Source organism: Streptomyces sp. NPDC041940 (genome assembly GCF_055589465.1).
In genome coordinates this window covers 56638-112352 of record NZ_JBVJBP010000028.1, presented here as the reverse complement: position 1 = coordinate 112352, position 55715 = coordinate 56638, and the positions used below count along the sequence as shown (strand labels likewise).

General features: G+C 68.3%; 54 protein-coding genes and 4 tRNA genes (2 of these 58 only partly in view). 13 read left to right on the top strand and 45 right to left on the bottom strand.

The window, feature by feature from the left end; genetic code table 11:
* The 13 genes from rplV to ACZ6I3_RS34935 all read right to left on the bottom strand — a co-directional run.
* A protein-coding gene (gene rplV, locus ACZ6I3_RS34995; protein ID WP_031141295.1) for a 50S ribosomal protein L22 crosses the window boundary here: on the bottom strand, nucleotides 1-198 show its 5' portion. Its footprint begins 150 nt before the window's first position; only the first 198 of its 348 coding nucleotides appear in the window; it begins with the start codon at nucleotides 196-198; its stop codon lies off the left edge, out of view.
* Between the two features lie 42 nt (nucleotides 199-240).
* On the bottom strand, nucleotides 241-522 hold the full coding sequence (gene rpsS / locus ACZ6I3_RS34990) for a 30S ribosomal protein S19 (RefSeq protein ID WP_057607913.1): 282 nt from the start codon (nucleotides 520-522) through the stop codon (nucleotides 241-243).
* A 12-nt stretch (nucleotides 523-534) separates the two neighbouring features.
* Entirely contained in the window at nucleotides 535-1371 is an 837-nt protein-coding gene (rplB, locus tag ACZ6I3_RS34985; protein ID WP_030839671.1) for a 50S ribosomal protein L2, read from the bottom strand.
* A gap of 40 nt (nucleotides 1372-1411) precedes the next feature.
* Nucleotides 1412-1831, bottom strand: coding sequence for a 50S ribosomal protein L23 (rplW, locus tag ACZ6I3_RS34980; RefSeq protein WP_469420201.1), 420 nt, complete (start codon nucleotides 1829-1831; stop codon nucleotides 1412-1414).
* Nucleotides 1831-2487, bottom strand: coding sequence for a 50S ribosomal protein L4 (gene rplD / locus ACZ6I3_RS34975; protein ID WP_432973008.1), 657 nt, complete (start codon nucleotides 2485-2487; stop codon nucleotides 1831-1833). The genes rplW and rplD overlap by 1 nt, the downstream gene beginning before the upstream one ends.
* 7 nt (nucleotides 2488-2494) lie before the next feature.
* Complete coding sequence (rplC, locus tag ACZ6I3_RS34970) at nucleotides 2495-3139, bottom strand: 50S ribosomal protein L3 (protein ID WP_030839681.1); 645 nt, start codon at nucleotides 3137-3139, stop codon at nucleotides 2495-2497.
* 17 nt (nucleotides 3140-3156) lie between these two features.
* Nucleotides 3157-3465, bottom strand: coding sequence for a 30S ribosomal protein S10 (gene rpsJ / locus ACZ6I3_RS34965; protein ID WP_003948644.1), 309 nt, complete (start codon nucleotides 3463-3465; stop codon nucleotides 3157-3159).
* A 640-nt stretch (nucleotides 3466-4105) separates the two neighbouring features.
* A complete protein-coding gene (locus ACZ6I3_RS34960; RefSeq protein WP_469420199.1) occupies nucleotides 4106-4576 on the bottom strand; it encodes a hypothetical protein in 471 nt (156 codons plus the stop codon).
* 23 nt (nucleotides 4577-4599) lie between these two features.
* A complete protein-coding gene (locus ACZ6I3_RS34955) occupies nucleotides 4600-5934 on the bottom strand; it encodes an RHS repeat-associated core domain-containing protein (protein WP_469420198.1) in 1335 nt (444 codons plus the stop codon).
* 134 nt (nucleotides 5935-6068) lie between these two features.
* Nucleotides 6069-9161 (bottom strand): DUF6531 domain-containing protein, encoded by a 3093-nt coding sequence (locus ACZ6I3_RS34950; protein WP_469420197.1) that lies wholly within the window; start codon nucleotides 9159-9161, stop codon nucleotides 6069-6071.
* A gap of 139 nt (nucleotides 9162-9300) precedes the next feature.
* Nucleotides 9301-9843 (bottom strand): barstar family protein, encoded by a 543-nt coding sequence (locus ACZ6I3_RS34945; protein ID WP_469420196.1) that lies wholly within the window; start codon nucleotides 9841-9843, stop codon nucleotides 9301-9303.
* A 7-nt stretch (nucleotides 9844-9850) separates the two neighbouring features.
* Entirely contained in the window at nucleotides 9851-10501 is a 651-nt protein-coding gene (locus ACZ6I3_RS34940; protein ID WP_469420195.1) for a hypothetical protein, read from the bottom strand.
* 67 nt (nucleotides 10502-10568) lie between these two features.
* Nucleotides 10569-11090: a hypothetical protein gene (locus ACZ6I3_RS34935; RefSeq protein ID WP_469420193.1), complete on the bottom strand. Its 522-nt coding sequence runs from the start codon at nucleotides 11088-11090 to the stop codon at nucleotides 10569-10571.
* A gap of 142 nt (nucleotides 11091-11232) precedes the next feature.
* Here ACZ6I3_RS34935 and ACZ6I3_RS34930 point away from each other — a divergent pair, with 142 nt between their 5' ends.
* On the top strand, nucleotides 11233-12621 hold the full coding sequence (locus ACZ6I3_RS34930; protein WP_469420191.1) for a S41 family peptidase: 1389 nt from the start codon (nucleotides 11233-11235) through the stop codon (nucleotides 12619-12621).
* A gap of 322 nt (nucleotides 12622-12943) precedes the next feature.
* Here ACZ6I3_RS34930 and ACZ6I3_RS34925 read toward each other — a convergent pair whose 3' ends face one another.
* The 6 genes from ACZ6I3_RS34925 to ACZ6I3_RS34900 all read right to left on the bottom strand — a co-directional run bounded on the left by ACZ6I3_RS34925 (nucleotide 12944) and on the right by ACZ6I3_RS34900 (nucleotide 18429).
* Nucleotides 12944-13057, bottom strand: coding sequence for a DUF397 domain-containing protein (locus tag ACZ6I3_RS34925; RefSeq protein WP_469420219.1), 114 nt, complete (start codon nucleotides 13055-13057; stop codon nucleotides 12944-12946).
* A 188-nt stretch (nucleotides 13058-13245) separates the two neighbouring features.
* Complete coding sequence (gene tuf / locus ACZ6I3_RS34920) at nucleotides 13246-14439, bottom strand: elongation factor Tu (protein WP_193482362.1); 1194 nt, start codon at nucleotides 14437-14439, stop codon at nucleotides 13246-13248.
* Nucleotides 14440-14593: 154 nt separating this feature from the next.
* Nucleotides 14594-16720: an elongation factor G gene (gene fusA / locus ACZ6I3_RS34915; RefSeq protein ID WP_469420188.1), complete on the bottom strand. Its 2127-nt coding sequence runs from the start codon at nucleotides 16718-16720 to the stop codon at nucleotides 14594-14596.
* Between the two features lie 39 nt (nucleotides 16721-16759).
* Nucleotides 16760-17230, bottom strand: a complete 471-nt coding sequence (rpsG, locus tag ACZ6I3_RS34910; protein ID WP_003992340.1) for a 30S ribosomal protein S7 — start codon at nucleotides 17228-17230, stop codon at nucleotides 16760-16762.
* Nucleotides 17231-17232: 2 nt separating this feature from the next.
* Nucleotides 17233-17604 (bottom strand): 30S ribosomal protein S12, encoded by a 372-nt coding sequence (gene rpsL, locus ACZ6I3_RS34905; protein ID WP_003948652.1) that lies wholly within the window; start codon nucleotides 17602-17604, stop codon nucleotides 17233-17235.
* A 303-nt stretch (nucleotides 17605-17907) separates the two neighbouring features.
* Entirely contained in the window at nucleotides 17908-18429 is a 522-nt protein-coding gene (locus ACZ6I3_RS34900) for a DUF1707 and DUF4190 domain-containing protein (RefSeq protein WP_469420187.1), read from the bottom strand.
* Between the two features lie 203 nt (nucleotides 18430-18632).
* On the opposite strand from ACZ6I3_RS34900, the gene ACZ6I3_RS34895 reads away from it, so the two are divergent.
* The 6 genes from ACZ6I3_RS34895 to ACZ6I3_RS34870 all read left to right on the top strand — a co-directional run bounded on the left by ACZ6I3_RS34895 (nucleotide 18633) and on the right by ACZ6I3_RS34870 (nucleotide 24724).
* On the top strand, nucleotides 18633-19337 hold the full coding sequence (locus ACZ6I3_RS34895) for a Crp/Fnr family transcriptional regulator (protein WP_469420185.1): 705 nt from the start codon (nucleotides 18633-18635) through the stop codon (nucleotides 19335-19337).
* 123 nt (nucleotides 19338-19460) lie between these two features.
* Nucleotides 19461-20195: a hypothetical protein gene (locus tag ACZ6I3_RS34890; protein WP_469420183.1), complete on the top strand. Its 735-nt coding sequence runs from the start codon at nucleotides 19461-19463 to the stop codon at nucleotides 20193-20195.
* Nucleotides 20192-22297, top strand: coding sequence for a hypothetical protein (locus ACZ6I3_RS34885; protein ID WP_469420182.1), 2106 nt, complete (start codon nucleotides 20192-20194; stop codon nucleotides 22295-22297). Before ACZ6I3_RS34890 ends, ACZ6I3_RS34885 begins: the two co-directional genes overlap by 4 nt.
* Before the next feature lie 20 nt (nucleotides 22298-22317).
* Entirely contained in the window at nucleotides 22318-23226 is a 909-nt protein-coding gene (locus tag ACZ6I3_RS34880; RefSeq protein WP_469420181.1) for an SPFH domain-containing protein, read from the top strand.
* Complete coding sequence (locus ACZ6I3_RS34875; protein ID WP_469420180.1) at nucleotides 23223-23729, top strand: Pycsar system effector family protein; 507 nt, start codon at nucleotides 23223-23225, stop codon at nucleotides 23727-23729. The genes ACZ6I3_RS34880 and ACZ6I3_RS34875 overlap by 4 nt, the downstream gene beginning before the upstream one ends.
* A 38-nt stretch (nucleotides 23730-23767) precedes the next feature.
* Nucleotides 23768-24724: a M48 family metalloprotease gene (locus tag ACZ6I3_RS34870; protein ID WP_469420179.1), complete on the top strand. Its 957-nt coding sequence runs from the start codon at nucleotides 23768-23770 to the stop codon at nucleotides 24722-24724.
* A 54-nt stretch (nucleotides 24725-24778) separates the two neighbouring features.
* On the opposite strand, the gene ACZ6I3_RS34865 is transcribed toward ACZ6I3_RS34870, so the two are convergent.
* The 11 genes from ACZ6I3_RS34865 to ACZ6I3_RS34815 all read right to left on the bottom strand — a co-directional run bounded on the left by ACZ6I3_RS34865 (nucleotide 24779) and on the right by ACZ6I3_RS34815 (nucleotide 38862).
* Nucleotides 24779-28678 (bottom strand): DNA-directed RNA polymerase subunit beta', encoded by a 3900-nt coding sequence (locus ACZ6I3_RS34865; RefSeq protein ID WP_469420178.1) that lies wholly within the window; start codon nucleotides 28676-28678, stop codon nucleotides 24779-24781.
* Nucleotides 28679-28772: 94 nt separating this feature from the next.
* Nucleotides 28773-32258: a DNA-directed RNA polymerase subunit beta gene (rpoB, locus tag ACZ6I3_RS34860; protein WP_468186880.1), complete on the bottom strand. Its 3486-nt coding sequence runs from the start codon at nucleotides 32256-32258 to the stop codon at nucleotides 28773-28775.
* Between the two features lie 574 nt (nucleotides 32259-32832).
* Entirely contained in the window at nucleotides 32833-33222 is a 390-nt protein-coding gene (gene rplL / locus ACZ6I3_RS34855) for a 50S ribosomal protein L7/L12 (protein ID WP_189728713.1), read from the bottom strand.
* Between the two features lie 114 nt (nucleotides 33223-33336).
* A complete protein-coding gene (gene rplJ, locus ACZ6I3_RS34850) occupies nucleotides 33337-33867 on the bottom strand; it encodes a 50S ribosomal protein L10 (RefSeq protein ID WP_184591473.1) in 531 nt (176 codons plus the stop codon).
* 308 nt (nucleotides 33868-34175) lie between these two features.
* The gene (locus ACZ6I3_RS34845) at nucleotides 34176-35006 is read right to left on the bottom strand and encodes an SCO4651 family lipoprotein (RefSeq protein ID WP_469420175.1); all 831 of its coding nucleotides are present in this window, start codon (nucleotides 35004-35006) and stop codon (nucleotides 34176-34178) included.
* Between the two features lie 92 nt (nucleotides 35007-35098).
* Nucleotides 35099-35965 (bottom strand): SCO4651 family lipoprotein, encoded by an 867-nt coding sequence (locus ACZ6I3_RS34840; RefSeq protein ID WP_469420173.1) that lies wholly within the window; start codon nucleotides 35963-35965, stop codon nucleotides 35099-35101.
* A 128-nt stretch (nucleotides 35966-36093) separates the two neighbouring features.
* Nucleotides 36094-36819, bottom strand: coding sequence for a 50S ribosomal protein L1 (gene rplA, locus ACZ6I3_RS34835; protein WP_399018757.1), 726 nt, complete (start codon nucleotides 36817-36819; stop codon nucleotides 36094-36096).
* 76 nt (nucleotides 36820-36895) lie between these two features.
* A complete protein-coding gene (gene rplK, locus ACZ6I3_RS34830; protein ID WP_031141270.1) occupies nucleotides 36896-37330 on the bottom strand; it encodes a 50S ribosomal protein L11 in 435 nt (144 codons plus the stop codon).
* A 161-nt stretch (nucleotides 37331-37491) separates the two neighbouring features.
* Nucleotides 37492-38316: a transcription termination/antitermination protein NusG gene (gene nusG / locus ACZ6I3_RS34825; RefSeq protein WP_469420171.1), complete on the bottom strand. Its 825-nt coding sequence runs from the start codon at nucleotides 38314-38316 to the stop codon at nucleotides 37492-37494.
* A gap of 80 nt (nucleotides 38317-38396) precedes the next feature.
* Nucleotides 38397-38681: a preprotein translocase subunit SecE gene (secE, locus tag ACZ6I3_RS34820; RefSeq protein ID WP_469420169.1), complete on the bottom strand. Its 285-nt coding sequence runs from the start codon at nucleotides 38679-38681 to the stop codon at nucleotides 38397-38399.
* Between the two features lie 108 nt (nucleotides 38682-38789).
* A tRNA-Trp gene (locus tag ACZ6I3_RS34815) sits at nucleotides 38790-38862 on the bottom strand.
* Nucleotides 38863-39168: 306 nt separating this feature from the next.
* Between ACZ6I3_RS34815 and ACZ6I3_RS34810 the strand changes: the two genes are divergently transcribed.
* On the top strand, nucleotides 39169-40395 hold the full coding sequence (locus ACZ6I3_RS34810; protein WP_469420167.1) for a pyridoxal phosphate-dependent aminotransferase: 1227 nt from the start codon (nucleotides 39169-39171) through the stop codon (nucleotides 40393-40395).
* A 160-nt stretch (nucleotides 40396-40555) separates the two neighbouring features.
* Complete coding sequence (locus tag ACZ6I3_RS34805; RefSeq protein ID WP_469420166.1) at nucleotides 40556-41587, top strand: adenosine deaminase; 1032 nt, start codon at nucleotides 40556-40558, stop codon at nucleotides 41585-41587.
* A 13-nt stretch (nucleotides 41588-41600) separates the two neighbouring features.
* Here the strand turns inward: ACZ6I3_RS34805 and ACZ6I3_RS34800 are convergent, their stop codons facing one another.
* The 9 genes from ACZ6I3_RS34800 to ACZ6I3_RS34760 all read right to left on the bottom strand — a co-directional run bounded on the left by ACZ6I3_RS34800 (nucleotide 41601) and on the right by ACZ6I3_RS34760 (nucleotide 46819).
* Nucleotides 41601-42659, bottom strand: a complete 1059-nt coding sequence (locus ACZ6I3_RS34800) for a UDP-N-acetylmuramate dehydrogenase (protein WP_469420164.1) — start codon at nucleotides 42657-42659, stop codon at nucleotides 41601-41603.
* Between the two features lie 92 nt (nucleotides 42660-42751).
* Complete coding sequence (locus ACZ6I3_RS34795) at nucleotides 42752-43132, bottom strand: DUF3291 domain-containing protein (RefSeq protein ID WP_469420162.1); 381 nt, start codon at nucleotides 43130-43132, stop codon at nucleotides 42752-42754.
* Nucleotides 43133-43182: 50 nt separating this feature from the next.
* The gene (locus ACZ6I3_RS34790) at nucleotides 43183-44619 is read right to left on the bottom strand and encodes an MFS transporter (RefSeq protein WP_469420160.1); all 1437 of its coding nucleotides are present in this window, start codon (nucleotides 44617-44619) and stop codon (nucleotides 43183-43185) included.
* A gap of 92 nt (nucleotides 44620-44711) precedes the next feature.
* The gene (locus ACZ6I3_RS34785; RefSeq protein ID WP_469420159.1) at nucleotides 44712-45266 is read right to left on the bottom strand and encodes a TetR/AcrR family transcriptional regulator; all 555 of its coding nucleotides are present in this window, start codon (nucleotides 45264-45266) and stop codon (nucleotides 44712-44714) included.
* Nucleotides 45267-45383: 117 nt separating this feature from the next.
* Complete coding sequence (locus ACZ6I3_RS34780) at nucleotides 45384-45812, bottom strand: MaoC family dehydratase (RefSeq protein WP_469420217.1); 429 nt, start codon at nucleotides 45810-45812, stop codon at nucleotides 45384-45386.
* A gap of 8 nt (nucleotides 45813-45820) precedes the next feature.
* A complete protein-coding gene (locus tag ACZ6I3_RS34775) occupies nucleotides 45821-46273 on the bottom strand; it encodes a MaoC family dehydratase N-terminal domain-containing protein (protein WP_215119497.1) in 453 nt (150 codons plus the stop codon).
* Nucleotides 46274-46373: 100 nt separating this feature from the next.
* Nucleotides 46374-46538: a 50S ribosomal protein L33 gene (gene rpmG, locus ACZ6I3_RS34770; protein ID WP_003948671.1), complete on the bottom strand. Its 165-nt coding sequence runs from the start codon at nucleotides 46536-46538 to the stop codon at nucleotides 46374-46376.
* A gap of 89 nt (nucleotides 46539-46627) precedes the next feature.
* Nucleotides 46628-46700, bottom strand: a tRNA-Met gene (locus tag ACZ6I3_RS34765).
* Between the two features lie 46 nt (nucleotides 46701-46746).
* Nucleotides 46747-46819, bottom strand: a tRNA-Thr gene (locus tag ACZ6I3_RS34760).
* 250 nt (nucleotides 46820-47069) lie between these two features.
* Here ACZ6I3_RS34760 and ACZ6I3_RS34755 point away from each other — a divergent pair.
* Both ACZ6I3_RS34755 and ACZ6I3_RS34750 read left to right on the top strand, forming a co-directional pair.
* A complete protein-coding gene (locus ACZ6I3_RS34755; protein ID WP_469420158.1) occupies nucleotides 47070-48329 on the top strand; it encodes an amidohydrolase family protein in 1260 nt (419 codons plus the stop codon).
* Between the two features lie 349 nt (nucleotides 48330-48678).
* Complete coding sequence (locus ACZ6I3_RS34750) at nucleotides 48679-49335, top strand: NAD(P)H-binding protein (RefSeq protein WP_469420156.1); 657 nt, start codon at nucleotides 48679-48681, stop codon at nucleotides 49333-49335.
* Between the two features lie 22 nt (nucleotides 49336-49357).
* On the opposite strand, the gene ACZ6I3_RS34745 is transcribed toward ACZ6I3_RS34750, so the two are convergent.
* Both ACZ6I3_RS34745 and ACZ6I3_RS34740 read right to left on the bottom strand, forming a co-directional pair.
* Nucleotides 49358-49570, bottom strand: a complete 213-nt coding sequence (locus ACZ6I3_RS34745; RefSeq protein WP_261680563.1) for a hypothetical protein — start codon at nucleotides 49568-49570, stop codon at nucleotides 49358-49360.
* 1750 nt (nucleotides 49571-51320) lie between these two features.
* Nucleotides 51321-51402, bottom strand: a tRNA-Tyr gene (locus tag ACZ6I3_RS34740).
* A 221-nt stretch (nucleotides 51403-51623) separates the two neighbouring features.
* Here ACZ6I3_RS34740 and ACZ6I3_RS34735 point away from each other — a divergent pair.
* The gene (locus tag ACZ6I3_RS34735) at nucleotides 51624-52112 is read left to right on the top strand and encodes a YajQ family cyclic di-GMP-binding protein (protein ID WP_382489292.1); all 489 of its coding nucleotides are present in this window, start codon (nucleotides 51624-51626) and stop codon (nucleotides 52110-52112) included.
* Nucleotides 52113-52217: 105 nt separating this feature from the next.
* Here ACZ6I3_RS34735 and ACZ6I3_RS34730 read toward each other — a convergent pair whose 3' ends face one another.
* Nucleotides 52218-52484, bottom strand: a complete 267-nt coding sequence (locus ACZ6I3_RS34730; RefSeq protein WP_469420154.1) for a GlsB/YeaQ/YmgE family stress response membrane protein — start codon at nucleotides 52482-52484, stop codon at nucleotides 52218-52220.
* Between the two features lie 193 nt (nucleotides 52485-52677).
* Here ACZ6I3_RS34730 and ACZ6I3_RS34725 point away from each other — a divergent pair, with 193 nt between their 5' ends.
* The gene (locus tag ACZ6I3_RS34725; RefSeq protein ID WP_469420153.1) at nucleotides 52678-53949 is read left to right on the top strand and encodes an APC family permease; all 1272 of its coding nucleotides are present in this window, start codon (nucleotides 52678-52680) and stop codon (nucleotides 53947-53949) included.
* A gap of 123 nt (nucleotides 53950-54072) precedes the next feature.
* On the opposite strand, the gene ACZ6I3_RS34720 is transcribed toward ACZ6I3_RS34725, so the two are convergent.
* The 3 genes from ACZ6I3_RS34720 to ACZ6I3_RS34710 form a co-directional block, all read right to left on the bottom strand.
* Nucleotides 54073-54465, bottom strand: a complete 393-nt coding sequence (locus ACZ6I3_RS34720) for a YccF domain-containing protein (RefSeq protein WP_189728669.1) — start codon at nucleotides 54463-54465, stop codon at nucleotides 54073-54075.
* Entirely contained in the window at nucleotides 54462-55325 is an 864-nt protein-coding gene (gene htpX, locus ACZ6I3_RS34715) for a zinc metalloprotease HtpX (protein WP_469420152.1), read from the bottom strand. Before htpX ends, ACZ6I3_RS34720 begins: the two co-directional genes overlap by 4 nt.
* A 238-nt stretch (nucleotides 55326-55563) precedes the next feature.
* Nucleotides 55564-55715: the end of an NADH-quinone oxidoreductase subunit N gene (locus ACZ6I3_RS34710; protein WP_469420150.1), read on the bottom strand. It continues 1372 nt past the right edge of the window; only the last 152 of its 1524 coding nucleotides appear in the window; its start codon lies off the right edge, out of view — the gene reads right to left on this strand; it ends in the stop codon at nucleotides 55564-55566.

Genomic DNA, 55715 nt, shown 5'->3' with positions numbered 1-55715 from the left:
ATCGGTGTGGTCGTAGTTGTGCGCGGCGTTGGCAATGGCGCTGTCCAGCACCTTGCCGACCGGCTGGCTCGCGGCCTGCGGGGCGAAACGCAGGACCGCCTGAGCCTCCGTGGCGTTCATGCCACGGATGAGGTCCACCACGCGGCGGGCCTTCATGGGCGTGACGCGGATGTACCGCGCCTGGGCCCTGGCTTCCATGGTTGTCCTTCCAGTGTCTGTCATGGTCATTCCACCCCGCGCTTAGCGGCGCTTCGACTTCCGGTCGTCCTTGACGTGACCCCGGAAGGTGCGCGTCGGCGAGAACTCGCCGAGCTTGTGGCCGACCATCGACTCGGTGACAAACACCGGAATGTGGGTCTTGCCGTTGTGCACCGCGAGCGTGTGGCCGAGCATGGCCGGCACGATCATGGAGCGACGGGACCAGGTCTTGATGACGTTCTTGCTGCCGGCTTCGTTCTGAGCGTCCACCTTCTTGATCAGGTGGTCGTCGACGAAGGGCCCCTTCTTCAAGCTACGAGGCATCTCAACCCGTCCTTAGCGCTTCTTGTTCGTCTTGCGGCGGCGGACGATGTACTTGTTCGACGCCTTCTTGGGCGAACGAGTACGGCCTTCCTTCTTGCCCCAAGGGGACACCGGGTGACGACCACCCGAGGTACGGCCTTCGCCACCACCGTGCGGGTGGTCCACCGGGTTCATGACCACACCACGCACGGTCGGGCGAACGCCCAGCCAGCGCTTACGGCCCGCCTTACCCCAGTTGATGTTGCTCTGCTCGGCGTTGCCCACCTCGCCGACCGTGGCGCGGCAGCGCTGGTCGACCAGGCGGATCTCACCGGACGGCATGCGGAGGTGGGCCATCGAGCCCTCCTTCGCGAGCAGCTGCACCGAGGCGCCGGCGGAGCGGGCGAACTTCGCGCCGCCGCCCGGACGCAGCTCGATGGCGTGCAGCGTGGTACCGACCGGGATGTTGCGCAGGGCAAGGTTGTTGCCCGGCTTGATGTCGGCCCCGGGACCGTTCTCGACGCGGTCACCCTGCTGCAGGTTGCGCGGGGCGAGGATGTAGCGCTTCTCGCCGTCGGCGTAGTGCAGCAGCGCGATGCGCGCGGTGCGGTTGGGGTCGTACTCGATGTGCGCGACCTTCGCCGGCACGCCGTCCTTGTCGTGACGACGGAAGTCGATCACGCGGTAGGCGCGCTTGTGGCCACCGCCCTGGTGGCGGACGGTCACACGACCGGAGTTGTTACGGCCACCCTTGCTGTGCAGGGGGCGGACCAACGACTTCTCCGGCGTGGACCGCGTGACCTCGACGAAGTCGGCGACGCTGGAGCCGCGACGGCCCGGCGTAGTCGGCTTGTACTTGCGGATTCCCATTTCTCAGTCCTCGTCCGATATCGGACGATCCGGACCGCCCTTAGGCGGTCGGACCGCCGAAGATGTCGATACGGTCGCCCTCGGCAAGGGTCACGATCGCGCGCTTGGTGCCGGCACGCTGACCGAAACCGGTCTTGGTGCGCTTGCGCTTGCCCTGGCGGTTGATCGTGTTGACCCCGGTGACCTTGACCGAGAAGACCGCCTGGACGGCCTGCTTGATCTGGGTCTTGTTGGCGCTGGGGTCGACGACGAACGTGTACTTGCCCTCGTCGAGAAGCGCGTAGCTCTTCTCCGAGACAACCGGCTTGAGCAGCACGTCACGGGGGTCCGTGAACGACTTGCTCAGCGGGGTCTCGACGGTGTTCTTGCCCTCGGTGGCGTGGCGACGCGCCTTGGCGACGCGCGCGGCCTTCGCCTTCTTCGCCGCCTTGGAGGCGATAGCGGGGTGACGGATAGCCATCAGGCCGCGCTCCCTTCGGTGTCATTGGCCTTCGGGCCGGACACGAAGGACTCGAAGGCGGCCTGGGTGAAGACCACGTCGTCCGAGACGAGAACGTCGTACGTGTTCAGCTGGCCCGGCTCCAGGATGTGGACCTGGGGCAGGTTACGGGCGGACAGCCACGCGGCCTCATCGGCGCGGTCGACGACCAGGAGCAGGTTCTTGCGCTCCGAGATCTTGCCGAACAGCGACTTGGCGGCCTTCGTCGACGGGTTCTCACCCTCGATGACGCCGGAGACGACGTGGATGCGGTTGTGGCGGGCCCGGTCGGTGAGGGCGTGACGCAGAGCGGCAGCCTTCATCTTCTTCGGGGTCCGCTGCGAGTAGTCGCGCGGCACGGGACCGTGCACGACGCCACCACCGGCGAACTGCGGCGCGCGGGTCGAACCCTGACGGGCGCGACCGGTGCCCTTCTGGCGGTACGGCTTCTTGCCGCCACCACGGACTTCACCGCGACGCTTGGTCTTGTGCGTGCCCTGGCGGGCAGCGGCGTTCTGCGCGACGACGACCTGGTGGATCAGCGGGATGCTGATCTTCTCCACGCCGAAGATCTCCGCGGGGAGCTCGACGCTACCGGTCTTCTCGCCTGCAGGCGAAAGGATGTCAACAGTGCTCATCGGTACCTCAGGCCCCCTTGGCCGCGGTGCGGACCAGGACGAGGCCGCCGTTCGGACCGGGAACCGCGCCCTTGATGAGCAGCAGACCCTTCTCCGCGTCAACGGCGTGGACGGTCAGGTTCTGGGTGGTGACACGCTCGTTGCCCATGCGACCCGCCATGCGGAGGCCCTTGAACACGCGGCCCGGGGTGGCGCAGCCACCGATGGAACCGGGGGAGCGGTGCTTGCGCTGGGTGCCGTGTCCGGCGCCGAGGCCCTTGAAGTTGTGACGCTTCATGACACCGGCGAAGCCCTTGCCCTTGCTCTTGCCGGTCACGTCGACCTTGAGGCCGGCCTCGAACACCTCAGCGGTGATCTCCTGGCCGAGGGTGTACTCGCTGGCGTCAGCGGTACGGATCTCGACGAGGTGGCGGCGGGGAGTGACGTCGGCCTTGGCGAAGTGGCCCTTGAGGGGCTTGTTCACCTTGCGCGGGTCGATCTCGCCGAACGCGATCTGGACGGACTCGTAGCCGTCGACGTCGTTCGTGCGGACCTGGGTGACGACATTGGGGCCGGCCTTGACGACGGTGACCGGAACAACGCGGTTGTTCGCGTCCCACACCTGCGTCATGCCGAGCTTCTCGCCCAGGATGCCCTTGATCTGCTTAGCCATTCTCAGATCACCGGCCTTCAGAGCTTGATCTCGATGTCGACACCGGCCGGGAGGTCGAGTCGCATCAGAGAGTCAACGGTCTTGGGGGTCGGGTCGAGAATGTCGATCAGGCGCTTGTGCGTGCGCATCTCGAAGTGCTCGCGCGAGTCCTTGTACTTGTGCGGCGACTTGATGACGCAGTACACGTTCTTCTCAGTGGGCAGCGGCACCGGGCCCGCGACCGACGCACCAGTGCGAGTCACCGTCTCGACGATCTTCTTCGCCGAGGAGTCGATGACCTCGTGGTCGTAGGCCTTGAGCCGGATGCGGATCTTCTGTCCCGCCATGGCTACTCAGTAGTCCTGTCTCTCGTAACGCTCTGGAACCCGGCGGATTCCTTCTGCTGCCTTCGTTCCTCCGACCCACGCGGTCGGGCGTGTCGCACTCTCGCTGACATGGATGCCCCTTGTTCGAACATCCCTGCGGGATTGCACACGGCCCTGCCGGAACCGCGAGCCGGGGGCGGAAGGCCCACCGGGTGCCTGGCCGGTGCCGCGCTGACACTTCCCGGAAGATTCCCGTACGTCCGCCTCAGCGCTGCCGTATGGCAGTTGGGGCGACGAGTACTGTGGGACTCGCTTCCAGTCCTCCCGGCGGGAGGCGCGCAGCATCAACACTCGACCGAGCAACTCGGACAGTCTGCCATATGGGGCGGGGGGGACGCCAATCGAGCCGGAGAGAATACCCCGGGGGTGACTTAGGTCAAACCGGGGCTCGCAATGACACCCCCCGGGGAGCGGAGACGTGTAGATCTTGGACGATGAGCCCCCTGGTACGGCGCATCGCTGAGAGACCCGGTCGCCTCCGTGCCGAGGTGCCGCTCGCCACGCTCGTATGCGGCGTCCCGCTCGGCGGGATCATGAAGCGCATCAGACTTACACCCCGCCCCGGGTCCCCGACCGGGCTGCCACAGCCGAGTTCCCTCCATCAGCCCCGTCGGCGCAAGGCCTTCCAAGCGTCACCGACCGCGTAGGTGATCTCCAGCCGCCAGGTCTCCAGTTTGTCCTGCACCTTGGACACGACCTTCCACCACTTGAGCCACAGCGGCAGCCGCCGGAACGACACGTGGTCAAGGGTGTCGTCGATGGCGTTCACGGCGATGCTCTTGCGGCCGGGGCCTTCCGCCCGCAGCGCGGCGTACAGCTCTGGGGTCAACTCGCCGTTGAGTCGTGCTGCTGCGCCGGCCGCAGTGAACGCGAAAGCGCGCTGAGCGACGTCCGGCAGTTGCATCGCCCGGACAATCCGGGGCGACGCATCCTCCAGCGAACAGTTGAAGGCCAACCCGATCACAGCCGTCCCAAGAGACCGCTCGCCGCGCTCGAACGCCGCGTCCACCTCGGCGGGGTCGTCTATGCCCAGCAGACCCTCGCCGCTCTCCCAATCCCATCTGGACGCCATGACCGGTCTTCCTCCTCCACCTGTCACCCGTCGCACTTGGGCGGGAGCACCTTCTGCTTCTTCTTGTTGTTGATCATTCCGGCCCTGACGAGCTTGGTCAGGTGGTTCTCCTTGACAGCGCTGGAGGGGTACGAGGCCTGAACGTGGCCATGGTAGATCTCCTTGACGATCTTGCCGTTCTTGTCGGTTTCGTAGTGATGCCGGTCGAGGACCACAATCTCGTTGTTGACGTGATCCACGCCGATGCGCCGGAAGTCATTGGGTGTGCTGCCGTCGCCCCGAGTGATGGACCGGTCCAGCGCGGCCTGACCGTTCGAAGGGGCACGACCGATCTCGCCCTTAGCCGACGAGCTGCTGCTCGAACCGTGCTTGTCGTACGTCGAGTCGTCGTAGACGCGGATCGGCTCGCCGTCCTCCAAACCGAGCGGGTCGCTCCAGCGGAGCGGGTTGCCGACGTACGCGTGGCGGTTCGGGGCAGGGACCAAGCCGAGCGGGTCGGGCGAGAGGTAGCTGGCGGTGTCCGGGTCGTAGTAACGGGACAGGTTGTAGTGCAGGCCGGTTTCCGGGTCGCGGTACTGGCCCGGGAAGGACAGCGGACACAGGCCGCTGCCGTCGTCGGCCAAGGGCCTTCCCCACAGGCTGGTGGCGGACCGCCAGGCGATCTCGCCGTCCTCAGTGACGAGTTCACTGGGGGTGCCGACCAGGTCGGTGACGATCGCGTAGAACTGCCTGTCGACATCGTCCGGGGCGTCCGGGCGCCACCGCCTGCGCAACTGTGCGGCCGCCCGGTGGGTGCCCGGCTCCCAGTCCCACGTGTCGGTCTCCACCACCCCGTCCCGAAGCCTCTGCTGCTCAGCGAGATTGGTTGAGTCCCAGGTGAAGAGGGTCTCGTCGACCACCGCGCCGTCCGCGTCCACTCGGTTCTTGGCGGTGCGTCTGCCGAGTACGTCGTAGCGGTAGTGCCACACACCGTTGTCCGGTGTCTCGGCCTCGACGAGCCGGTCCTCGGTGTCCCAGGTGTACGTCCAGATCCTGCGCAGCCCGGACAGGGTTCGCCGGATCACGCGTGCCACCCGCCCCTGAGCGTCATGCTCGTAGGTGGTGCGGCCCGCCGCGGTGGCCTTCGTTCCGGAATGTCGCAACGTCCCCTGCGCATCCTGTCCACCAGGGCCAGGGTGAGTGGCAGCCTTGAGATTGCCCAGGTCGTCGTAGGCATAGGTTTCGGTCCAGGAGGTGGCCGATACCTGGGTGACACGGCCCGCGCGGTCGAGATCGAACCTGCGGGTGCCGCCGAGCCGGTCGGTGACCGCTGCGACGTGGCCGTCCTCGCGGTAGGCGTACGAGCGGGCCTGCCGCACGTCGGCTTTCCCTTGCGTATCGGCGCTGATGACCTGTTCGACGAGGCGGTGGCCAGCGTCCCATGACTGTGTCAGCATCGCGACACCGGCCAATCCGCGAGCGGTTTCCCGGCCAGCCGCGTCGTGGGTGAAGGTCAGCTCCCCGCCGTCGGTGACGAGCGACTCGGGCAGACCCGCCGAGTCGTACGACCAGTGCGAGGTGGCACCGGACGGCGTAGTGCGCCGTGTCCGCCGGCCCAACAGGTCGTACTGGCTGCTGACCGTACGGCCGTCGACGGTCTCGGTGACGATCCTGCCCAGGGCGTCGTAGCGGAAGGCGACCTGCTGCCGGGGTTCACGGCTTCGATCAGACGACCGGCCGCGTCGTAGCTCAGGGTGGTGATCCCATCGGCGTCAGTCCGCGCCGTCACCACCCGCCCGGCAGCGTCGCGGGTGACGCGCGTTGTCTGCCCGCTGCCGTTGGTTCGCTCGACCTGACGGCCAGTGGGATCGAGGACGTAACCGAGGGTGCGACCATTGAAGTCCGTTTCACCGATCAGACGGCCTGCCGCGTCGTACCAGTAACTCCACTCGTCGCCAGATGGGTTGGTAACGCCGACGAGTCGCAGCTCCGCGTCGTGAGTGAAGCGGTAGCGCGTGCCGTCAGGGTCGGTCCGGGCACTCGGCAGGTCGAAGGCGCCGTACTCGAAGGCGGTGACGAAACCACCGGCGTCACGGTGGGACATGAGATTGCCCTCCGCATCGTAGGACCAGGTCTCCCTGAAGCCGTCGGCGCGCTCCCGCCACAGGAGCCGACCCTCCGGGTCCCATCTCTGGCGGACAGTCCCACCGACCGGATCATCCATCCGCACGACGCGGCCGAAGGCGTCCCTGTGGACGGTTACGACGCTGCCGCGCGGGTCCACGACCTGGACGGGCAGTCCGGACTCGTCGGTGGCGAAGCGGAACGTGTCGCCGAGCGCGTCGGTCTCGGCGATCCGGTGCCCTCGTTCGTCGTACGAGTACTCACTCACGGCTCCCAGCGGATCGGTGCTGGTGAGCAGGTTGCCCCGACCGTCGTAGGTGCGCTCCCAGCGAGCCCCGTCGGCTTCCGTGACGGCGACGGGCAGAACACCGTCGCTGTACTCCACCTGCACGCCTGTCCCGTCCGGCCGGTCGATCCGGACCGGCTGGCCGTGCTCGCCCAGGATGAAGCGGGTCATCTTGCCCAGCTCGTCGGTACGGGACAGCAGCCGTCCGTAACGGTCCCATTCAGAATGTGTGGTGTGACCGAGAGGATCGGTCTCGGCGACGAGTTGACCCAGCTCGTTGTGAAGGTACGTCGTCGTGTTGCCGAGCGCGTCGGTGTATCGCGTCTCGCGGTCCTCGGTGTCGTACTCGATGGTGCACGAAAGGCCGCCATCGGCGCCCTCGCCGCGGATGCAGCGATCCAGAACGTCGAAGGTGAAGCGATACCAGTAACCGTTGCGGTCGGTCCACGACGTGATGCGGGCACGATCGTCGTAGGTGAGCTTCCGCGGCAGGCCACTGGAGTTGTAGATCTCGGTGAGGTCGCCGTCGGAGCTGTAGCCGAAGCTCTTGAGGACCGTGCCTTCGGGGCCGGCCTCCGGGTTGCGCAGACGAAGCCGAGTGACACGGCCATCGGTTGTGTCGACATGCAAGTAGCGGCCGCCGGAGTCACGCACCGCGACGGGCGTGCCGTCGGCATCGCGATCGAAGTCGATGCGGAAACCGCTGTCGTCAGTGATCGCGGCCAGGGGCAGTGAGAAGGCTTCGTCCACTGCGACCGGGTTTTTCCCAGGAGCGAAGTGGCGGGTGACGCCAGTGGTGGGGTCGGAGATGCGCACGGGAGCACCAGGTAGGCCATCCCAGTCCAGCGGCCAACGCGGGCCCTCCAGCGGCATGACCGATGTGCCCGGTCGGGGCACCGGGTAGAAGAGCAGCATTCCGTCCTCGGTAGCGAAGACGGCTCCTTCATCGTCCAGCTCGAGGCGTTCGTCCAAGGTGGAGGCCCAGGACGGTCCGAAGCAGCGGCCGTATTGGTAAGTGGACAGATGAGTGCGACGGAGTACCAGTGGGAGCAACCCAGGCAACTCGACATCGGTCTCTTCCATGAGCATCTCGCCGGAGACCATGTCGATCGGATCGCCGTTCTTGCAGCGCCCCTTGGACGGCTTGGCCTTCGCCGCAGCATCGTCGGCCTCTCGCCGAAGGCCTTTCCCGAATCCCTTGGCCATGGCCTTCAGGCCACCCTTGCCAACGACTTTGAGCCCCTTGGCCAGACCACCGAGAGTGGTCAGGCCCTTCATGCCGGGTATGCAGTCCAGCGCGGCCAGCCCCACATCCCATAGGGACGCCTGCCCCTTGGAGTATTTGTAGAGCGTGTCGGCGAGGACGACTGCGGCGGCGATCAGCACGATCGCACCCAGGATCGGACCACCGATGATCATCGCGACGATCCCGACCACAGCGACGACGACCTTGCACACCGCCACGATGGTGTCCCAGTTGTCGACGAACCAGTCGCCGACCTCCTCCCACCACGACCTGTTCTGGATCCCGGCGTCGGAGGCCTCGTCGATCTTCGACTTCGCCTCGCGGGCCGCGTCCTCGCGCATCTTGCGCGCGTCCTCGGCCATCTTCTTCGCCGCCGCCAGCGCGTCCTGCGCGTCGGAGACGTCCGACTGCGCCTTGGACTGGGCCGACTTGGCGTGCTGCACATCCCGGGTGGCGGCGCGGACCTTGGCCTCGTCCGGCTTGTCCGCGTCCGACTTGCTGCCGGTGGGGTCGTCCTTGTACTTGTCCGCTTCCTTGCCAGCCCGCGTGACCCATGAGTCGGCGGAGGCGAGTCGGGACTGGGCGGAGGAAAGGGTGTCGCGCGCCTCGCGGCCCTTGCGCAGCGCCTTGTCCGCCAGGGACTGCGCCCGCTCCAGCTTCGGCCAGAAATCGGAGAGCGCGTCGCCGCACATCTCGTACGACTTCTTCAGCTTCTTGAGGTTCTTCGGGACATCCGCGAAGTCCTCCTTGAACACATCCGCGGACTTGCCCGCCCACTCAAGGAGCGTGCCCTCCCCCGCCATGCCCTTGACCAGACGCAGCCCCTCGGAGACATCGTCGGCGAAGTCGTGCAGATGCTTCGCGAGCGTGCGGACGCGTTGCGGGTCGCCCGGCGTCGGGTCCTTGTCCAGATCCAGGACATGCCAGTCCGTAGGCCTGTGCCCTGCCATACCGCAACCCCCGTCACACGCACATCAACGTCAACAACCGTATGCACACGTAAACTTACAAGGCACAACCGTTCGACGGAAACATGAGCCCCCCCCCACATTGCGGACGGCGTCCGAGCACGGCCCGCTCGCCGCGACTTCACTGCCACATCCGGGGGTTGAGAGTGGCAGCGACGAAGGAGTCGCCGGTGGTGACGGTGAGGTCAGGTTGTTCGATGCGCAGCGCAACCTTCTCGCGATCGAACTGACGGAACTCGAATACGAAGTGTTCGGCGATCGCAAGACGATCCAGGGGAAACCCGTCGAGATCTACCGCCCCATTCGCACGGTCTGCACCCTGACAAAGGACTGACACGAACAGGGGGAAGTGTTCCGCCTCCAGTACTCGATCCGCGTCATGGATCACACCCACGATCCCGACTCCGCCCGTCACGGCACCGCACAGGTCATCCAGGCAGTCCACCACGGAGTCCCAATTCCTCCCGAAGTAGCCGGGGAACTGCAGGACCTCCGCGAAGGAGCTGTAGACCCCCTCCTCGGTGATCAGGTCGCGGGAGTCGAAGTGGTGGACACGCCCTCCTTTCGCCTCCAGCCCTGACAGCTGCCGTTGAATGCCGGTATCTCCTCGCGCGACGAAGATGACCCAGGGCTTCGATGTCCCGGTGATGTCGACACCGGTCATTGCCTCATCACGCCTCCGTGAACCGGAACGTCGACGTGATCGCGTCGAAGATGTCGAAGAACGAGTCCGCGAGGTCGAGGACCTGGCTGCTGCCGGCGACCAGGGCCACCTTGCCCTCCTGGCCCGGCACGGGGATGTACGTCTGCATCAGGACGGCACGGATGGTGCGGTTGAGGGCGTCGCCGGGTACGGCGATGTCCTCGATGCCGTGCGTGCGGGCGGCGGGACCGACTCCGGGGATGTCGACCGTCGTCACCTTGCGCCAGGAGTCGCCCTCCCGCTTGGCCTCCTTGACCGCGAGCTGGCTCGCGATGACAGAGGGGTCGTTCGAGAGTGGCTCGCCCCGCTCGTTGCGGCCGCCGACCAGGGAGACGGTCACCGAGCCGGTTATCGGCGTCTCGCCGCCGAAGTTCTCCGCCATGCAGCCGCAGTACAGCGCGCCCGACTTCCAGGCATCGGCGGCGGCCTTCTGGAGGAAGTCGACGTACGTGCCGCGGTACTGCTCCAACTCCGGGCGCTGCTGCACACGTTCGCTCACCATCCGGCGGATCGAGTCGTCCCGTGACTCCGGCCGTACATCGAACTCCCACCACGTCTCCGGCACCTTGATCCGGAAACCGCCCCGCTCGACGGTCAGAGTCTCCATGTAGCGGGCCATGACGCCGGCCTCCCCGTTCGCTCGCTCACGCGATGTTCGCTCGATCACTCGTGCGCACATCGTGCCACTACTTCTCCAGCGTCCAGAACGGCGAGTCCTTCGGTGGTGCGGGGCGCACGGGGTGTGTGCTGAAGTCGATGTCCGCGTCCGCGGTCGGGCTCCCAACCGGGACACGGTGCTGGTCGTCCGGGCCGTAGTACACCCCGTAGGCCCAGTACTCGGGCAGCTCGTGCCCCATGAGCTGGAGGTCCAGCGCGACCCACTCCCGCGTCCCGTACGACGCGTTGATCCTCGCGACCGCCTCCGCCCGGGAGATACCGATGCGCTCCACCAGTACGTCCGCCATCTCGCGGAAGTACGCCAGCATCTCCTCGTCGAGCGGCAGCACGAACTCCGTGCCCGTGGTACCGGCCGTATCGCACGCCCCGAAGGAGACGAGCCAGCGCAGGCGCCTGACCTCCGCCACGAGCAACGGCACCGTCTCCCTGGCGGTGGCGGCCAATACCGGATCCGGAGTCGAGGCGACGCACAGTTCCTCGATCGCGTCCAGGTCGAGGTGGTCGTCGCGAGCCGCCGCTTCTGAGGTCATGCTCCATTGTCGCGGCATGGCAGCGGCCGATCTGCGGAGGAGGGGGCTGTCCCCACCTCCGTCCACCAGCCCGCCGGATGGCCCGCCTCCGCTCCCCCGGGCACCGTAGGAGATACACGACCACACAACGGGGGAACCGATCATGCGAACCGTCACGGCCACCGTCCTCACCCTGGCCCTCGCCACGGCGGCGGCAGCGCCCGCCACCGCCGGCCCCGGCAGGCCCGGCATCGACGGCGTCTGGCGCATGGACGGATACGGCACCGTCCTCTCCCTCGACGGCGACACCCTTCAGGAGTTCCAGACGACGTCCGTCAGCTGCGTCAAGGGCGAGGCCGCGCGGAGGACCGGCCCTGGCGCGTACACGACCGCCGACGGCACCGTACTGACCGTCCGCCCCGGGCCGGGCCGGGACCGTGCCACCCTCGGTGCGGACAGTTCGGTCGGGCACCGCGCGCTCCAACGGATCAAGGAACTGCCCGCCGACTGCAGCCGCCCCACGCCCAAGGACCCCCGCACCTCCTTCGACGTCTTCTGGCACTCCTTCGCCGAGAACTACCCCTTCTTCGCCGCCAAGGGCATCGACTGGCGGGACGTCCGGGACCGGTATCGGCCCAAGGTGCACAAGGGCACCAGCCGCGAGGAGCTCTTCGAGGTCTTCAGCGACATGGTGCGGCCTCTCTACGACGCCCATGTCGCCGTCGAGGACGGGGACCTCGTCTTCGCCCAGGTCCGCCCCGGCACCGAGGTGCCCAGCCCTCAGCTGGACGCCAAGGTCAAGAAGTTCGTCGTCGAGCGCGACCTCAAGGGCGCCCCCTACCGCCAGGACTTCGCCAACGGCCGGATCACCTACGCCGACCTGCCCGGCCGCGCCGGCCAGGGCTATCTCCGTATCTCCGGCTTCGGCGGCTACGCCTCCGAGGACGCCCCGTACTCCGCCGACCTCACCGCACTCGACAAGGCCCTGGACACCGTCCTCACCAAGGACCGCACCCAGCGGCTCAAAGGCCTGATCATCGACCTGCGCATCAACGGCGGCGGCTCCGACGCCCTCGGCATTCGGATCGCCGAGCGCCTGACGGACACGCCCTACGTCGCCTACGCGAAGCGCGCCCGGAACCATCCGAGCGACCCGGCCCGGCACACCCGCCCCGAGCCCATCCGCGTCACCCCGGCCGACGGGACCCACTACACCGGCCCCATCGCCGTACTCACCGGAGGCTCCACTGTCAGCGCCGGCGAGACCTTCACCCAGGCCCTGATCGACCGGCCGGGCCACACCGTGCGCATCGGCCGGCCCACCCAGGGCGTCTTCTCCGACGTCATGGAACGCGACCTGCCCAACGACATGACCGCGATCCTCCCGAACGAGGAGTTCCTGAACCGGGCGGGGCGGACGTACGACGGCACGGGCATCCCGCCGCACCTGACCGAGCCGGTGTTCACGAAGGAGGAGTTCGAGAAGAGGAGGGACTCCGCATTCGACCGGGCTGTCGATGTGCTGCGGGGTCGGGCTTCAGCAGGGCGCTGACCTCGACGCTGTCGGGCCGCCCGCTTCTTTGCCAGTGTCGTGCTTCCGCGGCCCGCCTCAAGGGCGCTGCGCGTCGGCTTCGCCGATCGGCCTTCGTCCGCCCCTTGACCCGGGCCGCGGAAGCACGTGAGAGAAGCGAGCGAGCGGCCCTGAAACGCGGGTGGCCCAGGTCTGTCGGCCCGTAGGTTGCTTGCGTTGCCGCTCGGCGTAGCAGGCGCGGTCGCGTTTTCGCATGCACGCCGGGTTCCGGTTCGACGGCGGCAGAGGGTCTCCGAGGGGGAGTGGAGCGGTTGGGCCATTGGCCGGCTGTGACCACCGGGGGCTAGTGGCCCGAAGGCTCCAGTTCGGAGATTCCCGACACGAACCCCGCCCAGGTGGTGAGGGAGAGCGCCAGGCAGGGGCCCCGGTCTTGCTTCGAGTCCCGGACGTGGACCAGCGACTCCCGCGGCGGAAGGGCCTGCGCACGGAGGGTTCCGTACGGCAGCTCCAGAATGCGGAGATGCCTCAGTGCCTCAGGTCAACTCGAGCCGCCCCCGGCCAACAGCAAAAGGGCCCGCACGACCGAAGTCGTACGGGCCCCTTCGAGCCACTCAGGTCAGTAGACCCTCAAGCCAGTCCGAAGACTTACTTGTTGATCTTGGTGACCTGGCCGGCGCCCACGGTCCGGCCACCCTCGCGGATGGCGAACTTCAGGCCCTCCTCCATGGCGACGGGCTGGATGAGCTCCACCTTCATCTCGGTGTTGTCACCCGGCATGACCATCTCGGTGCCCTCGGGGAGGGTCACCACGCCGGTCACGTCCGTCGTACGGAAGTAGAACTGCGGGCGGTAGTTGTTGAAGAACGGCGTGTGGCGGCCACCCTCGTCCTTGGACAGGATGTAGGCCTGCGCCTCGAACTCGGTGTGCGGGGTGACCGAGCCCGGCTTGATGATGACCTGGCCGCGCTCGACGTCCTCGCGCTTGATGCCGCGGAGCAGCAGACCGACGTTCTCACCGGCCTGGCCCTCGTCGAGCAGCTTGCGGAACATCTCGATGCCGGTGACCGTGGTGGTGGTCTTCTCGGTCTTGATGCCGATGATGTCGACGGTCTCGTTGACCTTGAGGACACCACGCTCGATACGGCCGGTGACGACCGTACCGCGACCGGTGATCGTGAAGACGTCCTCGATCGGCATCAGGAAGGGCTTGTCGACGTCGCGCTCCGGCTCCGGAATCGCGGTGTCAACGGCGCTCATGAGCTCCAGGACCGAGTTGCCCCACTCCTTGTCGCCCTCAAGGGCCTTCAGAGCGGAGACCTTGACGACCGGAACGTCGTCGCCCGGGAACTCGTACTCGGAGAGCAGCTCACGGACCTCGAGCTCGACGAGCTCCAGGATCTCCTCGTCGTCCACCATGTCGGCCTTGTTCAGGGCGACGACGATGTACGGAACGCCGACCTGGCGGGCCAGGAGCACGTGCTCCTTGGTCTGCGGCATCGGGCCGTCGGTGGCGGCGACCACGAGGATGGCGCCGTCCATCTGCGCCGCACCCGTGATCATGTTCTTGATGTAGTCCGCGTGACCGGGGCAGTCGACGTGCGCGTAGTGACGCGTCTCGGTCTGGTACTCGACGTGCGCGATCGAGATCGTGATACCGCGCTGGCGCTCCTCGGGAGCCTTGTCGATCTGGTCGAAGGCCGAGGCCTCGTTCAGCTCGGGGTACGCGTCGTGCAGCACCTTGGTAATGGCGGCCGTGAGGGTCGTCTTACCGTGGTCGATGTGACCGATGGTGCCGATGTTGACGTGCGGCTTAGTCCGCTCGAACTTCGCCTTCGCCACTGGGGTCCTCCTGGGAGTGGTTCTGGTACGCCTTACTCATCGGCGCCAGGTGATCTTTGCTGGAAAGCCCGGGCCCGGGGCATTCTCGCCACGATTGTGACGGAATGCCCCTCAAGGCTCCGGAGTCAAGCCTACGGCGTGTAGACGCTGTGCGTTACTCGCCCTTGGCCTTCGCGATGATCTCCTCGGCGACGTTCCGGGGAACCTCGGCGTAGGAGTCGAACTGCATCGAGTAGCTTGCGCGACCCGAGGTCTTGCTGCGGAGGTCTCCGACGTAGCCGAACATCTCCGAGAGGGGCACCAGGCCCTTCACGAGGCGGGCACCGGCCCGCTCCTCCATGGCCTGGATCTGGCCACGGCGGGAGTTGATGTCGCCGATGACCTCACCCATGTAGTCCTCGGGCGTGGTGACCTCGACGGCCATCATCGGCTCGAGCAGCACGGGGCTGGCCTTGCGCGCGGCCTCCTTGAAGGCCTGCGAACCGGCGATCTTGAACGCGAGCTCGGAGGAGTCGACCTCGTGGTAGCCACCGTCGATGAGCGTGACGCGGACGCCCGTCATCTCGTAGCCGGCGAGGATGCCGAACTGCATGGCCTCCTGCGCACCGGCGTCCACCGAAGGGATGTACTCCTTCGGGATGCGGCCACCGGTGACCTTGTTCACGAACTCGTACGCGGCGTCGCCGCCCTCGATCGGCTCGATCGCGATCTGCACCTTGGCGAACTGGCCGGTACCACCAGTCTGCTTCTTGTGCGTGTAGTCGACGCGCTCGACGGCCTTGCGGATCGTCTCACGGTAGGCGACCTGCGGCTTGCCGACGTTGGCCTCGACCTTGAACTCGCGCTTCATGCGGTCGACCAGCACCTCGAGGTGAAGCTCGCCCATACCACCGATGATGGTCTGGCCGGTCTCCTCGTTGGTGTGGACCTGGAAGGACGGGTCCTCCTCGGCCAGGCGCTGGATCGCGACGCCCAGCTTCTCCTGGTCACCCTTCGACTTGGGCTCGATGGCGACCTGGATGACCGGCGCCGGGAAGTCCATGGACTCCAGGATGACCGGGTTCTTGTCGTCGCTCAGCGTCTCACCGGTGGTGGTCTGCTTGAGGCCCATGACGGCGACGATGTCGCCGGCGCCCACCGACTCGATCTCCTCACGCTTGTTCGCGTGCATGCGGTAGATCTTGCCGATGCGCTCCTTCTTGCCCTTCACGGAGTTCAGCACGGCGGTGCCGGACACCAGACGGCCGGAGTACACGCGGACGAAGGTGAGCTTGCCGAGGTGCGGGTCGCTCATGATCTTGAACGCCAGCGCGGCGAGGGGCTCGTCCTCCGACGGCTTACGCGCGATGACCTGCTCCGGGTCCTTGACGTCGTGGCCCTCGATGGCCTCGACGTCGAGCGGGGTGGGCAGGTAGCGCACGACCGCGTCGAGCAGGGGCTGGACGCCCTTGTTCTTGAACGCGGTGCCGCAGAACACGGGGGTGACGGTGGTGCCGTCGCTCTTGCCGGACGCGATGGTGATACGACGGATCGCGGCGTAGAGCTGCTCCACGGAGGGCTCGGTGCCCTCCAGGTACAGCTCCATCAGCTCTTCGTCGTTCTCGGCGACGGCCTCGAGCAGCTTGCCGCGGTACTCCTCGGCAGCCTCGGCGTGGGTGTCCGGGATGTCGACGGTGTCGTACATCTCGCCCTTGGTCGCCTCGGCCGACCAGACCAGGGCCTTCATCGTCACGAGGTCGATGACGCCCTTGAAGTCCGCCTCGGCACCGATCGGCAGCTGCATGACCAGCGGCTGCGCACCAAGGCGGTCCGAGATCATGTCGACGCAGCGGTGGAACTCCGCGCCGGTCCGGTCGAGCTTGTTGACGAAGCAGATACGCGGAACGCCGTAACGGTCGGCCTGACGCCACACCGTCTCGGACTGCGGTTCGACACCGGCGACACCGTCGAACACCGTCACAGCACCGTCGAGCACACGCAGGGAGCGCTCCACCTCGACGGTGAAGTCGACGTGCCCCGGGGTGTCGATGATGTTGATGGTGTAGTCGTTGTCCTCGAGCGGCCAGTGACAGGTGGTCGCAGCAGACGTGATCGTGATGCCACGCTCCTGCTCCTGCTCCATCCAGTCCATCGTGGCAGCGCCGTCGTGGACCTCACCGATCTTGTAAGACACACCGGTGTAGAACAGGATCCGCTCGGTGGTGGTCGTCTTGCCCGCGTCGATGTGGGCCATGATCCCGATGTTGCGGACCTTGGCCAGGTCAAGTGAAGTGGTAGCCATAAGGCTTCAGTCTTCTCTCGGTCTCGATGTGGGTAGCGACTACCAGCGGTAGTGCGCGAAGGCCTTGTTGGACTCGGCCATCTTGTGGGTGTCCTCGCGCTTCTTCACAGCGGCACCAAGGCCGTTGGAGGCGTCGAGAAGCTCGTTGAGCAGACGCTCGGTCATGGTCTTCTCGCGACGGGCGCGGGAGTAACCGACCAGCCAGCGCAGCGCGAGCGTGTTGGCACGACCGGGCTTGACCTCGATCGGAACCTGGTACGTCGCACCACCGACACGGCGGGACTTGACCTCGAGGGTCGGCTTGATGTTTTCCAGTGCGCGCTTCAGCGTGATGATCGGGTCGTTGCCCGTCTTCTCACGCAGACCCTCCATGGCGCCGTAGACGATGCGCTCGGCGGTGGAGCGCTTGCCGTTCAGCAGCACCTTGTTGATGAGGGAGGTCACCAGAGGAGAACCGTAGACCGGGTCGATGATGACCGGGCGCTTCGGGGCGGGGCCCTTACGAGGCATTCTTACTTCTCCTTCTTGGCGCCGTAGCGGCTGCGGGCCTGCTTGCGGTTCTTGACACCCTGGGTGTCGAGCGAGCCGCGGATGATCTTGTAGCGAACACCCGGCAGGTCCTTCACACGGCCGCCGCGCACGAGCACGATGGAGTGCTCCTGCAGGTTGTGTCCCTCACCCGGAATGTAAGCGGTGACCTCGATCCCGCTGGTCAGACGCACACGCGCGACCTTACGCAGGGCCGAGTTCGGCTTCTTCGGGGTGGTCGTGAACACACGCGTGCAGACGCCACGACGCTGAGGGGAACCCTCGAGTGCGGGCGTCTTGTTCTTCTCGACCTTGTCCTGCCGGCCCTTACGGACCAGCTGCTGGATCGTAGGCACTACTTCTCCGGTTTCTGTGTGCCGAATGGTGAAGCTAACCTGGAACGTCGCCGACCCACGCGGTCGGGTGTGTCGAATCCCGCGGACTCCCGCCGCGAGGCAGAAAGAAGCGCAGATTGCGGTGGCCGGTAACAGCTCGCGATGCGGTTGATGGCACGCACGAGAGCCAGGGCACACCCCAGGCACAAGGTCTGAGCGTACCTATCGCATTCGCTGCGGTCAAAACAAATGGGTGACGCCCGCATGGTTATGCGGAGCATGTCAAGACCCCAGGCCGTTCAGCCGGACGTACAACCCGGACGTTCAGCCCGCCGCGATGGACACCACCGTCAGCAACACCAGGACGAGTGCCCAGCCTGCCGTGGACAACCATCCGAGCACCAGCCCGGTCAGCGCGAGCCCGTCCCCCAGCTCGCCCCGGCTGCGGATCTCGGCCCGCGCCACATGCCCCAGCACGACGGCCGGGATCCCGGTCAGCCCCATCGTCGGCACACAGAGCAGCCCGCACACACCCGCCGCGACCGCCTTCCCGTTCGTCGGAGGCCGCGGCACCGGCAGGAACGTCCGCGCCACGGGCACGGCGCCCGCCGACTGCGGCACCGGCCCCTGCGGCAGATCCGCGACGAGCAGCGCCAGCTCCCCCACGGTCCGGGCCCCGTACGCCCGCGCCACCCGCTTCTCGAACTCGTCCCGCTCCATCCGCCCCTCGCCGTACCCGGCTCTGAGCACGTCCACGGCCCGCTCCCGATCGGCGTGCGAGGCGAGCAGGGAGGGGGCGCCGGGGGCTTGCCAGGGGTGCCAGGGCGGGTAGGGGGGCTGGGACACGGAGCACCTCCGCGGGAGGCTGAGTTCTTCCATGATGCGCCGAAGGGACGCTTCCGGCATCGGTGCACCGGGGCGAGGCGCCGTTCGTCAGCCACGCGGCCGAATCACGCCCGTTTCCTCCATGGTCGTTTCCAGTACGTTGACGCCAGTACGACGCCTGTACAGGGCAGGCATCGGCACAGGTGAACGCGGGGGTCGGCGGAATGACCGGGGGGCAGACACGCGCGTGGGACGACGACGGCGTCCCCTTCCTCGCCCGGCTGGAGCGGGAGGACCGCGCCGCCCTGCTCGCCATCGGCCGCCCCCTCGGCTACCGGGCACGGGGCGTCATCCTGCACCAGGACGAGCCCTCGGCCCACGTCCTGCTCCTCCTGCACGGCTGGACCAAGGTCACGGCGATCGCCGCCAACGGCTACGAGGCACTGCTCGCCCTGCGCGGCCCCGGCGACATCATCGGCGAGGGCGCGGCTCTCAGCGGCCGCGGCCGCTCGGCGACTGTGACGGCCCTGGAACCGGTCGAGGCGGTCGTCATCGACCAGAACCGTTTCACCGCGTTCGTCTCGGACCACGCCCGGGTGGCGCTGCACCTGCTGAGCCTGTCCACGGACCGGCAGCGGTCGACCGATCGCCGCCGGCTGGAATGGGCCGCGCTGACCGTGCGCGAGCGGCTGGCCGTCCTGCTGCTCGAACTGGTGCGCACGCACGGCAGCCGGACGGACGAGGGCGTCGAACTCACCATCGGGCTCAGCCAGCAGGAGTTCGCCGGTTCCGTGGGCTCCTCGCGTGAGGCGGTGGCCCGGCTCCTCAAGGAGCTGCGGGACCGCCAGGTCGTCGCCACCCGGCGCCGCCGCATCGTCGTACTCCGCCCCGACGTACTGCGCCGCATCGCCGGCGACGCCTCCGCCTGACGCACATCCCCGCCCGCCGTTCCATGCACACGGTCACACTCCGTCCGTGTCATCGGCCCTGCGGCCCTCGCCCGCGACCCGCCATCGTGCTGGACGACGGACACCGACGTGCGAGAGGCAGCCATGACCGACCCCGTGTACCGCACGATCCTCCTCTTCGACATCGAGCAGTACGGCTCACGCGACGACGTGGAACAGGCGTTCCTGCGCCGCGTCCTGTACGACGTCGTCGACACGACCCTGCTCGACGCCGCCGTCGACGAGACGGCCCGGCTGCGCGCCGACCGCGGCGACTCCGTGATGGAGCTGATCGACACCGCGGTCCCCGTACCCGCCCTGATCAAGACACTTCTGACCGAGACCCCCGCCCTCCTCCACAACAAGAACCGCCTCCTGGCAACCAGCGCCCGCATGCGGCTGCGCATCGTCCTGTCCTCCGGCTACGTCGCCGTCGACGAACTCGACGGCTGGGTCGGCTCCGACCTCAACCACGCGGTCCGCCTCCTGAACTCCGACCCCCTGCGCGACGCCCTGAAGCAGCGCGAGTCCGACTGCGTGCTGTGCGTTTCGGAAGGGATCTACCAAGGGGTGGTACGGCACGGCCCGCTGGGCGTGCGGCCGGAGGAGTTCCATCGGGTGACGGTGGGGACGAAGGAGGGGCCTACGGTGGCTTGGGTGCACGGGGAGCCGGGCGCCTCGGGGCCTCCCGAGGCCTCCGCTTCCGAGGCCCCGGACACCCCCGCGCCCCAGAGCGACGGCGTCCATATCCACGGCGATCAATACGGTCAGGCGGGCGGCACCCTCCACGGCGGCCAGCACTTCGACTTCACGGGCCGCGCCCGGGACGAGCGCCGATGAGCCAGGAGGAGAACCCGACCGACGCGGCGAATCCGGCCGAAGCGCAGGACGGCGAGAAGAAGCAGGGGGAAGAGGCGGCCGAAGAACAGCCGAGGCAGGAGGCGTGGGCCGCACGCCGGGACCTGATCGCGCACGCCCCGGACTTCGTCTCCACCCTCGTCACCCGCGACCAGTTCGGCCAGGCGGGCGGCACGCACTACGGCGACCAGCACTTCCACTTCGGAGGCCGGGCCGAGGCGCCTCTCCCGCTGTCCGGGCCGATACCGCACGCGGAGATCGAAGATCTGCAAGTCGTCTTCCGGGGCTGCCAGAGCTTCGACGAGGCTCTCAAGCGCCTGCGGGACGACAGGCTCGTCATCCTGTCCGGCGGACGTGAGACGGGCCGCCGTACCGCCGCGCTGATGCTGCTGCACCGGCTGGGCGCCGACCGGTTGCGCTCCCTGGATCCCCCCGCGTCGTTCCCGGCGCTGGCCGACCAACTGGACGCCTCGGCCGGATACGTCCTGTGCGATCTGCCGGTCAGCCGAAACCGCCCCCTGCGCGAGGCCCAACTGCTCTCTCTTCGCGAGCGGTTGGAGCGCGCCCATGCCCGTCTGGTGATCACCGTCGAGCCCTCGGCGTCGCTGAGCGGCCTGCCCTCCGTACGGTGGGAGCCGCCGCCGGCCGAGGACCTGCTGCACGCCCACGTCACTCCGGCGACCGGTGAGTCCGCCTGGCCGGAACTGTGCGGACTGACAGCGGTGAAGGAGTTTCTCACCCGGTACCACCGCCCGGACGAGATCAGGCAGTTCGCGCTGCGGCTCGTCGCACACCATCGCGGCCAGATCGACGAGACACAGCTCGCTGCCTTCGGCGAGACCGCCGTGGCGACTCAGGTGACCCGCTGGCTCACCGAGGAGAAGCCCGAGCTGAACGACAAGGCGTTCCTCGTCTCCCTCGCCGTCTTCGACAAGGCGCCGTACGCGGTGACGGCCGAGCTGGCCGACGGCCTCTTCGTACGCCTCCACAACATCCAGAATCCGAAGACCCAGCCGTCCATCCCCGTCTTCGGCAGCTCCCGCGAGGAGCGGCTCCGGCTCGCGCAAGCCGACGGCTATGTGACCGCTGAGGTCACCGAGTGGGGTCCCCTGAAGGGCAGGTTCTGCGCCGCCTTCCGGGACGAGCGGACGGCTCCGATGCTGCTGGAGGAGGTGTGGAACCTCCACCCGTCCGCGCGCCCGGCCTTCGCGGAGTGGATCCGCAAGCTGGCGGATGACCGCCGCCCGCTCGTGCGGACCCGGGCGGCGTCGGCAGCCGCGCTGCTGGCCAGGGCCGATCTGTCGTCCGCCATGGCCCATCTCATCGAGCCGTGGGCGGACGGCCGTAAGCCTCACGCCTGGCTGACAGCGGCCAACGCTCTCACCATGACCCAGCTGCTGGATGTGCCGGCCGTCTCCCGGATCCTGCACGACTGGTGCGTCGGCGACGTCGAGAGCCGCCGCTGGACGGCCATCCGTGCCTACGGCCTCCTGGGGCCGGTGCACCATGAGGAGACCCTGGCAGCACTCGTGGACGCCATGCACCGGCCACCGCCCGCAGAGGCCGCCGGTGTCCAGGAGGACGGGGAGCCACCGGAAGAGGCCCGTCAGCTCGCCGACGCCCTCGAACTCCTCCTCCTCGCCGTACGGGACCCCGTACTGACCGCCCTGGACGAACTCCGCCGCACCGACCGCATGGTCCGCCCGCACGCCCTGCTCGCCTTCCTCCAGGCCTGCCGGCAGACGGAGGACGACGACAGCGACCGTCCGCCCGTCCTCGCCTGGTACGCGCGGGCCGCGGCAGCCGAGGACCCGACCGCCGCCCTGCAGCTGGCCGCTTTCTGGGACGCGCTGCTCACCGACCGGACGCACAACCCGAAGGCGCTCGGCGTCCTGCGCGGCTGGGTCCGCGGCGCCGACGACGATCCGGAGACCGAGTCGGCCCTCGCCTCGCTGCTCGGCGCCCTCGTCACCACGCCCACCAACCGGCGGCGCGTCAGCCACCTGCTGGGCACGGTCCGCGACTCCAGGGGAGCCGTCACACCGGCGGCGGACCGGCTGAGCAAGCGCCTAGCCCTCGACTGACCCGCCTTCGGAGGCCGACCATGGAACACGACACCGACCCCGTCCGCACCGTCTGGCAGCTGCCGCGCTTCCACCTCGGTGGCCGGCGCTTCATGGGGCGCATCGACCACGCCCTGGTGTGTGTGACCCGAAAGGGCGCGTACGAGACCTTCCCGCCGCCCGACCGTCCCGCGTCCGTGCGGCGGTTCGTCGCCGTGTACGAGGTGGACACGGACCCGCACGCCTTCGAGCTGACCGTGCCCCTGCCCAGCCTGGTCGACAGCTTCGAGTTCGAGGTCACGGCCGACGTCGGCTGGCGGGTCACCCACCCGGCGCTCTTCGTCCGCAGCCAGGAGCGGGACGTACCCGGCCTGCTCACCAGGGAGCTGCTGCCCCTGATGCGGGAGACCGGCCGACGTCACTCCATCGACGCGAGCGCCGAGGCGGAGCAGGCCGTGCAGCAGGCGGTGCGGGACGCGACCTCGCTGGGCCGCGCCCAGGGCCTGCACGTCACCTGCTCCATACGCCTGCGCCGCGACGCCACCGAGCGATCCCACCAGGACCGCCTGCGGACCGCACGGCACGAGGTGGAGGCCGCGAAGCCGGAGCACGAGGCGACCCTGCTCCGCGACATCTACGAGGCCGAGCGCAGGGCCGAACAGATCAGGTTCTACGAACTCACCCTGGCCAGGGGCGGTACCGCCGCGCTCGCCCTGCACCTGGCGGCGCACCCGGAGGAGACCCGGCTCGTCCTGGAGCATCTCCAGTCGGGCCAGAACAGGCTGCTGGACACCCAGGTGAACCTGATCAACCAGGCCTTGGACAGCAAGCAGCTGGAGGGCTACCAGCTCGACGAGCCCCACAAGCTCATCGCCGAGCGGATGAAGGTCATCCTGCGGACCACGGACCCGTCCGCCCCGCCCGAGGACGATGCGGAGTCGGGCACATGACCTCCTCGGACGATTCCGGCGTGCGGGCGGGCATCCAGCTGCTCGCCGATCTCCGCGGCGAGATCGCCCGCGCCGACGCCAAGGCCACCGTGCTCGTCGGCGCCCTGGGCATCTCGGGGGGCATGCTCGCCGCGCTCCTGGCCGACCGCGACTGGACCCCCGGTCGGCTTCCCGCGCCCGCGGCCGTGCTGTGGTGGGCCGGGGCGACGTCCCTGGTCGTCGCGCTGTTCGCCCTCCTGCTCGCGGTCGTGCCCCGCTACCGGAACAGCCGCTGGACGCCCGGCAGTCCGCTCACCTACTTCGGCGACGTACGACGGGCCGCAGCCGAGGGCCGGCTCACCACGGCCCTCGCGGACACCGGCCGCGACCCCGCTCGTGGCCTGCTGCTCGCCCTCTCAGAGACGAGCGGCATCGCCGCCCGCAAGCACTTCTGGATCCGGACCGGACTGTTCTCGTTCGGGTGCGCGGCGGTCCTGCTGCCCGGATCGATGCTCCTCGCCTGAACCACGCCGCTCTGTCCCCCGCACGGGAAGGAAGGCCCATGCCCATGTCCGCACCGGTCCCCGACGACGACCTCCCCCGCCGCCCCGGCCGGATCCACATAGCCGCCCGCCGGCGCGGGGCGGACCTCACCGCCCTTGGCGCGCTGGCGCTGCACCTCCCCCACGTCACCGCCAGCCTGGCCGTCGTCTTCGTCCTGTCCTACGCCCTGGGCCACCTCAGCGAGCTGCCCTGGTGGCTTCTCTTCGGCTGCTGGGTCCTGAGCGGAGCCCTGGTCTTCCACCGGCCGTGCGAACGGCTCCTGGCCCGTTGGCTGTTCGGCCTGCGCTACCCCACACCGGAGGAGGACAGGCGGCTGCGGCCCGTCTGGCGCGAGGTGACCGCCCGGGCCGGAGTGGACGCGAGCGCCTATCAACTCTGGATGGAGGAGAGCGACGAGATCAACGCCCTGGCGGCGGCCGGGCACATCGTCGGCGTCACCAGTCACTCGCTGCGGACCCTGACGCCCGCCCAGCTCGCCGGCGTCCTCGCCCACGAACTGGGGCATCACACGCGCGGCCACGCGTGGGCCTCGCTCCTGTCCCTCTGGTACGCGCTGCCAGCCCGGCTCACCTGGCGGCTGCTGCTCCGGTCGGCAACACGGCTGAACCGGCTCCCGACAGGTGCGGCCGCCGTGGTGATCGGCGTGGCCGGGGCCGTATTGATCGCGCTGGCGACCGCCACGTACGGCCTGATCTTCCTGCCCTTGGCGACGCCCTACCTGGTGGCCGCGGTCTCCCGGCGGTCCGAGCTACGGGCCGACGAGCACGCGGCGGGGCTCGGCTTCGCGCCCCAACTGATGGCCGTACTGCACCAGGAGCGCGAGCGGGAGGTCACGCCCACCGCACCGGGCCTTGCCTTCAACAAGGGCGGAATGATCGCCCGGCTGCTCGACTCCCACCCCGACGTCCACACCCGGCTGCACCGCTTGCAGGCCCATCTGGACAGCCGGCGCTGACACGCCGAAGGGCGGCCACCCCAAGGTGACCGCCCTCCGACTCAAGCGACTCGCTTACTGGTTGTACGGCCCGTAGTCGTAGTCCTCCAGCGGTACGGCCTGCCCAGAGCCCGTACCGAACGGCGAGTAGTCGATGTCGTCGTAGCCGACGGCCGAGTACATCGCGGCCTTGGCCTCCTCGGTCGGCTCGACCCGGATGTTGCGGTAGCGGGACAGACCCGTACCGGCCGGGATGAGCTTACCGATGATGACGTTCTCCTTGAGGCCGATGAGGCTGTCGGACTTGGCGTTGATCGCCGCGTCCGTCAGGACTCGGGTCGTCTCCTGGAAGGAGGCGGCCGACAGCCAGGATTCCGTCGCCAGCGAGGCCTTGGTGATACCCATCAGCTGCGGACGACCGGAGGCCGGGTGACCGCCCTCCTGGACCACACGACGGTTCTCGGTCTCGAACTTCGAGCGCTCGACCAGCTCGCCGGGCAGCAGCTCGGCGTCGCCGGACTCGATGATCGTCACGCGGCGGAGCATCTGCCGGATGATGATCTCGATGTGCTTGTCGTGGATCGACACACCCTGCGAGTTGTAGACCTTCTGGACCTCGCCGACCAGGTGGACCTGGACGGCACGCTGACCCAGGATGCGCAGCACGTCGTGCGGGTTGGTGGCACCCACGGTGAGCTTCTGGCCCACCTCGACGTGCTCGCCCTCGCTGACGAGGAGACGGGCACGCTTCGAGATCGGGAACGCCGTCTCGTCGCTGCCGTCGTCCGGGGTGACGACGAGCTTCTTGGTCTTCTCGGTCTCCTCGATCCGCACGCGGCCGGAGGCCTCGGAGATCGGGGCGACACCCTTCGGGGTACGGGCCTCGAAGAGCTCGACGACACGCGGCAGACCCTGGGTGATGTCGTCACCGGCCACACCACCGGTGTGGAAGGTACGCATCGTCAGCTGGGTGCCGGGCTCACCGATGGACTGGGCGGCGATGATGCCGACCGCCTCACCGATGTCGACCAGCTTGCCGGTGGCCAGCGAACGGCCGTAGCACATGGCGCAGGTGCCGACGTGCGACTCGCAGGTCAGGATCGAGCGGGTCTTGACCTCCTCGACACCGTGGTGCACGAGCTGGTCGATGAGCACGTCGCCCAGGTCCACGTTGGCCGGCGCGATCACCTTGCCGTCGATGACGACGTCCTGGGCGAGCATGCGGGCGTAGACGCTGGTCTCGACGTCCTCGGCCTTGCGCAGGACACCGGTCTCGTCCTTCGAGGCGATCCGCAGCTTCAGACCGCGCTCGGTGCCGCAGTCCTCCTCGCGGATGATGACGTCCTGGGAGACGTCGACCAGACGACGGGTGAGGTAACCCGAGTCGGCGGTACGCAGAGCGGTGTCCGCCAGACCCTTACGGGCACCGTGCGTGGAGATGAAGTACTCCAGCACGGACAGACCCTCACGGAACGACGCCTTGATCGGGCGCGGGATCGTCTCGTTCTTCGCGTTCGACACCAGACCACGCATACCGGCGATCTGACGCATCTGCATCATGTTGCCTCGTGCACCCGAGTTCACCATCATGAAGATCGGGTTGGTCTTCGGGAAGTTGTCGTTCATCGCCTCGGCGACCTCGTTGGTCGCCTTGGTCCAGATCGCGATGAGCTCCTGCGTGCGCTCGTCCTTGGTGATCAGACCGCGCTCGTACTGCTTCTGGACCTTCTCGTCCTGCGCCTCGTAGCCCTTGACGATCTCCTTCTTCGCCTCGGGAACGACGACGTCGGAGATGGCCACGGTGACGCCGGAGCGGGTCGCCCAGAAGAAGCCGGCCGCCTTCAGGTTGTCGAGCGTCGCCGCCACGATGACCTTGGGGTAGCGCTCGGCGAGGTCGTTGACGATCTCGGAGAGCTGCTTCTTGCCGACCTCGTAGTCGACGAACGGGTAGTCCTCGGGCAGCAGCTCGTTGAAGAGCGCGCGGCCCAGGGTGGTGTTCAGCCGGAAGCTGTCACCCTGCTGCCACTCGGGCTCGCCCTCCTCACGCGCCGGCGGCATCCAGCCACGCGGCGGGATGGTGCCGACCGGGAAGCGGACGTCGATCTTCGACTGGAGCGACAGCTCGCCCGCGTCGAAGGCCATGATCGCCTCGGCGACCGAGGCGAAGGAACGGCCCTCGCCCTTGAGGTCGCGCATCTCGCCGTCGGTGGTGAGGAAGAACAGACCGAGGACCATGTCCTGGGTCGGCATCGTCACCGGACGGCCGTCGGCGGGCTTGAGGATGTTGTTCGAGGACAGCATCAGGATGCGGGCCTCGGCCTGCGCCTCCGCGGAGAGCGGCAGGTGGACGGCCATCTGGTCACCGTCGAAGTCCGCGTTGAACGCGGTGCAGACGAGCGGGTGGATCTGGATGGCCTTGCCCTCGACCAGCTGCGGCTCGAAGGCCTGGATGCCGAGGCGGTGCAGCGTGGGCGCACGGTTCAGCAGAACCGGGTGCTCCGCGATGACCTCTTCCAGCACGTCGTACACGACCGTGCGGCCGCGCTCGACCATGCGCTTGGCGCTCTTGATGTTCTGCGCGTGGTTCAGGTCGACCAGGCGCTTCATCACGAACGGCTTGAAGAGCTCCAGCGCCATCGCCTTCGGCAGACCGCACTGGTGCAGCTTCAGCTGCGGACCGACGACGATCACGGAACGCGCGGAGTAGTCCACACGCTTACCGAGCAGGTTCTGACGGAAGCGACCCTGCTTGCCCTTCAGCATGTCGCTGAGGGACTTCAGCGGGCGGTTACCGGGACCGGTGACCGGACGTCCACGACGGCCGTTGTCGAACAGCGCGTCGACGGCCTCCTGGAGCATGCGCTTCTCGTTGTTCACGATGATCTCGGGCGCACCGAGGTCGAGAAGGCGCTTCAGGCGGTTGTTCCGGTTGATCACACGGCGGTACAGGTCGTTCAGGTCGGAGGTCGCGAAGCGGCCACCGTCCAGCTGCACCATCGGGCGAAGGTCCGGCGGGATGACCGGCACGCAGTCGAGCACCATGCCCTTGGGGCTGTTGCTGGTCTGCAGGAACGCGGAGACGACCTTCAGGCGCTTGAGCGCACGGGTCTTCTTCTGGCCCTTGCCGGTACGGATGATCTCGCGGAGCTTCTCGGCCTCCTCGTCGAGGTCGAAGGACTCCAGGCGCTTCTGCAGCGCCGCGGCACCCATCGAGCCGTCGAAGTACGTGCCGAAGCGGTCACGCAGCTCGCGGTAGAGCAGCTCGTCGCCCTCGAGGTCCTGGACCTTGAGGTTCTTGAAGCGGTTCCACACCTCGTCGAGGCGGTCGATCTCGCGCTGCGCACGGTCACGCAGCTGCTTCATCTCGCGCTCGGCACCCTCGCGCACCTTGCGGCGCACGTCGGCCTTGGCGCCCTCGGCCTCCAGCTCGGCCAGGTCGGTCTCGAGCTTCTTGGCGCGGGCCTCCAGGTCGGCGTCGCGGCGCTGCTCGACCTGCTGGCGCTCGACGGAGACGTGGGCCTCCAGCGAGGGCAGGTCGCGCGTACGGCGCTCCTCGTCGACGTACGTGATCATGTACGCCGCGAAGTAGATGACCTTCTCGAGGTCCTTGGGAGCCAGGTCGAGCAGGTAGCCCAGACGCGACGGGACGCCCTTGAAGTACCAGATGTGCGTGACGGGCGCGGCCAGCTCGATGTGGCCCATCCGCTCACGACGCACCTTGGCGCGGGTGACCTCGACGCCACAGCGCTCACAGATGATGCCCTTGAAGCGGACACGCTTGTACTTGCCGCAGTAGCACTCCCAGTCCCGGGTCGGACCGAAGATCTTCTCGCAGAAGAGTCCGTCCTTTTCGGGCTTGAGCGTGCGGTAGTTGATCGTCTCGGGCTTCTTGACCTCGCCGTGGCTCCACTGACGGATGTCGTCAGCGGTAGCCAGACCGATCCGGAGCTCGTCGAAGAAGTTGACGTCGAGCACTATGCGTCAATCCCTCTCAGGGTTGTAAGTCATGGGGTCTGATACGGGGGTCCTGGGGCCGGAGGCCTTCATCGCGAAGGCCTCCGAACTCCCGTCAGACCTCTTCGACGCTGCTCGGCTCGCGCCGGGACAGGTCGATGCCAAGCTCCTCCGCAGCGCGGAAGACGTCCTCGTCGGTGTCGCGCATCTCGATGGACATGCCGTCCGAGGACAGCACCTCCACGTTGAGGCACAGGGACTGCATCTCCTTGATGAGCACCTTGAAGGACTCGGGGATGCCGGGCTCGGGAATGTTCTCGCCCTTGACGATGGCCTCGTAGACCTTCACGCGGCCGGTGACGTCGTCGGACTTGATGGTCAGCAGCTCCTGGAGGGCGTACGCGGCGCCGTAAGCCTCCAGCGCCCACACCTCCATCTCACCGAAGCGCTGGCCACCGAACTGGGCCTTACCACCCAGCGGCTGCTGGGTGATCATCGAGTACGGACCGGTCGAACGGGCGTGCAGCTTGTCGTCGACCAGGTGGTGCAGCTTCAGGATGTACATGTAGCCGACCGAGATCGGCTCCGGGAACGGCTCGCCGGAGCGGCCGTCGAACAGCGGCGCCTTACCGGTCGGGAGCACCATGCGCTCGCCGTCGCGGTTCGGGATCGTGTGGTTCAGCAGACCGGCGAGCTCGTCCTCGCGGGCACCGTCGAAGACCGGGGTCGCGACGTTGGTGCCGGGCTCGACCTTGTCGGCCTCGATGGCCTGGAGGCGCTGCGCCCAGTCGTCCGCGAGGCCGGAGACGTCCCAGCCGCGGCTGGCGAGCCAGCCGAGGTGGATCTCCAGGACCTGACCCGGGTTCATTCGGGACGGCACACCGAGCGGGTTGAGGATGATGTCGACCGGGGTGCCGTCCTCCAGGAACGGCATGTCCTCGATCGGCAGGATCTTCGAGATGACGCCCTTGTTGCCGTGGCGGCCGGCGAGCTTGTCACCGTCGGTGATCTTGCGCTTCTGCGCGACGTACACGCGCACCAGCTGGTTCACACCGGGGGGAAGCTCGTCGCCCTCCTCGCGGTCGAAGACGCGGACGCCGATGACCTTGCCGATCTCACCGTGCGGCACCTTCAGCGAGGTGTCACGGACCTCACGGGCCTTCTCACCGAAGATCGCGCGCAGCAGGCGCTCCTCCGGCGTCAGCTCGGTCTCGCCCTTGGGCGTGACCTTGCCGACGAGGATGTCGCCGGCGACGACCTCGGCACCGATGCGGATGATGCCGCGCTCGTCGAGGTCGGCGAGGACCTCCTCGGAGACGTTCGGGATGTCCCGGGTGATCTCCTCGGGGCCGAGCTTGGTGTCACGGGCGTCGACCTCGTGCTCCTCGATGTGGATCGAGGAGAGGACGTCGTCCTGCACGAGGCGCTGCGACAGGATGATCGCGTCCTCGTAGTTGTGACCCTCCCACGGCATGAACGCCACGAGCAGGTTCTTGCCCAGCGCCATCTCACCGTGCTGGGTGGCCGGACCGTCGGCGAGGATCTGGCCCTCGATGATCCGGTCGCCCTCGTTGACGATGACCTTCTGGTTGACCGAGGTGCCCTGGTTGGAGCGGGCGAACTTGGCCAGGCGGTACGTGATGTACGTGCCGTCGTCGTTGGCGGTGGTGATGTAGTCCGCGGAGACCTCCTGGACCACACCCGGCTTCTCGGCCTTGACCACGTCGCCGGCGTCGGCGGCGGAGCGGTACTCCATGCCGGTGCCGACGAGCGGGGCCTCGGACTTAATCAGCGGCACGGCCTGACGCATCATGTTCGCGCCCATGAGGGCACGGTTGGCGTCGTCGTGCTCGAGGAAGGGGATCATGGCCGTCGCGACCGACACCATCTGGCGCGGCGAGACGTCCATGTAGTCCACGTCTTCACCGGTGACGTAGTCGACCTCGCCGCCCTTACGGCGGACGAGCACCCGGGCCTCGGCGAAGCGGAGGTCGTCCGTCAGCGGCGCGTTGGCCTGCGCGATGACGAAGCGGTCCTCCTCGTCGGCGGTCAGGTAGTCGACGTCGTCGGTGACCTGGCCCTCGAAGACCTTGCGGTACGGGGTCTCGACGAAACCGAACGCGTTGACCCGGCCGTAGGAGGCGAGCGAGCCGATCAGACCGATGTTCGGGCCTTCGGGCGTCTCGATCGGGCACATGCGGCCGTAGTGCGAGGGGTGCACGTCACGGACCTCGAAGCCGGCCCGCTCACGGGACAGACCACCGGGACCCAGAGCCGAGAGACGCCGCTTGTGCGTCAGACCCGACAGCGGGTTGTTCTGGTCCATGAACTGCGACAGCTGGCTGGTGCCGAAGAACTCCTTGATGGAGGCGACGACCGGCCGGATGTTGATCAGGGTCTGCGGCGTGATCGCCTCGACGTCCTGAGTCGTCATCCGCTCGCGGACGACACGCTCCATACGCGCCAGACCCGTACGGACCTGGTTCTGGATGAGCTCGCCGACGCTGCGCAGACGGCGGTTGCCGAAGTGGTCGATGTCGTCGGTCTCGACGACGATCGAGGTGCCACTGTCGCCGACCGTCTCGGTCTCGCCCGCGTGCAGCTTCACCAGGTACTTGATCGTCGAGATGACGTCCTCGACGGTCAGGATGCCGGCGTCGAGCGGAGCGTCCGCGCCCAGCTTCTTGTTGACCTTGTAGCGGCCGACCTTGGCGAGGTCGTAGCGCTTGGGGTTGAAGTACAGGTTCTCAAGGAGCGTCTGCGCGGCCTCACGCGTGGGGGGCTCGCCCGGACGCAGCTTGCGGTAGATGTCGAGCAGCGCGTCGTCCTGGCCCTGGGTGTGGTCCTTCTCCAGGGTGGCGCGCATGGACTCGTACTCGCCGAACTCCTCCAGGATCTGCTCGGTCGTCCAACCGAGAGCCTTGAGCAGGACGGTGACGGACTGCTTGCGCTTGCGGTCGATGCGGACACCGACCATGTCGCGCTTGTCGATCTCCAGCTCCAGCCAGGCACCCCGGGACGGGATGACCTTGGCGGAGAAGATGTCCTTGTCGGACGTCTTGTCGATCGAGGAGTCGAAGTAGACACCGGGCGAACGGACCAGCTGCGACACCACGACACGCTCGGTGCCGTTGATGACGAAGGTGCCCTTGTTCGTCATGAGCGGGAAGTCGCCCATGAAGACGGTCTGGGACTTGATCTCGCCGGTCTCGTTGTTGGTGAACTCGGCGGTGACGAAGAGCGGGGCCGCGTACGTGAAGTCGCGCTCCTTGCACTCGTCGATCGAGTTCTTCGGCGGCTCGAAGCGGTGGTCACGGAAGGTCAGCGACATCGACCCGCTGAAGTCCTCGATCGGGGAGATCTCCTCGAAGATCTCCTCCAGACCGGACTTGGTGGGGACGTCCTGACCGCTGTCCAGAGCCTCCTCGACCCGACTCTGCCAAGCGGTGTTGCCGAGCAGCCAGTCGAAGCTCTCGGTCTGCAGCGCGAGCAGGTTCGGAACCTCGAGAGGCTCCTTGATCTTTGCAAAAGAGATGCGCAGCGGGGCAGTGCTGGCGGCGTTGTTCGTATTCGCGGTCGAGGCGTTGCGCGAGGCGGCCAAGAGGGGGTCCTTCCGAGGGCTCGGACTCACTACGCGCGTACCGGCCCCTCTCCCGTACACAGAGACAAGCAGTGTCAGTCCGGCCGAAAAGCCAGGTCAGACAGGTCTTGTCATCGATGCTCGGGCGAGGGCAGACCCCTGGTGACGGGCAGGGGACAGCTAACAGGCAGCGCAAAGGGTCAGTGTAGCCACTCGGCACACTGATGTCCAGTGCGGGTTCTGGAACCCGTGTTCACCCTCGTTGTTCCACTCCTGCGACAAGGCGCTGCCCTCAACGCACGTTGATACTGCCCTCTTCGTCGTCGATCCATGCCTCGGATACGGATCGTTGTGACGACGCGTCCTGAGAATTGCGCGCTGCGTGCGGTTCGTCAAGGCCCCCCCTGCCCGAACCGGAGCCGCCCGGAGACACAACGAAGATCACCATACCCCCCGTCACAGAGGGTGCAAGGCAACCGTGGCCGGACCCCGGGAACGCCGAAGAGCGACCACCCGGATGGATGATCGCTCTTCCGCGCTTACGCGTTACACGCCCAGGAGGACGTGTCGTGGATCCTGGCGGATCCGAGAGGTCTTACTTGACCTCGACGGAGGCGCCGGCGCCCTTGAGGGACTCGGCGGCCTTCTCGGCGGCGTCCTTGGCGACCTTCTCGAGAACGGGCTTCGGGGCGCCGTCCACGAGGTCCTTGGCCTCCTTCAGACCCAGGGAGGTCAGCTCACGCACGACCTTGATGACCTGGATCTTCTTGTCGCCGGCACCGGTGAGGATGACGTCGAACTCGTCCTGCTCCTCGGCGGCCTCGGCGGCGGCGCCACCAGCGGCACCACCGGCGACGACGACCGGCGCGGCAGCGGCGGCGGTGACGTCGAACTTCTCCTCGAACGCCTTCACGAACTCGGAGAGCTCGATGAGGGTCATCTCTTCGAACTGGGCGAGCAGGTCGTCCTGGCTGAGCTTCGCCATGATGGCGGTCCTTCCACTAAATCGGCAGGTGCCGGATGTACATGTGAGGCGGGCGTACGTCTGGCCCGCGACGGTCTCCGCGTTCAGGCAGCGGGGACCGGGATGCGAGCCGAGTTACTCGGCACCGCCCTGCTCGTCCTGCTTGGCACGGAGCGCGTCCACGGTGCGGACGAGCTTCGACGGCAGCGCCTGGAAGACAGAGGCAGCCTGGGACTGCTTGCCCTTCATGGCACCGGCCAGCTTGGAGAGCAGAACCTCGCGGGACTCGAGGTCCGCAAGCTTCTTGATCTCGTCGGCGGACAGCGCCTTGCCGTCAAGGACACCGCCCTTGATGACGAGGTTCGGGTTGTCCTTGGCGAAGTCGCGGAGACCCTTCGCCGCCTCGACCGGGTCACCGGTCACGAAGGCGACGGCCGACGAACCCGTGAAGAGGTCGTCGATCGTGTTGATCCCGGCCTCATTGGCCGCAATCTTGGTCAGCGTGTTCTTCGCCACACGGTAGTTAGCGTTCTCACCGAGTGAACGACGCAGCTGCTGCAGCTGCGCCACGGTGAGACCGGTGTACGCGGTAACGACGGCACCGTTGGAGTTGCGGAACTTGTCCCGCATCTCCTCGACGGCATCGACCTTGTCAGGCCTCGCCATGAGCCTCGGCCTCCTTCCGGGTGATTCGGACCGCGCGGACCCGAAGGAGGACTGGGGAAAACGAAACGCCCCGGCGCAAGCGCACGGGGCGTAGCTCGACCGTTTGTCCGCTCGCACACGGCGGCGAACTCCGGGAGCTCTTCCAGTGTCACCTGCGCGGGTCGTCCGCCGTTCAGCGGATCCTTCGGCCACCGCGCCCTCTTCCGAGCACGCGGTAACGACCAGCGGTCTTTGGCTTCTACAGGAGGGTACGGGAACGGATCGCCGTCAAGCAAATCCGCCCGTACGCCGGATCGGTGCGGGGCGGATCAGCCCTGCTCCAGCTCCTTGAACATGCCGGCGAGGTCCGCGACCTCCTTGGCGGGCGGCGCCTTGACGTCCACCGGCTTGTTGTAGTCGAGGAAGGTGATGGTCATGTCGAGCGGACCCTTGTCGGCCTCGCCCTTCATGCGGAACTGCTTGGTGTGGTCGTCGCCGTCGATCCACATGTCCATCGTGAGCTTGTCGGCGCCGAGCTTCTCGTACTGCTTGATGCTCTTCTCGCGCTGCTTGCGGGTGTCCGCCTTGGCGTCCTTGAGCGAGGCGCGCAGGTCGGCGAGGGTGACCGTGCCCGAGTAGTGGGTCGTCTCGACGCCGTCGACCTTCTCGGAGCCGACCTTCTTCACGTCCTTGGCGCCCGTGAGGAAGGCGGACTCGGCCGCCGGGTTCTGCTCGGCCTGGCTCGTGCTGCTGCCCATCTGGTCCAGTTCCTTGCCCGCCTCGGACCCGGACAGGTCGAACTTGAGCCACTTCTTGCCGTCCATCTCCTTGGCCATCTCGGCTCCCCCACCGAGATACATGGCCTTGTCGACGAGGCGGATCTCCATGGCCTCGGTGGTTCCCTTGTCGGGCGCCTCCACCTTCATGCTCATGGCGATCGTGGGCTTCAGGCGCATCGACGCCTCGCCCTTGACCCGGCCCTCACCCGGGCTCGTGCCGCTCATGCGGTACCGGAGGGACGTGATGTCCTCGGTGTTCTTCGCGGCCTTGGCGACGGCGGCCGCGGGCGTCATCTCCGGCGACTGCTCGGATCCGCAGCCGACGGCACCGGCGGCGAGAAGCAGCGCGCCCAGGCCTGCGACGGGCATGGATGTCTTCATTGATTCCCCCCAAGGAATGCAGACTTGCTTCACAGCAAGGCCGTGAGCGTACCTCAGGGGGCACAAGTGATCTAACCGAATTCACGGCAACCTCAGGGCTTACCGGCTGAACCGGCCTTCTTCCGCATCAGGTCCTCGAAGTCACCGGTGTCGGACAGCGGGGGCCGCTGGGCCCGGACCCGTACGCCGTAGTCGCGGTAGTGCGCGCTCTGGGTCATCCGGCCCGTGGTCATCCGCGCCTTCTCCACCTTCTTGACGAGGAGATTCCGCTCGTCGATCCAGATGTCGACGGTCTCGGTGGTGACGCCGGCCTCGGTCAGCTGCTTCCTCAGGCCCTCGTCGGTGACGTCCGCCGCGGCCACGGTGCCGGAGTAGTGCGTGGCGGCCCGGCCGCGCACGGTCTCCTCGCCGACCTTTCTGACGTCTTCGGAAGCCAGCAGGAGCTTCACGGACTGGTTGGGCGTGGTGGCGCGCATCTGGTCGCCGAGACGGGCCCCGGAGCCGCCGGCGAGTGCTTCGAGGTCGTCGTACGCGTACCGGATCCAGTGTCTGCCGCCGGTCTGCTCGGCGAACTTGTCGCCCATGCGCGCGTAGTAGGCGTCGGGCAGGTAGCGGGCCTCCATCGAGGTGGTGCCGAGCCGGCGCATGGTGTCGGCGATCGTGCCACCGGTGTAGGTGATGGTGAGGGTGCCGGTGATGCCGTCGCCCCAGCCGAGGGTGCCGTCGGCGGTCATGGACATCAGCGAGCCCATGGTCGTCGTGGACTCGACCCGGGCTGACTCGGCCCGTGCGGTGGCCCGTTCGGCGGAGCGCAGGGCTGCCAGGGAGGTGGAGCGCGCGGCACGGTCGTCCTTGCCGGGGCGGTCGGAGGAGTCCGTGAAGGTGCAGGCGGCCACCCCAGTCAGCGCGGTCGCCACCGCGAGCACCAGGCCCACGCGACGCACGGTCGTGCCCTGCATACGTCCCCCCGTTCGTATCCGGTTCCCGCACGTTAACCCAGGCCACCGGCGTACGTACCGGAAAAGGGAACGGGCCCCGCACCTGTGAGAGGTGCGAGGCCCGTGACCGGTTGGGCGAGCCGTCAGGCTCAGACCGCGGCCGGGTCCTCCTCGACGAGGAGGTTGCGGGTGCGGTTCGAGTCCAGCGGAATGCCGGGGCCCATCGTGGTGCTGATGGCGGCCTTCTTGATGTAACGGCCCTTGGCGGCGGACGGCTTCAGACGGAGGATCTCCTCCAGCGCCGCGCCGTAGTTCTCCACCAGCTTGGTGTCGTCGAACGACGTCTTGCCGATGATGAAGTGCAGGTTCGAGTGCTTGTCGACGCGGAACTCGATCTTGCCGCCCTTGATGTCGTTGACAGCCTTGGTGACATCGGGGGTGACGGTGCCGGTCTTCGGGTTCGGCATCAGACCACGCGGGCCGAGCACGCGGCCGAGGCGGCCGACCTTGCCCATGAGGTCCGGGGTGGCGACGACGGCGTCGAAGTCCAGACGGCCCTTCGACACCTCGTCGATCAGCTCGTCGGAGCCGACGATGTCGGCGCCCGCGGCGAGTGCGGCCTCGGCACGGTCACCGGTCGCGAAGACCAGGACCCGGGCGGTCTTACCGGTGCCGTGCGGGAGGTTCACGGTGCCACGGACCATCTGGTCGGCCTTGCGCGGGTCGACACCCAGGCGGAAGGCGACCTCGACGGTGCCGTCGAACTTCGACGTGGAGGTCTCCTTGGCGAGACGGACGGCCTCGAGCGGGGCGTAGAGCTTCTCCCGGTCGATCTTGGCGTCCGCAGCGCGAAGGGACTTGCTGCGCTTGCTCACTACTGCTCCTGTGGATTCTTAGGAGTCGTGGTCCGGGCCGAGCGGGCCCTGCCACTTCTGCTGATGGAGTTGGGGCTCAGTCCTCGACCGTGACGCCCATGGAACGGGCGGTGCCGGCGATGATCTTCGCGGCGGCGTCCAGGTCGTTGGCGTTGAGGTCGGGCATCTTGGTCGTGGCGATCTCACGGACCTGGTCACGCGTGATCTTCGCGACCTTGGTCTTGTGCGGCTCGCCCGAGCCCTTCTCGATGCCCGCGGCCTTCAGGATCATCTTGGCGGCCGGCGGGGTCTTGGTGATGAAGGTGAAGGAACGGTCCTCGTAGACCGTGATCTCCACCGGGATGACCCAGCCACGCTGCGACTCGGTCGCGGCGTTGTAGGCCTTGCAGAACTCCATGATGTTGACGCCGTGCTGGCCCAGCGCGGGGCCGACCGGCGGAGCCGGGTTGGCCGCACCGGCCTGGATCTGGAGCTTGATGAGCCCCGTGACCTTCTTCTTCTTGGGAGGCATTGCTCTCTCCGGGTCCTAGTGAGAGTTTTCCAGCCTCCGAACCGGATCATCCGGCTGGAGGCATACCGCACAACGATAACGGGTATCCATGTGCGGCTAAAAACCGAGCAGGTCAGACGGGCTCCAGGAGCCCGTCTGACCTGCTCGGAAGCTGGTGTCCGCTAGTTCTTCTGGATCTGGTCGAAGGAGAGCTCGACCGGCGTCTCGCGGCCGAAGATCTCGACGAGGCCCTTGACCTTCTTCGAGTCCGGGTTGATCTCGTTGATGGTCGCCTGCAGCGTGGCGAACGGGCCGTCGGTGACGGTGACCGAGTCGCCGACCTCGAAGTCCAGCACCTGGACCTCGACCTTGCGGGCCGGAGCCGGCTTGCCCTCGGCCTCGGCGGCCTCGCGGGCGGCCTTCTCCTCGGCCTCGGGGGCGAGCATCTTGACGATCTCGTCCAGGGTCAGCGGGTACGGGTCGTAGGCGTTGCCCACGAAGCCGGTGACGCCGGGTGTGTTGCGGACGACGCCCCAGGACTCGTTCGTCAGGTCCATGCGGACGAGAACGTAGCCCGGGAGCTTGTTCTGCTTGATCGTCTTGCGCTCGCCGTTCTTGATCTGCGCGACCTCTTCCTGCGGCACCTCGGCCTGGAAGATGAAGTCCTCGACGTTCAGCGAGACGGCGCGCTGCTCGAGGTTGGTCTTCACGCGGTTCTCGTAGCCGGCGTAGGTGTGGATGACGTACCACTCGCCGGGCAGGACCCGCAGTTCCTCGCGGAGCTTCTCGATCGGGTCGCGGTCGTCCTCGGGCTCTTCCTCGAGTTCTTCCGCGGCCTCTTCGCCGTCCTCGGACTCCGCTTCGGCGTCCTCGTCCGCGACGGCGTCGGCAGCCTCGACCTCGGCGGAGGTCTCGGTGTCCTCGCTGTCCGCGCCCTCGACGGTGTCGAGCTCGTCCTCGACGGACTCGACAGGCTCGATGGCGTCGTTCACGTTCGGGTCAGACACGGTGGCTGCTTCTTCCTGGATACATAGGGGTGGAACATGCGAAAGGAGCGCCGGGTACCTCGGCGCTCTTCGCGGGCTGCTCAGCCGAACACGTACTTGGCGGCGTTGCTGAGTCCATAGTCAATCACGGTGACCAGGCCGATCATGATGACGACAAAGATGATCACCACGGTCGTGTACGTCGTGAGCTGGTTGCGCGTCGGCCAGACGACCTTGCGCAGCTCCGCGACGATCTGGCGGTAGAAGAGGGCCAGGCGCTTCAGCGGGCCCTTCTTGCCGCGCTTGCCACCCTTGCGGGCCCTCTTGGACTCCGGCGCCTCATCCTGGGCATCAGGCATGTCGATGGAGCCCACGGCGTCCGTCACTCGTCCTCACCTGATTCCGGGTCGTGGCCGTGCCGCGCCCGGTCTGAGCCGCACGGCGGTGCATTGCTGTACGTACATGCGCACACATCCTGGCGAAGGTGTGTGTAGCAGGGCCGGAGGGACTTGAACCCCCAACCGCTGGTTTTGGAGACCAGTGCTCTACCAATTGAGCTACGACCCTTTGTGTGTCCCCCAACGTACCGCATCCATCCGGATGCTTGGTGTGCACCGAACGGGCGCGGCCTGCTGAAGGCCAACGAGGTGAGAGTGTACGTGCTCCGCGGCCGGTCGTCGAACAGAAAGGGCCCGCGGGAGGCCTTGTTGGCGCAAGATCGCCCCCGGGACAGGAAGCCGGCGGCGGGCCTCAGGCTGAAGATCGCCCAGGCCGGGCGGCCGATCCGTACTGTTGTTCAGGGGTTTGCCCGACGTTGTTCAGTCTGTGAAACCCCCGTGCCGCGAGCGTTTCCGGTCTGAAACGATGGGGCCCATGAGCCCTGCAACCCCTCCCACCGAGCGCCGGGTCTCCGCCCGAGTCGGCGCGATCTCCGAGTCCGCCACCCTCGCCGTGGACGCCAAGGCCAAGGCACTCAAGGCCGCCGGGCGGCCGGTGATCGGCTTCGGCGCCGGTGAGCCCGACTTCCCGACCCCGGACTACATCGTCGAGGCCGCGATCGAGGCCTGCAAGAACCCGAAGTTCCACCGCTACACGCCGGCCGGCGGTCTGCCCGAGCTGAAGGCCGCGATCGCCGCGAAGACCCTGCGCGACTCGGGCTACGAGGTCGACGCGTCGCAGATCCTCGTCACCAACGGTGGCAAGCAGGCCATCTACGAGGCCTTCGCCGCGATCCTCGACCCGGGCGACGAGGTCATCGTGCCCGCGCCGTACTGGACGACGTACCCGGAGTCGATCCGGCTGGCCGGGGGTGTCCCGGTGGAGGTCGTCGCCGACGAGACCACCGGCTACCGGGTGTCCGTGGAGCAGCTGGAGGCGGCCCGTACGGAGAAGACCAAGGTGGTCCTCTTCGTGTCGCCCTCCAACCCGACGGGCGCGGTGTACAGCGAGACCGAGACCGAGGCGATCGGCCGCTGGGCCGCCGAGCACGGCCTGTGGGTGCTGACCGACGAGATCTACGAGCACCTGGTCTACGGCGACGCGTCCGCCGTGTCGCTGCCGGCCGTGGTGCCCGAGCTGCGCGACAAGTGCGTCGTGGTCAACGGTGTCGCGAAGACGTACGCGATGACCGGCTGGCGGGTGGGGTGGATCATCGGCCCGAAGGACGTGGTCAAGGCCGCGACGAACCTGCAGTCCCACGCCACGTCGAACGTGTCCAACGTGGCGCAGATCGCGGCGCTGGCCGCCGTCTCCGGCGACCTCGACGCGGTCGCCACGATGCGTGAGGCCTTCGACCGGCGCCGCAAGACCATCGTGCGGATGCTGAACGAGATCGACGGCGTGGTGTGCCCGGAGCCGGAGGGCGCGTTCTACGCGTACCCGTCGGTGAAGGGTCTGGTCGGCAAGGAGATCCGCGGGCGCCGGCCCAAGGACACGGTCGAGCTGGCCGCGCTGATCCTGGAGGAGTCCGAGGTCGCGGTGGTGCCCGGCGAGGCGTTCGGCACGCCCGGGTACCTGCGGCTGTCGTACGCGCTGGGTGACGAGGATCTCGTCGAGGGCGTGAGCCGGATCCAGAAGCTGCTGGCGGAGGCCAGGGACTGAGACCAGCCCCTCACGTGAGTGGCTGGTAGCGGGCCGTTCCCCTTGTGCCGGGGAGCGGCCCGCTTTCTCGTGTGCGCGTGTTGTCGCGAGGGCGTGCGAGCAAGACCACGTTCGGGGAAAACGCTGTCGGGACGGCTGAGGCATACGGCAGGATCTTGGGATGGAGCGTGTACGTGATGTCTCTGAACTGCCGAAGGCCCATCTGCACCTGCACTTCACCGGATCGATGCGGCCCTCGACCGTGCTGGAACTGGCCGACAAGTACGGGGTGCGACTGCCCGACGCGCTGAGCGAGGCGCTGATCAGCGGGGAGCCGCCGAGACTGCGGGCGACGGACGAGCGGGGCTGGTTCCGCTTTCAGCGGCTGTACGACGCGGCGCGCTCGTGCCTGCGGGAGCCGGAGGACATCCAGCGGCTGGTGCGGGAGGCCGCGGAGGAGGATCTGCGGGACGGCTCGGGGTGGCTGGAGATCCAGGTCGACCCGACGTCGTACGCACCGCTGCTGGGGGGTCTGATCCCGGCGCTGGAGGTCATCCTCGACGCGGTGGAGACGACATCGCGTGACACGGGGCTCGGTATGCGGGTGCTGGTCGCGGCGAACCGGATGAAGCACCCGCTGGACGCGCGCACCCTGGCCCGGCTGGCGGTGCGGTACGCGGACCGGGGCGTGGTCGGCTTCGGGCTCTCCAACGACGAACGCCGGGGGATGGCACGGGACTTCGACCGGGCGTTCGGCATCGCGCGGGAGGCAGGGCTGCTGTCGGCGCCGCACGGGGGCGAGCTGACGGGGCCGTCGTCGGTACGGGACTGCCTGGACGACCTGGGTGCGAACCGGATCGGGCACGGGGTCCGGGCGGCGGAGGACCCGCGGCTGCTGAAGCGTCTGGCCGACCGGGGTGTGACGTGTGAGGTGTGCCCGGCGTCGAACGTGGCGCTCGGTGTCTACGAGAAGCCGGAGGACGTCCCCCTGCGGACTCTGTTCGAGGCGGGTGTCCCGATGGCTCTGGGCGCGGACGACCCGCTGTTGTTCGGCTCCCGGCTGGCGGCGCAGTACGAGATCGCGCGGCAGCATCACGGCTTCACGGACGCGGAGCTGGCGGAGGTGGCCCGGCAGTCGGTGCGGGGGTCGGCGGCACCGGGGGATGTGAAGGAGAAGCTGCTGGCCGGTGTGGACAGCTGGCTGCTGTCCTAGCACCCGGCCGCTCCTACCGGAGGCTGACCCCGACCGTCACCGGCTCGTTGACCAGCGTGATGCCGAAGGCCTCGTGGACACCGGCCACGACTTCGCGGGCCAGGGCGAGGAGGTCCTCCGTGGTCGCGCTCCCCCGGTTGGTGAGGGCCAGGGTGTGCTTCGTGGAGATGCGGGCGGGGCCGTCGCCGTAGCCCTTGGTGAAGCCCGCCTTGTCGATCAGCCAGGCGGCGGAGGTCTTGGTGTGGCCCTCCCCCGCCGGGTAGGCGGGCGGCTCGGCGTCGTCGCCCAGGCGCTGCTTCACGCGCGCGCGGAACGTCGCGAAGTCGGTGTCCGTGAGGATCGGGTTGGTGAAGAAGGAGCCGGCCGACCAGGTGTCGTGGTCGTCGGCGTCCAGGACCATGCCCTTGCCGGCGCGCAGCTTGAGCACCGTGTCCCGCGCCTGCGCGAGCGGGACGCGGTCGCCCGCTTCGACGCCGAGGGCGCGGGCCGTCTCGGCGTACCTGAGGGGGGCGGAGAGGCCGCCCGCGTCCTCCAGGGCGAAGCGCACGCGCAGCACCACGAATCGCTCCGGGTCGGACTTGAAGCGGCTGTGGCGGTAGGAGAAGGCGCAGTCCTCGTTGGCCAGGGTGACGGTCTCGCCGGTCCGGCGGTCGTACGCGACGACCTCGGTGATCGTCGAGGAGACCTCCTGGCCGTACGCCCCGACGTTCTGGATGGGAGTCGCGCCCGCCGAGCCCGGGATGCCGGCCAGGCACTCGATGCCCGCGAGGCCCGCCTCCACCGTGCGGGCGACGGCGTCGGTCCACACCTCGCCGGCGGCCAGCTCCAGCCGGGTGCCGTCGAGGGCGAAGCCCTGGGTGGCGATGACGAGGGCGGTGCCCTCGAAGCCCTTGTCACCGATGACCAGGTTCGAGCCGCCGCCGATGAGCAGCAGGGGGGTGCCCGCCTCGTCGGCTTGGCGGACGGCGGCGATCACCTCGTCGTCCGTCGTCGCGGTGATCAGCCGGGTCGCGGGACCGCCCAGCCGGAAGGTGGTCAGCGGGGCGAGGGGGGCGTCGTGGAGTTCCTGCACGGGCTCAAGAGTACGAGACGGCACTGACAGGCTCGGGCACGCGTGCGTGCGGCCGCCTTCGCGAGGAAGGGGGCCGCACGCGCGCGTGGCTGTCAGGACAGGCGCCGCATCGCCTCGGACCAGGAGAGCGGGAGTTCCTCGCTCTTCGCCTGCCAGGTGGTGAACGCCGCGTCCGCCATCTGCGGGGCGAGGCCCCGCGCGGCCGGCCCGTGGGCACCCGAGCGGACGAAGGCGCGGAGGGCTTCCTTCGACTCCCAGGCGGACAGCGTCCAGAAGGTCCGCTTGAAGGGCTGCGCCTTCAGGGTGGCCCCGTAGGCGCCCGGGCTCCGGCTCACCTGCCGCCAGACGGCGGGCGTACCGGCGAGGAACCTGAGCGCTCCCCACAGGGTCCGGGTCTCGAAGCGGGAGGCGAAGACGTGCACCTCGGTGCCCTGGGGCGGGGTGTTCGGGACGGTCCAGGGAAGGGTGGGCATGGCCGTTCCTCCTTCGGGTCGTCGGATCCCGGTCGTCAGATCCATGGGTGTCAGTGGGAAGCGGTCTCCAGGACGGGTGCCGGTTCGGCCGGGGCCGTCTGCTGCTCGGTGCGCCGCCGGGTGGGGATGAGCAGGGCCGCGATGCCCGCGAGGCCGACCACCGCCGAGCCCGTCACCAGGGCAGGCCGCATGCCGTCGACGAAGGTCTGGCCGGATTCGTAGCCGCCCTGGGCCGCGAAGATCGACGCCATGACGGCGATGCCGAGCGCTCCGCCCACCTCGCGCAGGGCGTTGTTCGCGCCGGAGGCGATGCCCTGCTCCTGGGGCCGGACGCTGGACATCACCAGGTGCGCGGCGGGGGCGAAGTACAGGGCCATGCCGATGCCGCTGACGATCAGGGCGGGCAGCTGGGCGGTGTAGGAGGCGTCCGCCGTGGCTACGACCGACATGTAGCCGAGGCCCAGGGCCTGCAGGAACAGACCGGCGGCGACGACCGGGCGGCCGCCGATGCGGTCGGCGAGGAGGCCGGCGATCGGGGCGACCAGCATCGGCATTCCGGTCCAGGGCAGCATCCTGAGGCCCGCCTCGGTGGGCGAGTAGCCGAGGACACCCTGCATGTACTGGCTGAGCAGGAAGATCGAGCCGAACATGCCGAGGAACATCAGCAGGCTCGCCGCGTTGATGCCAGAGAACGCCCGGGAGCGGAAGAGCCGCATCGGGAGCATGGGGTTCTTGGCGCGCGTGCTGTAGAGGACGAAGCCCGCGAGGAGTGCGGTGCCCGCGAACAGGCCCGTCAGGACCAGCGAGCCGGTCCAGCCGTCCACGGGGCCACGGACCAGGCCGTAGACGATCCCGAAGAGACCGCCGCTGGCGAGCAGCGTGCCGGGGATGTCCAGCGGGGCCCCGGTGCCGCGGGACTCGGCGAGGCGCAGCCGGGCGAGCGGCAGCAGGGCCAGGCCCAGCGGAACGTTCAGCCAGAAGATCCACTGCCAGGAGATGTGTTCGGTGAGGGTGCCGCCGACCAGCGGCCCGGAGGCGACGGCCAGTCCGTTGACGGCGCCCCAGATGCCGTACGCCATGCCCCGCTTGGCCACGGGTACGGCGGCCGTCAGCAGGGTGAGCGTCAGCGGCATCATGACGGCCGCGCCGGCGCCCTGGACCGCACGGGCGGCGATGAGGGAGTCGATGCCGGGTGCCATGGCCGCCGCGGCGGAGGCCCCGGTGAACACGGCGAGTCCCACCATGAAGAGCCGGCGGCGGCCGAAGCGGTCGCCGAGGGCCGCGCCGAACATCAGCAGGACGGCGAAGGTGAGCGTGTAGGCGCTCACGGTCCATTCCAGGTCGTGCAGGGCTCCGCCGAGGTCCTCGCGGATGGAGGGCAGGGCGGTGGTGACGACGAGGTTGTCGAGAGCCGCCATGAATCCGGCGACGCTGGTGATGACGAGGGCCCAGGCGGCTCCCCCGCGGCGTGCGGTCGGCTGTGACATCGCTCCCCCAGAGAGTGATTCGCTTGATCGATTAGTTATTGATTACTAACTTTCGAGGTCGTGAAAGGGCGCGGAATCCCCACCCTGACTTGTCAGCTGCCGGGCTCCGGCGGGGTCAGCCCCGCCCAGACCCGGTGATCGGCCGGGAATCCCATGGCCACCAGGCAGTTGATGAGCATGCCCTGGGCCAGGAAGGTCGTCGTCTCATGAGCGTCGGCGCCCAGCGGCAGGTGGATGGTGTCCCACAGCCGCATCCAGCCCGTGCGCACGGCCTCGCCGAACTCCTGGTCTCCCTCTTCCTCGGCGGCTGCCACGGCGAGGTACATCTGCATCTGCATCATCAGCCGCTCGGGCTGCTCGGAGATGGCCTCGATGTACGCGCCGCCCATGGCGTGGCGGGCCTCCTCGCCCTCCAGCCCCTCGGCAGCGTCCGCGAACATCCGGATGGTGTCCTCGACGCACCGCTCGGCAGCCGCCAGGAAGATCGCCTTCTTGCCCGGGAAGAGCCGGAAGAGATACGGCTGCGAGACGCCGACCCGCCGGGCGATCGCCTCGGTCGACGTGCCGTGGTAGCCGCCGCGGGCGAACTCGGTCATCGCCGCACGGATGACGCTCTCGCGCCTCTCCTCCGCACTCATTCTGGCCATGCAAGTAAGTTAGTACTCAATCACTAACTACGTCAAGAGGGTACCCCTGCCCTCCGTACGTGTAAGGGGCGCTCCGCAATGGAGAGCGCCCCTTACCCGTCACTTATGCTCGCCGGCTCAGGCCAGCCGTACGACCGCTCGCGACATGCCCAGAACCTTCTGTCCCGCGCTGGTCGCCGTCAGGTCCACGCGGACGGTGTTGTCGTCGAGCTTGGCCCCGACCTTGGCGGCGACCTCGATCACGGCGCCCTCGCCGTCGTTGGGGACGACGACCGGCTTGGTGAAGCGGACGCCGTACTCGACGACCGCACCCGGGTCGCCGGCCCAGTCGGTGACCACGCGGATCGCCTCGGCCATGGTGAACATGCCGTGCGCGATGACGTCCGGCAGGCCGACCTCCTTGGCGAACTTCTCGTTCCAGTGGATCGGATTGAAGTCGCCGGAGGCGCCCGCGTACTGGACGAGGTACGCGCGGGTCACGGGAAAGGTCTGCGCGGGCAGTTCGGTGCCGACCTCGACGTCGGAGTAGGAGATCTTCGCCGTCATGGGATCGCTCACGCCTCCTCGGCCGCGCGGGCCACGAGCTTGGTCCAGGCGGTCACGACGTGCTCGCCGGCCTCGTCGTGGACCTCGCCGCGGATGTCCAGGATGTCGTTGCCCGCGAGAGACTTGACGGCCTCGATGGTCGAGGTGACCGTGAGCCGGTCGCCGGCGCGGACCGGGCGGCGGTAGGCGAACTTCTGGTCGCCGTGCACCACCCGGCTGTAGTCCAGGCCGAGCTGGGGGTCCTGGACGACCTGGCCGGCGGCCTTGAAGGTGATCGAGAAGACGAAGGTCGGCGGCGCGATCACGTCGGGGTGGCCGAGCTCCTTGGCCGCCTCCGCGTCCGTGTACGCCGGGTTGGCGTCCCCGACCGCCTCGGCGAACTCACGGATCTTCTCCCGGCCCACCTCGTAGGGCGCGGTGGGCGGGTACGTCCGCCCCACGAAGGACTGGTCGAGCGCCATGGCTCGGCACCTCCTGGTTGCTCTACTGACCGGTACGGGTCATTCAACGACGCGAGGCCGCCCCCGATCACTCGGGAGCGGCCTCGTGTACGAGCCTGTTTTATCGCGTTTCGCGGTGCGCGGTGTGCGCGTTGCAACGCGGGCAGTGCTTCTTCATCTCAAGACGGTCCGGGTTGTTACGCCGGTTCTTCTTGGTGATGTAGTTCCGCTCCTTGCACTCCACGCAGGCCAGCGTGATCTTCGGGCGGACGTCGGTGGCAGCCACGTGAGTGCTCCTTGACGAACGGATGGGATGGTTTAACGCATAAAAGAGTAGCCGATCGAAGGACCGACCCCGCAATCGGCTACTGTCAGTAGCGGTGACCGGACTTGAACCGGTGACACAGCGATTATGAGCCGCTTGCTCTACCGACTGAGCTACACCGCTGTGATGCGATCGGATCCCGCCTTACGACGGGAACCTCACACACCAGAGCCCCAAAACGGAATCGAACCGTTGACCTTCTCCTTACCATGGAGACGCTCTGCCGACTGAGCTATTGGGGCGAGCGATGAAGACATTACACGGTCGGAAGCCGTTCACCCAAATCCGTTTCGGGGCACCCGCCACGGGCGCTCGGACCGTCCTGCCGACGGCCTCGCGAGCGCCTTCCCTCCCGCTTCCCTTCCGCACAGCGGGCCACACCGGTACGACTATTGCGCTCCTCCCCGCCATGGGCGGGAGGCCGTCCTAGGCTCGACTCACTCTGCGTGACCATGCGTCCTCCCGTGCGCAAGCCCGAGCCCCTGGAGCGCGATGCCCGACAGCCAGCCGCAGCCGCCACCGCCCCCGTCGTCCTCGCCGGGCCCGGCCGACCCGTCGTCGCTGCTGCTGTGCGGGGCGCGGCTCACCGACGGCCGGACCGTGGACGTACGGCTGGGCGGCGGGCACATCGAGGCGGTCGGGACGGCCGGCAGCCTGGCGGCGGGCGGCACGCGCGCGTGCGGGGCACGGGTGGACCTCGGCGGCTATCTGCTGCTGCCGGCCCCGGCCGAACCGCACGCCCACGCCGACACGGCCCTGTCGGCCGACGCCGAGGGGCCTGTCTCCGACGAGCCGCAGGACGTGCAGCGCCGGGCGACCGAGGCCGCGCTGCTCCAGCTCGGGCACGGGGCGACGGCGCTGCGGGCCCATGTGCGCGTGGGGGACGTCCAGGGGCTGGGCGCGCTGGAGGCGGTGTTGCAGGCGCGGCGGGCCCTGCGGGGGCTGGCCGAGCTGACGACGGTGGCGATGCCCCGGCTGCTGACCGGGGTGGCCGGGGCGGACGGGCTGGCGGTGCTGCGGGACGCGGTGAAGATGGGCGCCTCGGTGGTGGGCGGCCGGCCCGATCTCGACCCGGATCCGACGGGGTACGTGGAGGCGGTCCTGGAGCTGGCCGCCGAGCACGGCTGTCCCGTCGACCTGCATACGGACGCCGGGGATCCGGCGCGGCTGGCCCGGCTGGCGGCGATGGCGGGCGGGCTGCGTCCCGGCGTGACCCTGAGCCCGTGCGGCGACCTCGGACGGCTGCCCGCCGAGGTGGCCTCGCGGACCGCCGACCAGCTCGCGGCGGCCGGGGTGGCGGTGGTGTGCCTGCCGCAGGGCGGCTGCGGCGGCGTGGACCGGCGGGGAGCGGCTCCGGTACGGCTGCTGCGCGCGGCCGGGGTGCGGGTGGCCGCCGGGAGCGGGGCGCTGCGGGACGTGTCGAACCCCGTGGGGCGCGGCGACCCGCTGGAGGCGGCGTTCCTGCTGGCCTCGCGCCACGGGCTGACGCCCGAGGAGGCCTACGACACGGTGAGCGGGTCGGCGCGGGCGGTGCTGGGGCTGCCCGAGGTGCGCGTGGAGGCGGGCTTCCCGGCCGAACTGCTCGCGGTGCGCGGAGACCGGCTGGCGGGGGCGCTCTCGCTGGCGTACAGCCGGGTGGTCGTGCACCGGGGGCGTGTGGTGGCGCGGACCAGCGCGGTCCGGGAGTACTGCGATTCGGCGGCTTCGGTGGAGCTGGGGCTGCCGCGGCAGGGGCGGGGGGAGGTGTCGTAGGGCTGGGGGCCTGTCTTGGGGGCGGGGCCTGTCTTGGGGCGTGGGCCGGTGGGGCGTGGATGGGTGGCGCGTGGGACGTGGGCCGGTGGAGGCGTAGGTCGGTAGGGCGTGGGCCGGTGGCGCGTGGGGCGTGGGCCGGTGGAGGCGTGGGTCGGTGGGGCGTGGGCCGGTGGCGCGTGGGACGTGGGCCGGTGGAGGCGTGGGTCGGTGGGGCGTGGGACGTGGGCCGGTGGAGGCGTAGGTCGGTGGGCCGGTGGCGCGTGGGACGTGGGCCGGTGGAGGCGTGGGTCGGTGGGGCGTGGGCGAAGTCGTGCGGCGGACGGGGGCGTCCGGGCGTACGGTCGAAGGCATGCGCATTGTCATCGCTGGTGGTCATGGTCAGATCGCGTTGCGGCTGGAGCGGTTGCTCGCCGCGCGCGGGGACGAGGTCGCGGGGATCATCCGCAAGGCCGAACAGTCCGACGATCTGCGGGAGGCCGGTGCCGAACCGGTCGTGCTCGACCTGGAGTCGGCGTCCGTGGACGAGGTCGCGGACCGGCTGCGGGGTGCCGACGCGGCGGTCTTCGCGGCCGGCGCGGGTCCGGGCAGCGGGACGGCCCGCAAGGACACGGTGGACAAGGCCGCGGCGGTCCTCTTCGCGGACGCGGCGGTGAAGGCGGGCGTACGGCGTCTCGTGGTCGTGTCGTCCATGGGTGCCGACCCGCGGCACGAGGGTGACGAGATCTTCGATGTGTATCTGCGCGCCAAGGGCGAGGCGGACGCGTACGTGCGTGGCCTGAAGGCCCTGGACTGGACGATCCTGCGGCCGGGTCAGCTCACCGACGACGCCGGCACCGGTCTCGTCCGACTGGAGGCGCGTACGGGCCGCGGGCCGATTCCGCGTGACGACGTGGCCGCCGTACTGGCGGAGTTGGTGGACACCGCCGCGACGGCCGGGCTCACCCTGGAGCTGATCAGCGGACCGGCGCCGGTGTCCGTTGCGGTGAAGTCGGTGGCCGGGAACTGACGGCTACGGGGGCGGAGTTTCCCTAGAACAGGGGCAGTTGGCCCGGGAAGTCCGGCACCGCGTAGCCGTCCAGGGACGGCTGCTCCACGCCGGGCCGGGCCTGCCGTCGGGAGCCCGGGCACGAGGTGAGTTCGCCGTGTTCCCGGGCGCCCGGCGGATCGTGGCGCGCGTACCGCCCCGCGACGACGGCGATCTCGCGGCGGCACTCGGGGCAGATTCTGCGGCGGGAGGACATGGGGCCAGTGTGCCGCGTGTGCGGCGTGAGTATGCCTGTCCTCTGTGCCGTGCCTGCTTCCTTCGTTCACGCGTCACGTCCCGCAGCCGTCGGCCGAGGAGTTTGTGGCCCTCGCCGAAGTCATGACGGAAGGCGATCGCGGTGATCTTCTCGATTAGGTAACTGTCCAGCAGTCCCGCAGGTGCCAACCGAGCCGTTAGGGATGGCTGCAGCCGTTGTCGAACTCGAAGGCCCTGAGCGCATCGCAGAGATCGTGGGGCGCATCGAGAGCGCTGCACACAGCGCGCACGTCCGCGCTCTCTGGGTCGAGGCTCGGGCCGCTTCGGTGAACGCAGTGCATGCATTCACCGAAGCGGCCCGTGCCCACCTCAACGACGGTAGGACACCAGGACGACACTGCCCCCCGGAGCTCGCGGAGCGACAGTTCACACAGCAACCGTTTCGCTCGCGCCGAACTCGCACGCACTACATCGGGAGCAGGGAGCCGCTGCCCATACGCCAGGTTTCGCCACCCCCACGCGCCCGCCACCTGCGGATTTTTCTTCGCCACCCGAAACGCCACCCCACCGCAACCTCTCGCTTCGCCACCCAAAATGGGGCATATTGTTTTTGGGCAACGCCAACATGCTTGAGCAATACCACTGACGTGCGGTTACCTCATCTAGTGATGCCGAGCCGCACGGTCGCTTCGGCACCGCAGTCTCCCCGCGCATGCAGAAGGCCTGACTTCGGGGTGCCTCCCAAAGCCAGGCCAGTGCACGGGGCAGGGTGTGCCCGGCCGAGTACTCAGCGGTCGGGCACTCTCACCCTGACCAACCGTCCGGCTCACCCTTGGCGTCTCACAAGAATTGTTCGACGCATCCCGCGATGGCAGTGACCGCCATGAGGAACAGGGCCACTAAGTGCACCCAGTCAGAACGCCGCTGTTTTCTACGGCGCCCTCTCCGCCTCGTCGATCGCTCCATGTCGTCCGATCTCCTATCCCTCGAGCTTCCCAACCACGTTGGGACCTACCGCCTACCGGCAGGCGTTCAAGGAGGGACATCACCGGACCTATGGCAACTTACCGGCGCGCCATGGCTCCGCACGACCAAACGCCACTGTTCGCCAGGGCTCGCCACTCCTCGCTCCGGGCAACGCCAGGTTCCGCCAGATGCAACGTCGGGCTGTAGGCCAGCCTTCGTCAACGGTCGGAGGACAGCGGACTGTTGGACGGGGCAATGCCGCCTCGCTGTCGCGTTGGCAGACGAATGGCAGAGAGATTTGAACCCTCGTTGGAGCGCCCCAGGTCACCACTGACAGAAGGCCACCGTGGCGTCATCCCCCGACTTGTAGCGTGACCACCGCCGCCCACTTGAAGACTTCGGCCCAGTCAGCCATGCGGTACTCGGTCACGAGACGTGAGACGCCGTCCGTCATGACGGTGCTGCCTCAGGAGTGGTGGCAGCCACCCCATACCCCTCCGGCCTGTTCCGCACCTCTCGCTGAGCATGGACGTGTGCGTCTCGTGACCGGCGAGAGCGCGCGAACTCCCGGATCACGAGGCCCTGCGGGAGTGGAACGAGCCGGAGTGATCACGCTCACCCTCGGGGGGGCACCTGGGGGGACACGCACTGATCAACGGTGGGACACGGGCGGTACGAGGTGAGACACGTCCACGCCCCGTCCACTGCGAATCGAACGAGGTTGGGCAACAAGAAACCCCCTCTGACCAGGTAAGTAACCTGATCAGAGGGGGTTTCCCTCAGCGTGGCGGCGCCAGGATTCGAACCTGGGAAGGCTGAGCCGGCAGATTTACAGTCTGCTCCCTTTGGCCGCTCGGGCACACCGCCGGGGTTTGCTGCCCGTCGAGCCGCCTTTTGGCGGCGCTCCGTGGCAACGACGTAAACAATACCTGATGTGGAGGGGTGCTTCGCCACCCGATTGATCGGCGCCCGGAGGGCGGGGGGTGGCTAGGCTTGTCCGGATGCGGCCCGGGACCTGAACGGGACCGGCGGCCGCCCACGTACGCCGGTACGCACGATATGCACCCCGATACAAGGAGCCACAGGACATGGCCGACTCCAGTTTCGACATCGTCTCGAAGGTCGAGCGGCAGGAGGTCGACAACGCACTCAACCAGGCCGCCAAGGAGATCTCGCAGCGCTACGACTTCAAGGGCGTGGGCGCCTCGATCTCGTGGTCCGGTGAGCAGATCCTCATGGAGGCGAACTCCGAGGACCGGGTGAAGGCGATCCTCGACGTCTTCCAGTCCAAGCTGATCAAGCGTGGCATCTCGCTGAAGGCTCTGGACGCGGGCGAGCCCCAGCTCTCCGGCAAGGAGTACAAGATCTTCGCCTCGATCAAGGAGGGCATCTCCCAGGACAACGCGAAGAAGGTGGCGAAGGCCATCCGCGACGAGGGCCCGAAGGGCGTGAAGGCGCAGGTGCAGGGCGAGGAGCTGCGGGTCAGTTCCAAGAGCCGTGACGATCTGCAGGCCGTCATCGCCCTGCTGAAGGACAAGGACTACGACTTCGCCCTGCAGTTCGTGAACTACCGGTAGGTCCGGTCGGGTCCTCGGGGCTCACGGTCTGCACAGATACGAGGAAGGGTGGGCACCTGCCGGTGTCCACCCTTCTCGCCTGGCGGCCTCGGTCGGTGAGCGCGTTCAGCTGCGCGAGTTGCCGAACAGGAGGCGGTAGGCGACCAGGAGGACGAGCGATCCGCCGATCGCCGCGGCCCAGGTCGTGCCGTCGTAGAAGTCCTTGGTGACCGGGTGGTCCATCCAGCGGGCCGATATCCAGCCGCCGATGAACGCGCCCGCGATACCGATCAGGGTCGTGCCGATGAGGCCGCCCGGGTCGCGCCCCGGCAGCAGGAACTTCGCGATGGCTCCGGCCAACAGTCCCAGGATGATCCAGCTGATAATGGTCATGCCGTGAACCTGCCCTTTCACGCTGTGCCCGCACTGTTTCGGCCATGTGATCTTGCTCCCGGCAGGCCGAACTCGTGCGTCGTACGTCGGGCGCACGGCGCGCGTCGCCTTTGCCGCGCGCTGTCACGCCGTCTTGGTCAGGAGGACGTCCTGGCGGCGACCGCCGGTTGCACTGATCAGTAGGGTGCGACGCATGAACGCCTCCGGTTCCGGACTGCGCCGTACCCTCGGCGTGGGGGACGCCGTCGTCATCGGACTCGGCTCGATGATCGGAGCCGGGATCTTCGCCGCCCTCGCGCCGGCGGCGCACGCGGCCGGGTCCGGGCTGCTCCTCGGGCTCGCCGTCGCCGCCGTGGTCGCCTACTGCAACGCCACGTCGTCGGCTCGCCTCGCCGCCCTGTATCCCGCCTCGGGCGGCACGTACGTCTACGGGCGTGAGCGGCTCGGGGAGTTCTGGGGGTATCTCGCGGGCTGGTCGTTCCTGGTCGGGAAGACGGCCTCCTGTGCGGCGATGGCACTCACCGTGGGCATGTACGTCTGGCCGGGGCAGGCGCACGCGGTGGCGGTCGCGGCCGTGGTGGCGCTGACCGCGGTGAACTACGGCGGGATCCAGAAGTCCGCGTGGCTGACGCGGATGATCGTGGCGGTGGTCCTGGCTGTCCTCGCTTCCGTGGTGGTCGGGTGTCTGGTGTCCGGTGCGGCGGACGCCGGGCGGCTGGACGTCGGGGCCTCGGGCGGTGCGGGCGGAGTGCTTCAGGCGTCCGGCCTGCTGTTCTTCGCGTTCGCCGGGTACGCCCGTATCGCGACCCTCGGTGAGGAGGTACGCGACCCGGCGCGCACCATTCCGCGGGCGATTCCGCTGGCGTTGGGCATCACGCTGGTGGTGTACGCGTGTGTGGCGGTGGCGGTCCTTTCGGTGCTCGGGGCGGACGGTCTCGTGAACGCGGCGGCGCCACTGGCCGACGCGGTGCGGGCGGCCGGGATGCCCTGGCTCGTGCCGGTGGTGCGGGTCGGTGCGGCCGTGGCCGCGCTGGGCTCACTGCTGGCTCTGATCCTCGGCGTCTCGCGGACGACGCTGGCGATGGCCCGGGACGGGCATCTGCCGGGGGTGCTGGCGGCCGTGCATCCGCGGTTCCAGGTGCCGCACCGGGCCGAGCTGGCGGTGGGTGCGGTGGTCGCGGTCCTGGCCGCCACGGTGGACGTCCGAGGCGCGATCGGGTTCTCCTCCTTCGGTGTGCTGGCGTACTACGCCGTGGCCAACGCGTCGGCTTGGACGCTGGATTCGGCATCGGCATCGGCGGTGCCGGCGGCTCGGGTGGTCGCGGGAGTCGGGCTGGCCGGATGCGCGGTGCTGGCGTTCTCGCTGCCGGCGGTTTCGGTGGTCGCGGGCGCGACTGTGCTGGTAGTGGGGGTGGTTGTGTACGGAGTGCGGCGGTGGCCGCGGTCTAGGGCAGGGAAGCCGTAGAGCTGCTCTGCCCGGCAACTGCTCGATCGCGGTCATGGGTTCATCATGCAGGCCGCCGCTGACAGCCGGGCGGGCCTGTGGATAACCCCTGGCCTGTGGAAATCGGGCTGCCTTGCCCCGCCGTCAGCGTGCCGTGAAGGGCTCGTCCGTCCGGACGATGTCGCGGCCGAGCGGGAGCAGCGAGACCGGGATGAGCTTGAAGTTGGCGATGCCGAGCGGGATGCCGATGATCGTGACGCACAGGGCGATGCCGGTGGCGATGTGGCCGAGGGTCAGCCACCAGCCCGCGAGCACCAGCCACAGCACGTTGCCCACGCAGGACGGCGCGCCCGCGTCACGGCGCTCGACCGTCGTGTACCCGAAGGGCCACAGGGCGTAGACGCCGATACGGAAGGCCGCGATGCCGAACGGGATCCCGATGATGGTGATGCAGAGGAGCAGGCCCGCGAGCATGTAGGCGAGGAAAAGCCAGAAGCCGCTCAGGACGAGCCATATGACGTTGAGAATGGTCCTCATTGGTTCCCACCTGCCATCTTCTCTAGCCGGGCGATGCGTTCCGCCATCGGCGGGTGCGTGGAGAACATCTTCGAGAGGCCCTGGCCGGGGCGAAACGGGTTCGCGATCATCATGTGACTGGCGGTCTCGATACGCGGCTCGGGGGGCAGCGGGAGCTGCTTCGTGCCGAGTTCGAGCTTGCGCAAGGCGCTGGCCAGGGAGAGTGGGTCGCCGGTGAGCTGGGCACCGGAGGCGTCCGCCTGGTACTCCCGGGAGCGGCTGATGGCCAGTTGGATGAGCGACGCGGCGAGCGGGCCCAGGATCATGATCAGCAGCATCCCGAGCAGGCCGGGGCCGTCATCGTCGTCCGAGCGCCCGATCGGGATCAGCCAGGCGAAGTTGACCAGGAACATGATCACGGAGGCGAGGGCGCCGGCGACCGACGAGATGAGGATGTCGCGGTTGTAGACGTGGCTGAGCTCGTGGCCGATGACGCCGCGCAGCTCGCGCTCGTCCAGGAGGCGCAGGATTCCTTCGGTGCAGCACACGGCGGCGTTGCGCGGGTTGCGGCCTGTGGCGAAGGCGTTGGGCGCCTCCGTCGGGGAGATGTACAGACGCGGCATGGGCTGGCGGGCCTGGGTGGAGAGCTCGCGGACCATGCGGTAGAGCCCTGGGGCCTCGAACTCGCTGACCGGACGGGCGCGCATCGCGCGCAGTGCCAGCTTGTCGCTGTTCCAGTAGGCGTACGCGTTGGTGGCCAGCGCTACCAGGACGGCGATGACGAGCCCCATGCGGCCGAAAAAGCTGCCGATGACGATGATGAGGGCGGACAGTCCCCCGAGGAGGACTGCGGTCCTGAGCCCGTTGTGCCGGCGGTGCACGGTACGCCCTCCAAGTGGTGCGGCAGGGGGACCCTTGCTCGGTGATCTGCGGTGCCACTGGTGCCGTGACGTCACGTCCAGTGGACCCTCCCGTACTGGTCAACGCCAGGCGGGGGGCACTAGTTCCCTTGTGCGTGCGGCGGCGGGTATGGGCCATCCGGGTGAACGGCGCCGGGAAGCGGCACGCGCGCGTGGGGAGGCGGGTGCCCCACGCGCGCGTGGCGAAAGCGGCTGTCGTTCAGAAGAGGGCGGTGTCGGTGAAGCGCAGGACGAGCTGAGGTGCCCCGGACAGGGCGATGCCGAGGACGCCGGTCAGGGCGATCGCGGCGGTGAGAGGGGCGGGGACGCGGTGCTTCTCGGGCTCGCCCTCGGGGGCACGGAAGAGCAGGG

What these genes read in the sequence shown, in the direction of transcription:
- ACZ6I3_RS34805 (WP_469420166.1), top strand. Translation starts at nt 40,556, where the DNA reads ATGGAGCGTGTACGTGATGTCTCTGAACTGCCGAAGGCCCATCTGCAC.
- ACZ6I3_RS34940 (WP_469420195.1), bottom strand. Translation starts at nt 10,501, where the DNA reads ATGGCCCGCTACATGGAGACTCTGACCGTCGAGCGGGGCGGTTTCCGG.
- ACZ6I3_RS34840 (WP_469420173.1), bottom strand. Translation starts at nt 35,965, where the DNA reads ATGCAGGGCACGACCGTGCGTCGCGTGGGCCTGGTGCTCGCGGTGGCG.
- rpsG (WP_003992340.1), bottom strand. Translation starts at nt 17,230, where the DNA reads ATGCCTCGTAAGGGCCCCGCCCCGAAGCGCCCGGTCATCATCGACCCG.
- rplB (WP_030839671.1), bottom strand. Translation starts at nt 1,371, where the DNA reads ATGGGAATCCGCAAGTACAAGCCGACTACGCCGGGCCGTCGCGGCTCC.
- ACZ6I3_RS34880 (WP_469420181.1), top strand. Translation starts at nt 22,318, where the DNA reads ATGGAACACGACACCGACCCCGTCCGCACCGTCTGGCAGCTGCCGCGC.
- rplW (WP_469420201.1), bottom strand. Translation starts at nt 1,831, where the DNA reads ATGGCTATCCGTCACCCCGCTATCGCCTCCAAGGCGGCGAAGAAGGCG.
- ACZ6I3_RS34755 (WP_469420158.1), top strand. Translation starts at nt 47,070, where the DNA reads ATGCCCGACAGCCAGCCGCAGCCGCCACCGCCCCCGTCGTCCTCGCCG.
- ACZ6I3_RS34790 (WP_469420160.1), bottom strand. Translation starts at nt 44,619, where the DNA reads ATGTCACAGCCGACCGCACGCCGCGGGGGAGCCGCCTGGGCCCTCGTC.
- rplC (WP_030839681.1), bottom strand. Translation starts at nt 3,139, where the DNA reads ATGGCTAAGCAGATCAAGGGCATCCTGGGCGAGAAGCTCGGCATGACG.
- ACZ6I3_RS34930 (WP_469420191.1), top strand. Translation starts at nt 11,233, where the DNA reads ATGCGAACCGTCACGGCCACCGTCCTCACCCTGGCCCTCGCCACGGCG.
- ACZ6I3_RS34730 (WP_469420154.1), bottom strand. Translation starts at nt 52,484, where the DNA reads ATGACCATTATCAGCTGGATCATCCTGGGACTGTTGGCCGGAGCCATC.
- ACZ6I3_RS34750 (WP_469420156.1), top strand. Translation starts at nt 48,679, where the DNA reads ATGCGCATTGTCATCGCTGGTGGTCATGGTCAGATCGCGTTGCGGCTG.
- ACZ6I3_RS34810 (WP_469420167.1), top strand. Translation starts at nt 39,169, where the DNA reads ATGAGCCCTGCAACCCCTCCCACCGAGCGCCGGGTCTCCGCCCGAGTC.
- ACZ6I3_RS34845 (WP_469420175.1), bottom strand. Translation starts at nt 35,006, where the DNA reads ATGAAGACATCCATGCCCGTCGCAGGCCTGGGCGCGCTGCTTCTCGCC.
- ACZ6I3_RS34950 (WP_469420197.1), bottom strand. Translation starts at nt 9,161, where the DNA reads ATGGCAGGGCACAGGCCTACGGACTGGCATGTCCTGGATCTGGACAAG.
- ACZ6I3_RS34795 (WP_469420162.1), bottom strand. Translation starts at nt 43,132, where the DNA reads ATGCCCACCCTTCCCTGGACCGTCCCGAACACCCCGCCCCAGGGCACC.
- fusA (WP_469420188.1), bottom strand. Translation starts at nt 16,720, where the DNA reads ATGGCTACCACTTCACTTGACCTGGCCAAGGTCCGCAACATCGGGATC.
- rplK (WP_031141270.1), bottom strand. Translation starts at nt 37,330, where the DNA reads ATGCCTCCCAAGAAGAAGAAGGTCACGGGGCTCATCAAGCTCCAGATC.
- ACZ6I3_RS34890 (WP_469420183.1), top strand. Translation starts at nt 19,461, where the DNA reads ATGACCGACCCCGTGTACCGCACGATCCTCCTCTTCGACATCGAGCAG.
- ACZ6I3_RS34895 (WP_469420185.1), top strand. Translation starts at nt 18,633, where the DNA reads ATGACCGGGGGGCAGACACGCGCGTGGGACGACGACGGCGTCCCCTTC.
- ACZ6I3_RS34725 (WP_469420153.1), top strand. Translation starts at nt 52,678, where the DNA reads ATGAACGCCTCCGGTTCCGGACTGCGCCGTACCCTCGGCGTGGGGGAC.
- rplJ (WP_184591473.1), bottom strand. Translation starts at nt 33,867, where the DNA reads ATGGCGAGGCCTGACAAGGTCGATGCCGTCGAGGAGATGCGGGACAAG.
- ACZ6I3_RS34885 (WP_469420182.1), top strand. Translation starts at nt 20,192, where the DNA reads ATGAGCCAGGAGGAGAACCCGACCGACGCGGCGAATCCGGCCGAAGCG.
- rpsJ (WP_003948644.1), bottom strand. Translation starts at nt 3,465, where the DNA reads ATGGCGGGACAGAAGATCCGCATCCGGCTCAAGGCCTACGACCACGAG.
- ACZ6I3_RS34785 (WP_469420159.1), bottom strand. Translation starts at nt 45,266, where the DNA reads ATGGCCAGAATGAGTGCGGAGGAGAGGCGCGAGAGCGTCATCCGTGCG.
- ACZ6I3_RS34735 (WP_382489292.1), top strand. Translation starts at nt 51,624, where the DNA reads ATGGCCGACTCCAGTTTCGACATCGTCTCGAAGGTCGAGCGGCAGGAG.
- rplD (WP_432973008.1), bottom strand. Translation starts at nt 2,487, where the DNA reads ATGAGCACTGTTGACATCCTTTCGCCTGCAGGCGAGAAGACCGGTAGC.
- rpsS (WP_057607913.1), bottom strand. Translation starts at nt 522, where the DNA reads ATGCCTCGTAGCTTGAAGAAGGGGCCCTTCGTCGACGACCACCTGATC.
- ACZ6I3_RS34875 (WP_469420180.1), top strand. Translation starts at nt 23,223, where the DNA reads ATGACCTCCTCGGACGATTCCGGCGTGCGGGCGGGCATCCAGCTGCTC.
- ACZ6I3_RS34720 (WP_189728669.1), bottom strand. Translation starts at nt 54,465, where the DNA reads ATGAGGACCATTCTCAACGTCATATGGCTCGTCCTGAGCGGCTTCTGG.
- ACZ6I3_RS34870 (WP_469420179.1), top strand. Translation starts at nt 23,768, where the DNA reads ATGCCCATGTCCGCACCGGTCCCCGACGACGACCTCCCCCGCCGCCCC.
- ACZ6I3_RS34945 (WP_469420196.1), bottom strand. Translation starts at nt 9,843, where the DNA reads ATGACCGGTGTCGACATCACCGGGACATCGAAGCCCTGGGTCATCTTC.
- ACZ6I3_RS34960 (WP_469420199.1), bottom strand. Translation starts at nt 4,576, where the DNA reads ATGGCGTCCAGATGGGATTGGGAGAGCGGCGAGGGTCTGCTGGGCATA.
- ACZ6I3_RS34935 (WP_469420193.1), bottom strand. Translation starts at nt 11,090, where the DNA reads ATGACCTCAGAAGCGGCGGCTCGCGACGACCACCTCGACCTGGACGCG.
- ACZ6I3_RS34745 (WP_261680563.1), bottom strand. Translation starts at nt 49,570, where the DNA reads ATGTCCTCCCGCCGCAGAATCTGCCCCGAGTGCCGCCGCGAGATCGCC.
- rplL (WP_189728713.1), bottom strand. Translation starts at nt 33,222, where the DNA reads ATGGCGAAGCTCAGCCAGGACGACCTGCTCGCCCAGTTCGAAGAGATG.
- ACZ6I3_RS34775 (WP_215119497.1), bottom strand. Translation starts at nt 46,273, where the DNA reads ATGGCGCTCGACCAGTCCTTCGTGGGGCGGACGTACCCGCCCACCGCG.
- ACZ6I3_RS34780 (WP_469420217.1), bottom strand. Translation starts at nt 45,812, where the DNA reads ATGACGGCGAAGATCTCCTACTCCGACGTCGAGGTCGGCACCGAACTG.